This is a genomic window from Sphingobium sp. (assembly GCF_041987595.1).
Taxonomy (GTDB): domain Bacteria; phylum Pseudomonadota; class Alphaproteobacteria; order Sphingomonadales; family Sphingomonadaceae; genus Sphingobium.
Genome location: NZ_JBHIWJ010000011.1, coordinates 1 through 55,782 on the forward strand (window position 1 = coordinate 1; position 55,782 = coordinate 55,782).

A 55,782-nucleotide genomic window follows, 5' to 3' on the forward strand; every position below is an offset into this window, starting at 1 on the left:
TCGCGCAAAGGCGAAAGCAAAATTCGGCGAACAAGTCTCGACGTTCCTCGACTTCTATCCGGCATCGAATGACGAGCAGGCGCGGGCTCAGGCGCGAGCGGCAGATCGTGACGGGACCATAGCGGTCGGGATGGACAGCTGGGCGCGTGAACAGGCGGCGCATGGGCGTTCCAGGATTTTCAGCTATGAGTTTTCCCGCACGCACAGTTTTGCGCCGGGGGTCGTGCTGAGCGATCTCGATCCCGCGACGGCAGGGGCCTATCATACGTCCGAAGTGCCGTTCTGGCTCGGCACGTTGGACAGTTTCAACCAGTTCCGGCCGACGCGCGCCTGGACGAGCGCAGATCGCGCATTCAGCCGAGCCATGACGCGTTCGCTTGTGGCGTTCGCGCGTACTGGCGACCCCAACGGCGTCGATTTGCACTGGCCGTCCTATGACCCTGCCAACCCGACGTTGCTGGAACTGGGTCAGGTCGCTGGTCCCGGCAGGTGGCCCGATGCCCGCAAACTGGATTTCTTTCGGGCCGTCACGGCGCACGCCGTGACGGGGGGCGCCGTGCGCGATTAAATTATTGGATTTACGCGATTTCCGACATGCTCCAATGCAGCGTGGTCATACCATTTTATAAATTTGCCCTGTTCAGGAGAGAACCTTGATCCCCCATCGCTTATGCGTGCCGTTGGCGGCGTTGGTCTGCTCGGTCGTGACGCCAGGTGCCGCCCTTGCGCAACCCGTGGCCGGCTCGTCCGAGCAGCAGGTCCGACAGAGTGTGACCCTGACGTCCGGGTGGAGCTTTCAACTGGGGGATGCGGCCACGCCGCCCGGCAGCGATACGACGTGGCAGTCGGTGGCGGTGCCCCATAGCTGGAATCGCATCGGCTCCTACCTGCCGGGCAGCCCGGCGGCCGCGACGCTCGACCGGCCGATCAACCAGACCCAGGGCGTCGGCTGGTACAGACTGACATTGCCGGGCGCGCACCTGTCTGGGTCGCAGCGGCTGTGGCTGGAGTTCGAAGCGGCGAGCCGGACCGCGGAAGTCTGGCTGAACGGGCAAAGGCTGGGCGGCCATGCGGGCGGCTTTTCCGCCTTCCGCTTCGACGCGACATCGGCCTACCGACAGGGCGGTGACAACATCCTGCTGGTGAAGATCGATAACCGCGCGCCTGACACGGCGGGCGTGCAGCCGACATTGCCGCTGGCGGGCGACTTCTTCGTTCATGGCGGTCTCTATCGTCCGGTGAAGATGATCGTGACGCAGGCGGCGCATTTCGCGATGCTCGATCATGGCGGCAGCGGCGTCTATGCGCAGACGCGTAGCGTTGACAATGGCAAGGCGACGATCTCCATCCTGTCGCGCGTTCGCAACGACGCCAGCCGCAGCTTGCGCGGTCAAATAGTCGTGCGTTTCGTGGATCCGGACGGCAGGGAGGTTGCCCGACAGGCCAGCCCCTTGCAGATGGGTGCGCGAGCGGACGGCGAAGCCCGCATCGACCTGACCATCGAACAGGCGCGCCTGTGGCAGGGCACGGCCGATCCCTATCTCTATACGATGATCGCGGAGTTTCGCGACGCCAGGGGCGCGTTGCTCGACAGCGTCAGCCAGCCCTTCGGCATTCGCACCATAGCGCTCGACGCCGACCGTGGCTTCGTGCTGAACGGCAAGGTCGTGGCATTGCATGGCGTCGGCCTGCATCAGGATAGCGGCAAGGACGGCTGGGCGCTCAGCGAAAGCGACATCGAAAAAATGGTGTCCACCATCCGCGAGATGGGCGCTAACACGATCCGCCTGACCCATTATCAGCATGGGCCAGTCGTTCATGCTTTGGCGGACAGACTGGGCCTGATCTTGTGGGACGAGATTCCGCTGGTGACAGCCTGGACATTGTCGCCGGACGAAACCGAAGCACCCAAGGCGGTGGCCGATAACGCCCGCCAGCAACTGGTCGAACTGATCCGGCAGAATTACAATCATCCGTCCGTGGCGGTGTGGGGAATTGCCAACGAAGTGGATTTCGGCCCGAACCGGCCGGACTTCATCGGCAAGGCGGTGAACGAGGTGCCCGATCCGCGCGGCTTGCTGACCGATCTCAATGCGCTGGCCAAGGCCGAAGACCCGATCCGCCCGACCGTCCTCGCGAATTGTTGCGAGAATAACGGGATGCCGGGCGTACCAGACGTGTCGGGCATCACCGACGGGTTGGGCGTCAACCGCTATATGGGCTGGTATTATGGCAAGGCAGATGATTTTTCGTCCGTGCTGGACGGCCTGCACAAGAAACATGCCGGACAGCCGTTGGCGCTGACCGAATATGGTGCGGGCGGCGCGACGTCGCAACATAGCGACAATCCAGAAGGCGGCCCGATCAATCCGTCGGGCCGTGAACAGCCCGAGGAATATCAGGCCTGGCTGCATGAACGCGTCTGGCCGCAGGTGAAGGCGAAACCCTATTTGTGGGGCAGTTGGCTGTGGAACAGCTTCGACTTTGCGACCAAGGTGCGCAAGGAAGGCGATTCCATCGACATCAATACCAAGGGGCTGGTCACCTATGACGGCGCGATCCGGAAGGACGCCTGGTGGTATTATCGCGTCAACTGGTCGGACGATCCGGCGGTGCAGATTGCGGGTAAACGTTATGTCGACCGCGCCTATGGTGTGACCGACATCAAGGTTTACAGCAATGCGCCCGAGACCGAATTGCTGGTCGACGGGAAGTCCCTCGGCAAGATGCGCACCTGCGCTTTCGCCACCTGCGTCTGGCCCGGCGTGCGATTGATCGAGGGGCAGAACCGGATCGAAGCGCGCGCGCGGTTCGCCAACGCCGTGCAGACCGACAATGTTGAGTGGACGGTAGCCCTCGACGCTGCCGCCGCGTTCCGCATCGACAGCGGCGCGATTTTGGCGGCCGCCGACCCGGCGCGTCGCTTCGGTTCCGATGCCTTCTTCGAGGGCGGCGCGCCTGGCACGGCTGATACCCGCAAGAACCGCTATGCCCCGATCCAGGCGGCCGCGATCAGTGGTGCGTCCAATCGGGATCGGGCTGCAACCTACCGCTCCGGCGACTTCACCTATCGTATCCCGGCCAGGCCCGGCCGTTATACCGTGATCCTCCACTTCGTCGAACCATCGGCGGAGCGTGGCAAGCGCGTCTTCGACGTGGCGATCAACGGCAAGGTCGCGATACCCGGCTTTGATGTGGCGGCTGCGGCAGGCGGCACGCTCAAGGCCATCACGCGCAGCCTGCCTGCGACGGCAGGCAAGGACGGCCTCATTATCGCCTTCAAGCCCAAGGTCGGCGAGGCGATCGTCTCCGCGCTGGAAGTCGTGCCGGTCGGTGCCGCCCGTCCATGATATCGCCCGGCAAGAAACCGATCCGGCATCTGCGCTGGTGGATCATCAGTCTGGTGACGATCGGGACGATTCTCAACTATCTCGCCCGCTCGACCCTGTCGGTCGCCGCCCCCACGCTCAAGCAGGAGATGGGAATGACGACCGAAAGCTACAGCTATGTCGTCCTCTCCTTCCAGTTCGCCTACACGATCATGCAGACCGTCGCGGGCACGGTGCTTGATCTACTCGGCACGCGGCTCGGTTTCTTCCTGTTCGCGGTCGGCTGGGCGCTCGCCAATATGGCGCACGGCTTCGCCACCAGCTGGCAGGGTCTCGCCATTTTCCGAGGCTTGCTCGGCGCGACCGAAGCGGCGGCGATTCCTGCTGGCGCCAAATCGGTTTCGGAATGGTTCCCCGCGCGCGAACGTCCGGTGGCGACCAGCGCCTTTCAGATGGGCACTAGCGTCGGCGCCATCGCGGCTCCGCCGATCGTCGTCTTCTGCATCCTGACCTGGGGCTGGGAATCCGCCTTCATCGTCACCGGCGCGCTCAGTCTGGTCTGGGCCGTGCTATGGTGGATCGGCTATGAAACGCCTGATCGCCATCGCCGCTTGAGCAAGGAAGAACGCGCGCTGATCGAGACCGGGCGGGGCTACACAAGCGATGCGGACCGTCCATCCACCCGATCGGAAATATTCCTGTCGCGCAGCTTCTGGGCCATCGCGATCCCCCGTTTCTTCGCCGAACCGGCGTGGCAGACCTTCAATTTCTTCATCCCGCTCTATCTGGTGGCGGTCTGGAATCTGGATCTCAAAAGCATCGCGCTTTGGGCATGGATGCCGTTCGTAGCGGCGGACCTGGGATCGCTGGCGGCCGGCTTGCTGCCGCCCTTGCTCATGCGACGGGGGGCAAGCGTCCTTGGGTCGCGCAAGATCACGATGTCGATCGGGGCGGTCTGCATGATCGGCCCGGCCTGCATTGGCCTGGCCGGTTCGCCGGGGCTGGCGATTGCGCTCTTCTGCGTGGGCGGTTTCGCGCATCAGATGCTGAATGGCGCGCTCATTACCCTGTGCTCTGATGTGTTCGATAGCCGCATGGTCGGCACGGCCAGCGGCATGGCGGGCACGATCGCATGGATCGGTGGCATGCTCTTCACCCTGCTGATCGGGCAGAGCGCCGACATATTCGGCTATTCGCCCCTGTTCATAATGCTGGGCGCGCTCGACATCGTCGGTATGGGCATGCTCTGGATCTTGCTGCGCAATCGCCCGAAGCCCGTTGCAGCCTGACCGCAACGGTTATTCTGCAAGCGCCTCGACCAAAGCGCGCATGGTGTCGTCGTTCGCTGTCCAGCTGGCGGCGAACAGCCCGCCATCGCCGAACAACGCCCTGGCGAAGTTGGCGGCATCCGACTTCGCCAACGGCACCAGTTGCTCCCGCATCGGATCCTCGACAGCGCCCCACACTGCCGCGTTGTCCCCGCGCAGATGACGACGCCAGGCGGCCAGCGCCCGTAGGATCGCAGGGCAGGCCTTGCCGTCCCGTTGGTTGTCGGACAGGGTTTCCAGCCAACGCTGGGGGATTTTCTGACTGCCGTCCATGGCGATCTGGATCAGGCGGTGGTTTAGTGCCGGGTTGGCGAAACGGTCGAGCAGCGCGCTCGCATAGGCGTCCAGATTCTGGTTCGGCGCGGCGGCGATGGTGGGCGCCGCTTCCCGTCGCATCAGCGCGTCGACCAGCGGCCGGATCGCTGGATCATCGACCGCCTCATGAACGAAGCCATGACCGTTTTGCAGACCCAGATAAGCGAGCGTCGAATGCGCGCCGTTCAGCATGCGCAGCTTGGCCTTTTCATAGGGGCCGACGTCGGCAACCAGTTCTGCGCCGACAGCGTCCCAGCGGGGACGGCGACCGGCAAAACGATCCTCAATCACCCACTGGCTGAACGGTTCGGTGACGATCGCGCCCTGATCCTTTAGCCCGATCGCCGTTTTCACGGCATCGCGATCCGCATCGGTAGTGGCCGGGACGATACGGTCGACCATCGTACAAGGGAAGCGACATTCGCGCTCGATCCAGGCGGTCAGCGCCGGATTGCGCGCGGCCACATAGGCGCGCACCAGCCGCTCCAGCTGGCGGCCGTTATGGGCCAGATTGTCGCAGGACAGCAGGGTGAGGCCGGGCAGGCCCCGCTCGGCGCGCAGTTGCAACCCGCGTTCGATAAAAGAATAGATGCTGCCGTGATCGGCGAGCGGGAGATCGAGCGATCCGTCCGCCGCACGGCAATAACCCTTTTCGGTGACAGTGAAGGTGACGATATGCGTCTGTGATGCGGCGAGTGCGGCGATCACCGCGTCCGGATCGTCGCTGGCGACCAGTATCCGGCGCACGGAACGTACCAGCTGCGTTGCCCGGCCATCCGCGCTGCAACTGGTGAGAGTGTAGAGACCGTCCTGGGGATTAAGCTGTAGCGCGACGGCTGGCGAGCGGAGCGACACGCCGACGATGCCCCAGTCCCTGTCGCCCTGCGCCATCGCGCGATCAGTATACCAGGCCTGATGCGCGCGGTGAAACGCGCCGATGCCGAAGTGCACGATCCCGCAGCCTTGCGCATCCCGATCATAATCGGCCTGCGCCAGCGCGGCGGGCAGGCGGTCCAGCATCCGGTTGGAGAGAAGCGGGCTGTCGCTCACAGTTTATACGCCTTTTTCACCAGATTATAGGTCAGGTCCTGCGCCAGTTCGGCCGCTTCCCACTCCGCGATGCGATGTTCGACCACCAGTTGCGCAAGGAAGCCGCAATCGATCCGCCGGGCAACGTCGTGGCGCGCCGGGATGGACAGCAGCGCGCGGGTATCGTCGTTGAATCCGACCGTGTTGTAGAAGCCTGCCGTTTCGGTCGTCATATGGCGAAACCGGCGCATCCCTTCCGGGCTGTCGTGGAACCACCAGGCCGGTCCCAATTTCAGGCAGGGATAATGGCCCGCCAGCGGCGCAAGTTCGCGGGCATAGGCGCTCTCGTCCAGTGTGAAGAGGATGATGGATAGCGCCCGGTCGTTCCCGAACCGATCGAGCAGGGGCTTTAAATTGGAGACGAACTCGGTCCGCATCGGAATGTCGGCCCCCTTGTCGCGGCCGAAGCCTTCGAACAGACGGGCATTATGGTTGCGGAACGATCCGGGATGGATCTGCATGACCAGCCCGTCGTCCACGCTCATGGCCGCCATTTCCGTCAGCATCTGCGCGCGGAACAGTTCCGCCTCCTGTGCCGAGAAGCGACCGGAACAGATCGTTTCGAACAGCGCCCGCGCTTCCGTTTCGCTCAGGTCCGCCGTGCGCGGCGTGGGATGGCCATGGTCGGTGGATGTCGCGCCCATGTCCGCGAAGAAGGCGCGCCGCTGCCGATGGGCGGCCCGATAGCCTGACCAGCTGAAACAATCCTCGCCCGTCAGATCGGACAACAGGCCCAGATTGGTGGCGAACCCCTCAAACTCAGGGTCGATCACCGGGTCGGGGCGATAGGCGGTGATGACGCGCCCCTGCCAGCCGCCCTCTCGCGCATTTTCGGCGCTGATCGCGGCGTGATGCTCCAGCGAATCGAGCGGGCTTTCGGTCGTCGCGATCAGTTCGATGCCATGGCGGTCGAACAGCGACCGGGGCCGCAACGCGTCGGTCGCCAGCATTCCGGTTATCGTATCGTAATAAAGGTCGCTCGTACCCTGATTCAGAACGACCCCCATGCCGAACACCTTAGCAAATACCCAGTCGAGCCACATGCGCGACGGCGTGCCCCGAAACAGATGATAATGCCGGGCCAGGAGCCGCCATGCCTCACGCGGGTCGGCTTGCGGATTGCGCACGCCCAGTGCGTCGAGCGGCACGCCCTGCGAATAGAGCATCCGGAAGAGATAATGGTCGGGCGTCAACAGCAGGTCGCTGGCATTGGCGAACGCCGCGTTGCCCGCGAACCAGGAAGGATCGGTATGACCATGGGGACTGACGATCGGCAGGCCCTTGACGCTTTCATACAGCGTTCTGGCGATGCCCCGCGTCGTTGGCTCGGCAGGCAGCAACCGGTCGGGGTGCAATTCCAGAACATGCTTGGTCATATGAGGTGTCCAGATCTCAGGAGGAGACGTCACGCCCTCATACGCGATTGATACAAAGCTTCAAGTTATCTGATCTATTGTCAACATGAGGTAAGTCCAATATGAGGAGCGATAAGGGCGCCGCGCCCGCATCCATCAGGGAGATCGCTAGTGAAGATCATAGGGGCCAAGGTTATCGTCACCTGTCCGGGGCGTAATTTCGTCACGCTCAAGATCATGACCGACCAGGGCGTCTATGGCATTGGCGACGCGACCATGAACGGGCGCGAAAAAGCCGTGGTCGCCTATCTTGAGGATCATGTCGTCCCTTGCCTGATCGGCATGGATCCGCGCCGGATCGAGGATATCTGGCAATATCTCTATCGCGGCGCCTACTGGCGTCGTGGCCCGGTAACGATGCGCGCGATCGCCGCCGTCGATGTGGCGCTGTGGGACATCAAGGCGAAGATGGCCAATATGCCGCTCTACCAGCTGCTGGGTGGCCGCAGCCGCGACGGCATCATGGTCTATGGTCATGCCAATGGCAGCGATATCGCCGAAACCGTGGACGCCGTGGGGCACTATATTGACCTTGGCTACAAGGCCATTCGGGCGCAGACCGGCGTGCCGGGCATCAAGGACGCCTATGGCGTGGGCCGGGGCAAGCTGTTCTACGAGCCGGCCGACGCGGCGCTCCCCTCGGTGACCGGCTGGGATACGCGCAAGGCCCTGAACTATGTGCCCAAGCTGTTCGAAACGTTGCGCGACACCTATGGCTTTGGCCCACACCTGCTGCATGACGGCCATCACCGCTACACCCCGCAAGAGGCCGCCAATCTGGCCAAGATGCTGGAACCCTATCAGCTGTTCTGGCTGGAAGACGCGACCCCGGCGGAAAATCAGGAAGCCTTCAGGCTGGTTCGCCAGCACAGCGTCACGCCGCTGGCGGTGGGCGAGATCTTCAACACGATCTGGGACGCGAAGGACCTGATCCAGAACCAGCTGATCGACTATATCCGCTGCACCATCGTCAGCGCGGGCGGGGTCACGCATCTGCGCCGCATCGCCGACCTGGCGGCTCTCTATCAGGTTCGCACCGGCAGCCATGGCGCGACCGACCTGTCGCCCGTCACCATGGGCACCGCGCTGCATTTCGACACTTGGGTCCCCAATTTCGGCATACAGGAATATATGCGCCACACGGAAGAAACCGACGCAGTCTTCCCGCATGACTATCATTTCGACAAGGGCGAACTTTTCTGCGGCGAAGCGGCGGGTCATGGTGTCGACATCGACGAGGATATGGCCGCCAAATATCCATACAAACCCGCCTGTCTGCCCGTCGCGCGTCTGGAAGACGGTACGATGTGGAACTGGTGACGGGTTGGCGTGTATGATTGGTAAGATGACTTGTGAAAATAAATGCCTTGTGACATGCCACCAGCATGACAGAACGTTTGAAACTGTATCAGCGCGTCGCGCTTGAAATCGAGCGCGACATCCGGGAGGGCGTGCATCAGCCGGGCACCCGGCTGCCCCCCGAACGCGATCTGGCTGAACAATTCAGCGTCAGCCGCCCGACAATCCGGGAAGCGATCATCGCGCTCGAAATCCGCCAGCTGGTCGAGGTGCGCCACGGCTCAGGTGTCTATGTCGTCGTCTCGCCCCCCAATGTCCGTGCAGCCGCGGAACTGAACGTCGGCGCCTTCGAGTTGATCGAAGCGCGCCTGATGTTCGAAGGCGAAGCGGCAGCCTTGGCGGCGGCGGTTATGACGGACGAGGAGTTGGCTGAGCTCAAGGCCATATTGACCCGCATGGATGCGGCAGACCCGGCATCGGAGATCGAACTGGCGTTGGATCGAAACTTCCACTTGACGATCGCGCAGGGAACGAAGAACAGCCTGATCGAGCAGGCCATCGAGCATCTTTGGGATCTGCGGGAATCATCTCCTCTTTGCCGCCATATGTTCGAGCAGGCCCGGCAAGGCGGCATCAATCCCCGGCCCGATGAGCATCGACGCATTTACGACGCACTATTGGCTCGTGACAGCGATTCCGCGCGATCGGCGATGCGGGACCATTTGACGCGCGTGTCGGAAGATCTGTTGGCTGTCACCGAGCTGGAGATGATCGAGAACGCCAGAAAGGAAATTGGCAGCAAAAGGCAGCGGCTAGCTAACGGCAGACTGGGTCGATGAGATGGTAGTACGGCTCCTCACCGCCTTCTTCGGGTCTGCGACACGGTGGATCGAAGTCGATTGCCTGAGGAAATCTACCTGATGGGTCTCGGCGACATAGCCATGTTCAATGGAGCAAACGCCGATAACTCAAGTTTCTAGGCGAACAATCGTCATTGCATATAATCCGGATTTGTTGCGGCTCCGACGTCTGCGCGAGTTGGCGCGGACAACTGCGCGCCAGTGCGCGTGTAATTGCTGAAAATGTCGGCGCGCCCCTTTTTCCGAGGATAGCGGCAACGCAACATGCTATTTGCGGTCTATGACCGAGCGCACGATATCGATGGGCTGTTCTTCCAAGCCCCAATGACCTGCGCCGTCGATTATGACATCCCTTCCCCGGCGATCATTGCCTTCGCACAGGAAGTGCCGGGCAAGGTCGGCATGATCGCAGGCCTGTTCTGCGGCTTGGGGGGCTAAGCGCCTCGGTGCTACGCCGGCTCGCCGACCGGGCCGGCGTAGCGGTGGCGTACCAGATCTGCGCCTTTCTGTCCGCAATCGGCATGGTGACGGCGTTCCCGCCGAATATCGAGAATATGGATGAGCAGGCGGGTCGCCGCTGACAGTCAGCGCCGACCCTCTAGATAATCGTTCAGCACCTCGTGGAAATAGCGCACCCGGGTTTCCTGCCCGGTCAGATAGGCGTCGCCATATCCGCGGGAGTGCATGCCGCGTTGCATTCCTTCAGCCAGCATCATGTCCTGATAGACGATCTGCCCTTCTATCTCCGGCACGCCGCGCCCATTGTCAAAGTCGCGCCATTCCATCTCCGCCTCCCGCATCGGTTGCGGCCCGGCCATGACGGACTCGACCACATCCTGCCCCTCGACCGGGAAAGCCATGCACCAGAGGTCGAATGTGCATTTGTTCGGATCGTCGGCATGTGGTTCGGTGCGGAAGAAGATGAGATTGTCCGGCAGGAACGAGATGGTGACATTGGGAAAGATCACCGTATGCGGACTGTCGGTAATCTCCTCTTCGGTCATATGTTCATAATGAACATAGCCCCGCTCCCGCCAAAGCCGCCTCTTCGCCGCCTTGAGGTCCAGCCAGCCCTGCATCGCCTTTGTCTCATAATCGGGATAGGCGTCGGGATCGATGTCCCATTGCCGCAGGATATGATCGAAGGGATGCGGCACTCCCTCCGGCAGCCGGTCTGACAGGGACGGCCGCATGGGCTGGACCGTGCGGCCATGACCGTTGGGATACATTTCATGCCGCGCGGTGTCGACATCCTGATCGATCCAAGGCGGCACCTGCGGATGCGCGGTGCGGGTATGATAGCTTTCGGAAAAATTGTCGGTCGCGAATTTCCAATTGGTGTTGAGGTTGATCTTCATCCAGAAGACGCGGACTGCCGTATCCATCGGATAGTTTTTGTAGATTTCAGGCATGGGCGCCAGATAGTCGAGCAGTTCCGGCGCCTTGTCATCCATCGTATACCAGACGAAGCCGCCCCATGTGGCGCAACGCAGTTCCTTCAGCTTCAGCTTGCCGCAGGGATTGCCCTGCGGAAAATCATGCGCGTCCTGGGCATATTGCAGAACGCCATCCAGTCCCCAGCGCCAGCCATGATAGGGGCAGGTGAAGGCGTTGCTGCTGGAGCTGGCGTCGGTCAAACGCATGCCGCGATGGCCGCAGCTATTGTAGAAGGCCTTGATCGATCCATCGTCCTGCCGGATGCAGATCACGCTTTCATGGCGAAAGTCATGGACCAGATAATCGCCCGGCTCCTCCAGTTCGGCGGTCCGGCCCGCGACGTGCCAGATGCGGGTCCAGAGATGATCCCATTCCTTCTGCATGAACTGAGGCGATGTGTATCGATCGCCGGTGATCGGGTCGCCACGCAGTACGGCAGGATCGCGCCCGTCGATCGTCTGTGGATGAATATCAGCCTGCACCACTATCCTCTCCTCTGCGAAATCCGGCGCGCGAGGGCATCAAACGCCGGTCATGCCGGCGGTGGTGGCGCCATCGATGGCATATTCGGCGCCATTGACGAACGCGGCCTCGTCGGATGCAAGCCAGGACACCAGCGCTGCAACCTCCTCCACCCGGCCCATGCGGCCCATCGGTGACATGCCCTCGTAGGCGGCGCGGGCCGCGGCGGCGTCCGGCCAACCGGCGATGATGTTGGTGATCAGCTCGGTCTCAACCACGCCGGGCAGAACGGCATTGCAGCGGATATTGAGCCGTTGCAGTCCGCAATGGATGGCGACAGACTTTACCAGCGCCACCACTGCCGCCTTGGTGACGCTATAGGTCACATAATTGCTGAGCGCGCGATTGGCGTTCATGGAGCTGTTGACGATGATCGATCCGCCCGGCCCGGCGGGATTCTCCTTCATCAGGGCAATGGCCGATTTGATCGTCAGCATGACGCCGGTCTGGTTTATGGCCAGAATATCGTTCCATGCCGCTAGCGAAACCGCCTCGATATCCGCATCACCCTTTTCAGTTCCGGCATTGGCGAAGGCAATGTCGAGACGGCCGAAATCGCGCCGGATGCACTGCTCGACCGTGACCCAGTCGCCTGGGTCCTGCACCGCGGCCCTGATGAAGCTGGCGCCCGTTTCTTGCACCAGACTTGCAGCCTTTTCGGCGTTGGAGCCGGTGAAGACGACCTTGGCCCCGTCGGCCGCCAAACGCTTGACCGCCCCCCGCCCGATGCCGGCCGTCCCGCCCGTGACCAGCGCAACCTTGCCGCTCAGATTTGCCATGCCTTCTCTCCCTTCAGGCGGGCAGCAGCCCCGTGGCCCGTGCAATCGAGGCCGTATCGAAATAATAAGGCGTAATGCCGCTGAATTGATCACCCCGGACATGGAAAACTTCGGCGAGCGGCATTTCCAGCCGCTCGCCGCTGTGGCGGGATGTCGCCGTGACCTTTACCAGCACGATCGCATGATCTTCTCCGACGCAGATGTCCCCCGTTTCCAGCGATGGATCTTCCCAATAGGCAAAGACCTTCGTGTAGAGTTCCTGTAACGCGCCCTTGCCGCTATAGGTGCCTGCATAGGGCAGGCTGTCGGCTTCCCGGATCGCGAAATCATCGGTCAACATCGCGGCAACCGCGTCCCACTGGCCGGTGCCGGTCAGCTGGTAGAGGCGCTCCACCATAGCCCTGATTCCGGCATAACGCTCCATGTTCATGGCAGGCTGCTCCTCTCTCTTGTCAGGCTCGATCCATGCCGCCTTCGTCCCCCGCCGTCACCCTGCCAAAAAGAGCAGGTGCTTGCGCACGCCCGCGCGAGGAAAGAGGATAGGGAGAATATGCGAGAGGATGAAATATGGCAGGCAGGCTGGAAGGCAGGATCGCGCTGGTCAGCGGAGGGCTGCGCGGCATTGGCCGGGCGATCTGCGAATGTCTGAGCGCAGATGGCGCGATCGTCTATGTGACTGATCTCGACTCGCCGGACTCGCCCGATGCAAAAGCCGTAGCGCAGCAAATGCCCGGCGCCCGCTATCTGCACCTCGACGCCACCAGCGAAGCGGGATGGCTGGAAGCGCGGGCGCAGGTGGACCGGGATTTCGGCCGTCTCGACATATTGGTGAACAACGTCGGCGCGGACCTGACCGGCAAGGTTCAGGATCTGAAACTGGAGGACTGGCGGCGGCTGATCACGCTTAACCTGGACACCGTGTTTTTAGGCACCAAGACATTCCAGCCGCTGCTGGCGAAGGGCGGCGCATCGACCCCCTATGGCTCCAGCATCGTCAATATCAGCTCGATCATGGGTCTGGTCGGCATGGGCGAGGTGGCGGCCTATAATGCGTCGAAGGGCGGGGTTCGCCTATTCTCCAAATCGAACGCGCTGGAATTTGCCGATGCGGGCATCCCGATCCGCGTCAACAGCGTCCATCCCGGCTTTGTCGAGACGCCGTTGCTGCGCAAGGGCTTCGAGCGCTGGGCAGAGCGGGACGGCACCGTCACCGCCGACGAGCTGATAGCGCAAATGGCGGAAACGACGCCGGTGAAGAGGCTGGCCCAACCGGTGGAGATAGGAAAGGTTGTCGCTTTCCTGGCCAGCGACGATGCCAGCTACATGACCGGCAGCGAAGTGGTGGTCGATGGCGGCTGGACCGCGCGCTGAAGCAGGAGAAGGATGATGACAGGCAAGACGGACCTCAACGGCGCGGTCGCTCTGGTGACCGGCGCGACCGGCGGCATCGGCCGCGCCACTGTCGTTGCGCTGGCGGAAGCAGGCGCAAAGGTGATCGCCACCGATGTAGCGGCTGGGGCCGATGTGCCGGGCGCAGCGCTCTATGCGCCGCTCGATGTGACGGACGAAGCGGCATGGGCCGGCATCATAGAATGGATCGACGCGGATTTCGGCCGGCTCGACATACTGGTCAACAATGCCGGCATTTCCGTTACCAACAGCATCGCCGCGACCACTCTCGCCGAGTTCCGCAAATGCATGGCCATCAATGTCGAAGGTGTGTTCCTTGGCACCCGCGCTTCTCAGGCGATCCTCGCCCGCAGCGGCGCCGATCGGGCGGGTGGTTCCTCCATCATCAACCTGTCCTCGGTAGGCGGTCTGCGTGGTGCGGCGTGGATGGGAACCTACTGCGCGAGCAAGGGCGCTGTGAAGCTGTTCTCCAAATCCGCCGCCATGGAGTTCGCACTGCTCAAGCAGCCGATCCGCGTCAACAGCGTCCATCCCGGCGGCATCGATACGGGCATGATGGATACCATCTATGCCCGCTATGTGGCGGAGGGCGTGTTTCCCGATGAGGAAACCGCGCGTGCGACGGTGTCGGCGGGCCATGCGATGGGCCGCATGGGCCAACCGGATGAAATCGCCTCGGGCATAGCCTATCTCGCCAGCCCCGCCGCCAGCTTCATGACGGGGTCCGAACTGGTGATCGATGGCGGCATGACCGCGCATTGACAGGGAGGCATGCTGCTGTCGACAGAAACATCCCGTTCGTCCGGCATGCGGCATCCGGCGGCCAGAGCCACGGAAGTCAGGGCATCGCCTGACAGACGCGCCCTCGCCGCATCAACGGCTGATTTTGCGCGCTCGAATCCGGCGCCGATACGGGTGGGTCAGGCTGGTGGAATATGGCCGGACGCCGTCAGGCCACGGCCCGCCCGGCTTCCTGATAATCGTCCGGCGCGCAGAAATGTACCTGCGCCTTTCCTCTCACCTTTGATCGATAAAGGGCAGCATCCGCGCAGGCGATCAGCCGTTCCAGATCCGTGCCATAGTCCGGCGCCATCGCGATCCCGATGCTGACGGTCACGCGCATGTCGACGCCATCGATCACATAAGGTTCGCTGAGCTGCCGGATCACCCTGCGCGCCAGCATTTCCGCCTGATCGGAATGCTGGATGCGGGACTGAACGAGAAGAAATTCATCGCCGCCCAGACGGGCCGCCACATCCTGCGCACGCACCATTGATGTCAGCCGCTGCGCAGCTTCTAGCAGCAGCCTGTCCCCCGCGGGATGGCCATGGCAGTCATTGACGGCCTTGAAACCGTCCAGATCGAGATAATGGATCGCCAATTTATCGCTGCCCTGAAGCGACTCCCCCAGCCTTGCCTGAAAGGCTTCGCGAAGCAAAAGGCGATTGGGCAGGCCCGTGAGCGGATCATAGCGAGCCAGCTTGGCAAGATCATGCTTGGCAGTCAGATGTTCGACCGACGACGCATGGAGATGCCTGACCGACCCCAGGCTCATGACCGTGACGGCCAGAATCAAGACAGCCTCCAGCACGAAAAATTCGGCATGCAGCGATTCAGCCGATTCGGTGGTGGCGTGAATCAACATCGCCATGACGGTTGGCCCCACCGCCAGCATCAGGCTGATTACGCAGAGTCTCGGCCGCCCGGCATTTCTTGAAACGATCCCGGCCCCGAAAGTGAAAATCAGGCTGATCGTGCCGATGTGCATGAGCGGCTGATGCACCATCAGGACGCGGACATTGAGAGCGGCGAGGAGCAGGGCAAAGACGTAGGTTAGTGCCGCATAGCGCCGCTCCCACGCCTGCAGCGCGGGAAGATCCTGCATCGCGCCGCCAGCCTTGTGATGGGCCTTGATGAGCAACACGCGCGCAACGGTGACCATGATGGCACCCAGGATCAGCGCGCCAACGATACCATCCGGCCATCTGAGATAGATGAGGACGCCGACAAGGACATAGAGCAAGCCGAAGCCGATGATGGGCACTGTCATGGTGAAAAGGGTCGACACCAGATCGCGATAGACCGCGTCGGGCAAGGGAGCGGCTTTGCTCCGACCCGGCATCGTCGGCTTGGACGGCCGTCCTCCCGGTCTTCTTCTCTCCATGGCTCTGCTGTCCGGCAAGAAGGTTAAGGCCATCCTACCGCAAGGATGAACCGAGCCAGATTGCAGAGCAGTTGACGCCTGACAATGCGTAGTGGCCGGCAGAATCTTCGAATTGAAGGATTTTTCCGGCGGATATCGTCGTGCGCGCGCCCGTCGCGGGATGATTCGGTGACGGAAGGAAGGAACCGCCACCCCCGAAACGCTGATCTGGCTCGCTTCCCGGTTCAAGGAGCGGACAACGCTAACGGTCGTTACGCAAGGCCCACCACATGATGGCCTTGGTCCACGACCAGGATTCGCAACTGAAACGATGGCGCAGACCGCAGGCATGTGCCTTGCCCCTGTCCTCCGCTGCCGGTTTCGCCTGAAGAGGCACCGACAGGCGCCTCGGAAACAGGAGGCGCCGCCTAAGCAACATGCAGGTCCCTGCTTCCGATTTGCCGATAGGCATGGAAAAGCTGCCTGAAATGATCGTCCATGGTCATGGTGGACGCCGCGAGCGTTGTTGCGCGTTGCCGTTGCATCGCAGGATCACTTTCCAGAAAATCAGTGATCGCCGCCGCCAGACTGTCCGTCTGCGCGGCCCTGTAGCGGAAGCCGACGCCTTGCGACGCCTGGTCGGAGGCACCGCCTTCATCCGGTACAATGATCGGTATCCCGCTCGCCCGCGCTTCGGCGGCGACCATGCAGAAGGTTTCGGCTTCGCAGCCATGGACCAGAACGTCGGCACTCGCCAGCATCTCGCCCAATCTGTTGCGATCATGGATCGGCGCCAGCAACTGAATGTGCGGATTGTTCGCCGCTGCCCGCCGCACGCGAGCGCGTTCGCGGCCGTCGCCCACCAGCACCAGCCCCACCGGATTGCGATAGCCCGCCGACGTCACCGCCTCGATAACTTGTGGCCAGCGCTTTTCGGGCGCATGACGCCCCACCCCCAGCATCAGCGTCGCCTCGACAGGCAGGCCGCAGCGCTTCAGCAGCCGCGCGCGCAGCGCTTCATTGCGCTTCATCGGCGTGAACCAGCCCGGCTCAACCCCCATGGGCAAGGTCGCCACCCGCTGGAGGCCGCCGTTCGCAAGACGCTTTGAAAGGCTTTCGCTGGCGCTGACTACCAGATCGAAACTCTGATCGAGCCGCCGCAAATGCCGCCAGAACCAGTCGAAGCCCCGATCAATCCTCTCGCGGCTGAGAACTGGTCCAAACCAACGATAGGCATAGGCGGACAGGGGATCGGCATGCATGATCAGCGCGCGGGGGGCGCAACCCTGCCAACGGGCGACCATGGCGGCGCTGGCCCAGGGCGACGATGCTTCGACCAGATCGGGTTGCAACCTGTCCAGCATGGCGTGCAGCGACCGCTCGTCGTCAAAATAGGAATAGCGCCGGTCCAACGGGAAGCGGCGCGCAGGCAGCATCACGATGCGGCCGCCGCCCTGCCTTTCCACCACCCGGTCATCGTCCGACGGGGCGAGGATGATGATTTCATGCCCGGCCTCCGCACCCGCCTGAAGCTTGCGCTCGACATAGGTTTTTACGCCTCCGCCCCGCGGCGCGTAAAAGGCGCAGACATCCACAATCCGCATCGCGTCATTTCTCCGCGGGGCCGAAGGAAAACAGCCCCCGGCGATAGTTCATTCTGATGATGATCCGGGCCGGTCCCGATCCGACTGCCGCAGCCGCGGCAGCGGCGCGGGGCTTCGACCAGCCGAGCTTCGGATTGCCCGCAAAACCGATGCCGTCGACCGACAGCGAAAAACGGCGATTGGCATCGCGGTCATGCATCAGACTGAGCGCATAGCTGCCCGGCCCCGGCGCGCGGATACAAAGCTGCACCGGGCCAGATGCCGGCACGGGCTCTTCGACCCGCCGGAACGTCTTGCCCGCCCCGACCAATATATTATCGTCCGCCAGGAAGTCCGCGTCATTGGCGGGGTAGAGTTCCAGCTTCAATCGTCCCTTGCGATCCTTGAGCCCGGTCGCCTCGACCAGAAAGGCGGGGCCATTTTCATTGGGTCGGCACTGGCCTTCCGCTTTGCCCAGATCGGGGGTGGAGGGGATGACCGCCCCCGCAAGAAGTGCAATTGCGATCATGATGCCCGGCTTTCGCGCAACAGTTCGGTCGCGCCAACCACAATGCCGACCAGCAGATGGGCCGCAAGGATGAGCGACGCCATCAGCGCCATGGCCGAAACGATCTCATTGTCCCGGCCGATCAGAAAGGCTGCCATCCCCGCGAACACCACATCCTTGTTCGGCAGGAAGGGCAGACGGGACACAAGTTGCCGTAGCGTGCCGAGCAATATCCACCAGCTCAACGCGATGCCCGGCAGCAGCAGGTGCCACATCGTCGCCGCGAGCACCGTCGTCCCGACAATTCGGAGCAGATGGATGGCCGCGACGATCCACAGTTCCCTGCGCGGCAGGGTAAACAGCCTGCGGCGCAGAAGCATGGCCACCAGAGATGAGGCCAGCATGAACAGGATCGATCCGCCGACCTCCCAATGAGTGGCTCCGGCATCGACAGCGCCCATCAGAGGCAGGGCAAATACGACCATCAGCAAGGTCACGCCATTGCCGACCAGCGCCGACAATATCGTCACATCCTTGATCGCGCCAAAGGGCGCCGTGGTAATATGCGCGGTCCGCCGTGCCCAGGCATAGAAATAGACCTCGCCCAGATAGCCGAGCAGGATCTCGTTGCTCACCAGCTTGCGCAGCAGCGCAACGAAGCCCTCGGCCGGGATAGCCCATAGCCGCCGGAAAATGATCCATTCAGAGATCGGACCCGCAAGATAATAGAGAGCAAAGGCGGCCCAGAAGCCGACGGAGACGGGCATCAGCGCCAGCAGTCTCCTCGGGTTCAGTCCCTGAAACTGGTGAAGCGCCACAACGAGGATCAGCACCGAGACGAGCGGGCCTGCCCAGCGCGTCCAGTTGCGGCCGGTCTGGATCAGCGGCTTGGGATCAAGTGCCACGCCCTCCAGGGCGACTACGGATGGGGGAAGAACGCCGGTAGAAGGATCGCCGGTCATATCAGGCTCGTCTTGATGGATCGGAGGAAGTGACGATGCGACGGATCAGCCGCCACAGTTGCGACGGGCGGATTTTTTCACTTGCACGGTCCCTTTGCGCGACCATCGCAAAAGTCGCGAGATAGGTGGGGGCCGCCTCCTCCAGGGTGAAGCGGCGCGCTTGCGAGAGGCTGGCGGCGGCGTCCTGCGCCAGATCACGGGCTTCGGCTAACGCTCCGGCGAAAGCCTGCAGATCGCCGCAGGGCACCAATCGGCCCAGCATGCCATGGCCCAGCAGTCCATCCATGGCTGCACTGCATCGGGTGGCAATGATCGGAACGCCGACCGCCAACGCTTCCAGCACAACCGCAGGAACGCCCTCGTAACTGGAGGAAAGCAGAAAGATATCACCCGGCCTGATATGGCTTGCCGGGTCGGGAACATGCCCCTCGAAAATGACGCGACCACTCAGGCCAAGACGACCCGCCAGCTTTAGCAGGGAGTCCCGTTCCGGCCCGTCACCATAAAATATAAGGCGATCAGACGGTTGCGCCCCTTTTGCGAACGCTCCAAGCATCAGGGCGAAATTCTTCTGTCGTGCCAATCGGCCGATGGCGACGAAACGGTGCGCTGCGGGCGCTTCCCCTTGAGACGCAGCGCGAAGTCGATCGATCTGCGGCAGAGAGAGAGCCGGATCGGGGATAATGCTGACGGCGGATCGACGGGGGCGGATCAATTGAGCGATTTCTGCTTCCAGCCCCGCAGCCATGGCAATGAAATGATCGATGAAGTGCCCCTGTATCCTTAGCCAGAGGCGGTAAAGCATCCGGACCGGCCATGGCATGTCGCGTCGCTCCAGATCGTTGCTGATCTTGGCGATGATGGGCGGGCAATGACGGCCGAGCAGCAGCTTCATTGCCACTGCGATGACGGCATAGCTGTTCCCGGCGCAGAATAGCAGGTCGGGCCGAATGCGCCGGATCGCCGACGGCAGCGTCGCGATCATCCACAGCGTCTCGCACCGCGCGATCGAAAAGCGTGGGCAGGAAGGGCCATGGCAGTCCAGTCCCTCCCCCAGCTCCCGCCGCATGGCGCCGTCTGTACGCCCGATGAACAGGGGCGCGTCGGCGCCCCCCGCCCGCCAATGATGCACCAGCCGCAGCGCGACGCGCTCGACCCCGCCCGGCTCGAAACTGTGAACAAAGGTGAGGATGCGCATGGATCGATCAGATCGCCAGCAGATCGCCATAAGGCGCGGGCGCATGGCTGCGCTTCAGGCGGCGCAACACATGATCGATGCTCTCCAGCAGGCGCGGCACATGGGCATCGCCCGGATGCACCGCTACCCGCGCAACCGGCATGTGGCGCAACAAGAGCGGCAGCAGTCGGGCAACAAGCAGGGAGGAGGCGATCCGCGTCGGACTGCGGCTCGCCCATGTGATCACCGGCCCGCGCGCCAGCACCTGACCCGTGGCCGGATGCCAGACCTTCATATGATCCTCTGCCAAAGCGAAGCCGGAAGCCGACAGCGCAGCCAGCGCCGGGCGCCCATAAAGCCAGGCGGGGGCGACGAACCCCGCAACCGGCCGGCCGATGATGGCCTCGACCCGTTTGCGCGCAGCGGCCATGCGTTGCGCAGCGATGTTTCTGTCCAACCCCAGAAACTCCGCCTCGCCAGCCGTCAGGTGACGGGCCTTGAAGCGTGCGGCGGCACCCGGATGAGTAGCCATGTCCTTGTGAAACCAGCCGTGAGCGAACATGCTGACGCCCGCGTCCGACCAGCCCCGCAAGCGTGCCGCGAAAGCGCTGCCTGGCAGCAGGGGATGGGAGCCCCAATGGTCGGGCACGACCAGCATGGCAAGGTTGCGCGCGTCGACATGCCGGGCGAGCTTGTCCAGCAGCAGGTCGACCTCCGCTTCGAAGCGCGGACCAACATCATGGATCGAAACAAGAAGTTTCTTCACGACCGCCCCCCGCAGACCGAAACTCTTTGGCTTACGGGCGCCCATATGATTGTTGCCGGTGACTTGACTGTGACAAATCCGGCCAGCCGCACTTTTTCGTCCATGAAAATCATGACGGCGCCGCGCGCGACAACCGCAGCCGGGGCCAAAGCCGGAACAACTTTTCAGTGGGAAGCAAGGCAAAAAAGAGCGCCCTCCGATTCTGCTGAATCGGAAGGCGCTCTTGCAATCCCGGTGAATGCCGCCGCTCCTGTCAGCGCGGCGGCATTCCGATCATTCGGTCAGGCGGCCGCCGCATAAACTCCGCCGCGCGGCGCTTCCGCCGGATATTCCGCCGGACCGCCATAATCATAGGCGTCATTGAGCGCCTTGATGAACAGCGGATCGCGCAACGGATCGGTCGGCGTCTCGATCTCGATACCGCGCGAGCGGACGTCCTTGATCAGCGTCTCGAAAACCCGGTCATAGGTAAGGTTGTCCGAACCATCCATATTCTTCTTGAGTTCGGCATAGTCCTCGAACACTTCGGCCGACCAGTGAACCAGGAAACGCAGTTCATCGGTGTGATAGCGTTCGATCACCTGGTCGCCGGTCTTGACCAGCCATCCGTCAGGATCGCCGGCTTCGCCGGTGAAGAGACTGTCAAAGCCCAATCCCGCAGGCCGCTGACGCTCGATCGCGCCATTGGCTTCGCCGCGATGGACCATCATCTCGTTCTGAACCAGAACACCGCGATTATAGACCGGCGAGGCAAGGCGTTCCGGCTTGTTCAGCGGCCCCTTGGGCCAATAGGTGAAGCCGCTCGCCGGGTCATGGCTGAACCAGGTGATGACCTGCGCCATCTTGATGAGATAATCCTGGAAGAGGCCCGAACGGCCCATGATCGAGCAAAGCCAGGTCGGCGAATTTTCGTAGCGGATGCCCCGGAAGCTGGGCGAATCGAGGTGGCCCGGATCGTTATTTCCGCAAGGGCCGTTGATGTTGAACAACATCATCTGCGGCTTGGCATATTCAGCGTTCCAATAGGATTTGGCGTGATCCAGGAACGTCTCATTATAGAAGACGTCGTGCAGTTCCGGATACAGGACCGTCGAATAATTGGCATAAAAGCCGCGGAATGTCGGCGTCAGGAACATGTCCAGCGTGGGTTCGAAACCTTCGGGAAATCCACCGGCAAAGGTCGCGATCAGTTCCTCGGCATTGGCGAAGTGCTGTGCGATGATGAGTTTCCATTCACCGCCATGCACCACATCCAGCATTCGGCGACGCTGATCGTCGGTGAAGATATTGTCCAACTGCCGCGGCGGCGAGACGGGCTGAAGAATGTCGGACAGTTGCCGCCGTTGCGACTCGCTGAGCATGAAAACCTCTCCTGATACGAATAGGAAACCAGGTGGGGATATAGTTCATTACACGATTGCGTTCAATTAAAACCTGCCGGGCGCGTAGCATTTTGTGCGGCAGATTGCGGCAATGACCGAATGGCCCGCTCGCCAGCCTGCCATCGCGCACCGCTTGCTTGGCAGCAGGCAGGACGCGGTATATGCTTGCCCCAAAATCTCGATGCCTCGCAAGCAGGTCAGGGGAGAGCGATGGACGAGTCGTTCGTGCAGAACGTCGTAGAGGCGATCACCCTCTTTGGGTTCGGCGGCGGCATATTGCTGCTGTTCTGCATCATCGCGGAATCATTCCTGCGATGGCGCGAAGGGCGAAGACCCTTCAGCCGGGAAATGGGGCATAATTATCTCTTTTTTCCCCTGGGGCCGTTGATGGAAGGAGTTGTCGCCAATGCGCTGCTGATCGCCGCGCTGACGGCTGCATCCCAACTGACCCCGCTCCATATCCCGGTGAACTGGTGGACCCTGCCGCTTTATTTCCTCACAGGCGAGTTCGCCTTCTACATCTTTCACCGCGCAGGCCACGAACTGAGGATCTTCTGGGCCGATCACTCCATCCATCATTCGGCGGAAACCTATGATTTCACCGTGAATCTCCGCCACACGCCTTTCTCGACCCTATATCGGCTGCTGACATGGACGCCGCTCGCCCTGCTGGGATTTCACCCGCTCATCCTCGTCCTGATGGCGATCAACATTCCCGCGTTTCAGACATTCTGCCACACGCAACGGATCGGCCGACTGGCTCCATGGTTCGAATGGCTGTTCGTGACGCCCAGCAACCATGCCGTGCATCATGCCTGCAATCCGCTTTATCTCGACAAAAATTATGGCGGGTTGCTGATGATCTGGGACCATGTTTTCGGCACCTATCAGCGGCTCGAAGAGAGCGAGCCTCCCGTATTCGGCATCACCCGGCAACCGCGCTCGACCAATCCGCTGGTCATACTCACGCATGAATTTCGCTATCTGGCGCGCGATGTCCGCGCTGCCCCAGGGTTTCTTGCGAAGCTCAAGGTCTTGCTGGGCAAACCCGGCAAGACCTTTCAGGCCACCCATGTCCCAGATCCGCTCGTGATTGACCGCAGCGCGGCCAAGGCGGCCGGTCAATGAACGCCCTGATGACGGCCGGTCCGGCTGCCCTGCTGCCGCTGCTCATGCTCTTCCCGCTGGCAGCGACGATCCGTCAGACATGGCCGGGATCGGAACGCTGCAAGGGCGTCGTCAGCAGTGCCGTGAGCGGCGCAAGCTGGCTCGTGCCGCTGATCTTCATCGTGCCCATGTGCGTGGGACTCATGATCGTGGGGCAGTTGTCTCCCCTGCCCCAACGCGCCTTCGCCAGCGCCGCCGCGTCGCATGGCCCGGCCATCGGCCTTGCCGTCGCGATCGCCGTCGTCATCGCGGAATTATGGCTGATCCTCACCCCCGCGATGGTCATCATGCGTTTCAGCAACCCCGCCCAGCGAGCGGCGATGCGGGCGCTTATCCCGCTCAACCTGTTGCTGGGCGGCGGCTTTCTGGCGATTATCCTGGCCGTATGGCCCTAAGTCGGTCAGGCGATCTTCGCTGTTACCAGGAAGGGCCGCAGGTAGGCCTCCATTCCTTCGATGCCGCCTTCCGACCCCATACCGCTGTCGCCCACGCCGCCAAAGGGGGTTTCGGGCATCGCCATGGCAAAATGATTGAGGCCAAGCATGCCTGCTTCGATCCCCGCAACGATCTTGCGCTCAGTGCTCAGATTGTTGGTAAAAGCATAGGAAGCAAGCCCATAGGGCAGACGATTGGCCTCCGCCAGCGCGGCGTCGACATTCTCCACCGGCATCACCAGCATCAGCGGCCCGAACGGTTCCTCATTCATCGCGAGCATATCGGGGGTCATGCCCGACAGAACGGTGGGCTCGAAGAAATAGCCGCTATTGCCGATCCGCGAGCCCCCAGTTTCCAGCTTTGCGCCGTGCTGCACCGCGTCGGCGCTGAGCGCCTCGATCTTGGAAAGCTGCCCTGCGGTGGTCAGCGGTCCCATCTGCGTATCGGCTTCCATGCCGTTGCCGACGCGCAGCTTCTTTGCGGCTTCGGTCACACCCGCCACGAAATCGGCATAGAGCGGCCGTTCGACAAGGAAGCGCGTGGGAGAGACGCAAACCTGTCCGGCGTTGCGGAACTTGAACTCCGTCGCCAGCGGGATGACCGTGTCGAGATCCGCATCGCTTGCAACGATCACGGGATTATGCCCGCCCAATTCCATCGTCACCTTTTTGAGATGCTGCCCTGCAACGCTCGCCAGCAGACGCCCGACGCGAGTGGAACCCGTGAGCGTCACCTTGTGAATTTCCGGCGCGGCGCAGAGCGCGGCCGAAATGGCGGGCGCATCGCCCCATAGAACCGTCAGCGCCTTGGGCGGCAGACCTGCAGCAAGCAATGCCCTGGCGATGCGCCAGCCGGTGCTGGGCGTTTCTTCGGCCGGTTTGAGAACGATGGAGCAACCCGCCGCCAGCGCCGGAGCCACTTTCTGCATCGGCGTCCAGGCCGGAAAATTCCACGGCGTGAATGCGGCGACCGGGCCGACCGGACGGCGATGCACCGCCCAGCGCATGTCGGGGGCGCGGGTCGGGATCAGGCGGCCATAAGCGCGGCGTCCTTCCTCCGCATACCAGTCGAGCAGGTCGGCGGAACCCAGCCATTCACCCCGCGCCTGCGCCAGCGGCTTGCCCTGCTCGCGCGTCATTTCGGCGGCGGCTTCATCCGCTTCCGCCCGCATCAGATCGGCGGCGCGGCGCATGATCTTCGATCGATCGAAGGGAGACATCGCGGACCATGTCTCAAAGCCCTCCACCGACAGGCGAGCAGCTTCCAGCGCCTCAGCCTCGCCACATTTTGGGATCACCGCCACCACTTCTCCGGTGGCGGGGTTGACGACCTCCATCGTGCCAAGCGAGCCTTCCGTCCGCTCCTGACCATCGAATATCGGGCGTGGCGTCGACATGCTGTTCCTCTCGTCTTTCAGTAATGCGAGCTCGCAGGTTCATGCAGTTAATGCAGCGCGCCCGGCGCCGCAACCGGTTCCCGTTCAGGCAGCACGGATGAAGTCGGCGGTAGGCAGGGCCGCGACGGCTGCGCGCAACTCGCCCAGAACCCCCGCCCAATAGCCTTCCGATCCGTCCGCCAGACGCCATCCGTGCAAGCGGCGGGTCAGCAATTGCAGGTCATATTCCTCGCTGATGCCGATGGCGCCGTGGACGGCGTGCGCGATGGCAGCCACCTGCCCGGCCGCAAGGCTGGCGCCATGCTTGGCAACCGCCGCATCAGCCAGCCGGGGCGAGAGGCCCGACCGGGCACCGATCGCGGCTGCGATTCGCGCGGCGACCGCCTGTTCCGCCAGAACGGAAAGCTGCTGCTGCACGGCCTGTTGCTTGCCAATGGGCTTGCCGAACTGGTTGCGCTCATTCGCATAGGCTACCGTCATATCCATGACCCGTCCGGCAGCGCCGGAGATCAGCAAAGCGCGGAGCACTGCGGCAACCGGGCGCAATGCCTTGCCGTCAACGGCAGGCACATAGGCGTCCGTATCATGATGAACGCCCGTCGGTTCCGTCCGCGCGCCAGTAACTACCAGCGCACCGGATGATCCGGAAAGGATATGCGCGGCAACGCCGCCAAAGGACACCGCTCCGCTGCCGGTTGCTATCGCGATGGGTCCGTCGGGCAGTTCCGCTCCTGCAGCGGCCAGCAAAGCGCGGGCGACCATCGTATCGCCCACCGGCAGCGGCACCGCATGATGCCCGAGCAACGCGATCAGCGGCGCGGCATCGGCCAGCGACAGCCCCGCGCCACCGGCATCCTCCGGCACCAGCGCATCAAGAAAGCCGGAATCGGCAAAGGCCTGCCACATGGGGGCGCTGTCTCCGCCCGCCTCTACCGCGCGAATGGCGGCCGGCGTGCAGATATCCTCGATGAGGCGGGCGAAGGGATCGATCAGTTCTTGCATGTCCATGATGGTCTTCCTTCCCGCTCAGCGAAGGCCAAGCCCACGGGCGATGATGCCGCGCAGGATTTCACGCGTGCCGCCACGCAGCGAGAAGCTGGGCGCGATATGGGTGACATAAAGCAGGGTGCGGTAAAGTTCGGCGTCCACCGCCTCGTCCGGATGGGAGGCGAGATCATCGCCGATCAGTTGCGGCACGGCCTGTTCGAAGCCGGTCCCGAGATCCTTCATCAAGGAAGCCTCGACCACCGGGCTTTCGCCCGCGACCAGCCGGGCCGTGACGGCCAGCGACATTTCCCGCAACACGGCGAGCTGGGCCGTCAGCGAACCGACAAGTCGCAGGGTTGCGCTATCCTTGCGGCCGACCGCGTCCAGATGGCGCACCCAGGCGTCGATCAGCACGACGGAGGAATAGATGCGTTCCGGCCCGCTCCGTTCGAAGGCGAGTTCGGCGGTGACCTGTTTCCAGCCCTGCCCTTCCTCGCCGATAAGCGCGTCAGGAGCGAGGCGGACATTATCGAAGAACACTTCCGCGAAATGGGCGTCGCCGGTCAGGTCGACGATCGGACGGATGGTGATGCCGGGCAGTTTCAGGTCGACGATCAGCTGCGAGAGGCCCGATTGACGGTCGCCGCTGGTCCCCGAGGTACGGACCAGAGCGATCATGTAATCGCTATGCATCGCGTTGGTGGTCCAGATCTTCTGCCCGTTGAGCAGCCAGCCGCCATCCTCCTGCCGATCGGCGCGGCTGCGCACGCTGGCGAGGTCAGAGCCGGAGCCAGGTTCGCTCATGCCGATGCAGAACAGAGCCTCGCCCTTCGAAATGCGGGGAAGGTAGAATTGACGCTGCTCCTCTGTGCCGTAGTGGCGGATCAGCGGGCCGCTCTGACGGTCAGCGATCCAGTGCCCGGCAACCGGAGCACCGGCGGAGAGCAGTTCTTCCACCACCACGAAGCGGGTGAAGGGACCACGGCCAACGCCGCCATATTCCTTGGGCAACGACAGACCCAGATAACCTGCCTGGCCGAGTTTGCGGCTGAAGCTTGCGTCGAAGCCCTGCCAGGATCGGGCGCGGCGGTCAGTGGGGAGTTCAGCGATTGCTTCCGCGATCAGGGCGCGCAGGGCTGGGCGCAGCGCCTCATCTTCCGGGGGCAATGCGGAGAGGGTCAGTGTCTCGAACAAGCCGGGCCTCTTGAAACCATTAGAGAGTCGGGAAATTGAAATGTGCGGCGCCGGCGCTTTAGTCCAATATCGTATTTTCCTATTTTGATAGTTGATCGCTATCAATGGCGATCGCGGCGAAATTGGAAGCGAGCGGACTGGCCCTTCCCCGCGGCAGGGCGACGCCGGTTTCGATCCGCACCTGCCGCGTGAGGCGCACCAGCCGCACCCCCTGCGGCACCGAGGACGCAGCGCGGGAGGGCACCAGCGCCACGCCCAGACCGCTGCGCACCAGCGCCAGCACGGCGCTGAGCTGCGCGGCCTCCTGCGCCACGCGGGGGATGAAACCGGCCTCGTGACAGGCGGTGAGAGTGGTGGAGTGCAGCACGCTGATCCGGCTTTGCAGGATGAAGGGTTCCTCCGCCAGCGCCTCCAGCGGCACCGCCACCGCTTGAGCGAACTGGCTGTTGTCGGGCAGCGCCGCATACATTTCGTCCCGGTCGACCGGCTGGACGTCGACCGCCGCCACCTCCATCAGCGGCAGGCGGACAAGGCCCACGTCCAGCTCCCCCGCCGTCAGCCTGCGGGCGATTTCCACGCTGGCCGCCTCCTCCAGCACCAGTTCCACCAGCGGGTAGAGATGGCGATATTCGGGAATGATGCGCGGCAGCAGCTCAAAGGTCGCCGAGCCGACGAAACCGACGCGCAGCCGTCCCCTTTCGCCCATCGCGCCTTCGCGCACCGCTTCGCGAAAGCGGTCGGCCTGCGCCAGCGTGGCGCGGGCGATATCGAGCGAGGCGCGGCCCGCCGCGGTCAACGCGACGCCGCGCGATCCCCGTTCGAACAGGGCCGTGCCCAATTCCTCCTCCAGTTTGCGGATCGCGACCGTCAGCGGAGGTTGCGACATGTTCAGCCGTTCGGCGGCGCGGTGGAAATTGCGCGTGTCGGCCAGGGTCACGAAATAGCGCAGCTGACGCAGATCCACCGATACCTCCGATATATCGAAAAAACGAAAATCAATATTAGCTTGGTGGATTTCGAACGCCTAGCATTTTGATACGAATGCGACCGATTGCCGGAGAGAATTGCCATGTCCCCCTTCCTTCTTGTCGAGCGCGAGGGCGCCGTCGTCACGGCGACCTTCAACCGCCCCGACGAACGCAACGCCATTTCCGAGGTCGAACATAGCGAGGCGATCGTCGATTTCTGCCGCCAGATGACGCGGGACACGTCGGTTCGGGCCATCGTGCTGACAGGCGCGGGCAAGGCCTTCTGCGCGGGCGGCAATGTGAAGAACATGGCCGACCGGGCGGGCATGTTCGGCGGCACCCCCTATGAGATCCGCAACAGCTATCGCACCAGCGTCCAGATGATCGGCCCGGCCATCAGCGAACTGGAAGTGCCGATCGTCGCGGCGATCAACGGTCCCGCGATCGGCCTTGGCCTGGACATCGCGTGCATGTGCGACATCCGCATCATGGCCGACAGCGCGGTGGTCGCGGAAAGCTATGTGAAGCTGGGCATCATTCCGGGCGGCGGCGGCGGCTGGCTGCTCCCGCGCCTCATCGGGCCGCAGCGCGCCAATCTGATGACGCTGACCGGCGACGCCATCGATGCGAAGACCGCCCTGGAATATGGACTGGTTGCCGAGGTGGTGCCGGGCGACGCGCTGCTGGCGCGGGCGCAGGCGCTGGCCGCAAAGATCGCTGCCAATCCCGGCCATGCCACCCGCATGGCCAAGCGGCTGATGCGCGAAGGCGCGCATATGAAGCTGCCCACGCTGCTGGAACTGGCGGCAGGCTATCAGGCGCTCGCCCATTATAGCGAGGACCATCACGAAGCGATTGCCGCATTCCTGGGCAAGCGCGCACCGGAGTTCAAGGACAAGTGAGCGACAGCATCGACGCAAAGCCCAGCGGCCCGCTGGCCGGCATCAAGGTGCTGGACCTTTCCCGCGTGCTGGCGGGTCCTTGGTGCACGCAGATATTGGGCGATCTGGGCGCGGAGGTCATCAAGATCGAGCAGCCGGGTCAGGGCGACGACACCCGCCGCTGGGGGCCGCCCTTTCTGGAGGACGGGTCGAAGGATGCGGCCTATTATCTCTGCGCCAACCGCAACAAGAAATCGGTGGCGATCAATCTGGCCGATCCCCGCGGGGCGGAACTGATCCGGCGGATCGCGGCCGACGCCGATATCGTGGTGGAGAATTTCCGCGTCGGCGGCCTCGTCAAATATGGTCTCGACTATGCCTCGCTTTCGGCGATCAACCCGAAGCTCATCTATTGTTCGATCACCGGCTTCGGGCAGGACGGTCCCTATAAGGACCGGGGCGGATATGATTTTCTGATCCAGGGCATGAGCGGCCTCATGTCGATTACCGGCCGCCCCGACGACGAGGCTGGCGGCGGGCCGATGAAGGTCGGCATTCCGATCAGCGATCTGGTGACGGGCCTCTATTCGGCGATCTCCATCCTTGCCGCGCTGGCGCATCGCGACCGCACCGGCGAGGGGCAGCAGATCGACATGGCGCTGCTCGACACGCAGGTATCGCTGCTCGCCAATCAGGCCAGCAATTATCTCAATGGCGGCATGCTGCCCCGGCGGCTGGGCAATGAGCATCCCAATACCGTGCCCTATCAGGATTTCGCCTGTTCCGACGGCGACATATTGGTCGCTTTGGGCAATGACCGGCAGTTCCGCAGCTTCTGCGAGCTGATCGGGCGGCCCGACCTGCCGGACGATCCGCGCTTCAGGGACAATGGCGGGCGCTCGCCCAATCGCCATGCCCTGCAGGACGAGATGCGGCCCGCCATCGCCAAATGGAAGTCGGACGATCTGATCGCCGCCATGGAAGCGGCCAAGCTGCCCGGCGGGCGGGTGAACGACATTCCCCACATATTGGCCGACCCGCAAATTGCGGCGCGAGGCGTCATCCATGATATGGTCCGGTCCGACGGCACGCAGGTCAAGGTGCTGGGCTATCCCGGCAAATTGTCGAAGACGCCCGTCGACTATCGCCGCGCCCCGCCCCGTTCGGGCGAGGATACGCGGGACGTTCTGGCGGACATGCTGGGCGTCGACGAAACCGCGCTTGCGGCGCTGATCGAAGCCGGAGTCGTCGCGGAACGGCTGCACTGAATTTTACGATTTGAGAGAGGACGCATCATGACCACCAAGATCGGCTTTATCGGACTGGGCGCGATGGGCCTGCCCATGTCGTCCAACCTGCAGCGCAAGGGCTTTGCCGTCACCGTTTTCGACCTTGACCAGTCGAAGATGGACGAGGTCGCGGCGCTGGGCGCGAAGAAGGCCGCCAGCGTGGCCGAGGCGAGCAAGGGACAGGATATCGTCATCACCGTGCTGCCCGCCACGCCCCATGTGGAGGCCGTGGTACTGGGCGAGGATGGCGTGCTGGCGAATATCGACGACGGCGCGCTGCTGATGGACCTGTCCACCATCGACGCCAAGGGGACGGACCGCGTCGCGGCGGCCTGCGCGGCCAAGGGCATCGGCTTTGTCGACGCGCCGATCGGGCGGCTGGCGCTGCATGCCCAGCGCGGGGAATCGCTGTTCATGGTGGGCGCGAGCGACGAGGATTTCGCGCGCGTCGAACCGGCGCTGAACGCCATGGGCACCGACATTTTCCGCTGCGGCGCACCGGGCATGGGCAGCCGAATGAAGCTGATCAACAATTTCATGCTGCTGTCGACCGCGCAGATCGTGGCGGAATCGATCGCGCTGGGCACGAAGCTGGGCCTCGACATCCAGACCATGCATGACGTGACCGGCGGCACCACCGCGCGCAACGGCCAGTTCCATGTGCTGATGGTGAACAAGGCGCTGAAGGGCGATATCGAGCCGGGCTTCACCATCGACCTCGCCTTCAAGGACCTGACGCTGGCAATGAACGCGGCGGCGGAAAACCGGGTCGGTCTGCCCATGGGCGCGGCCGCGCATGCGGTATTCGGAGGTGCGCGGGCAAAAGACTATGCATCGAAGGATTATTCCGCGCTTCTCAACTATGCATGCGAGAATGCCGGCGTTAAGACGCCACGCATGGATTGAACGAGAGGGACGCCATGCCTCCCCGTCTGAACGGCGAGCGCATCGTTATCGGGTAGGCGACATCGTTTGCCCTGCTACGGCATGTCGAAGGGCGGACTGGAAGCGCTGATGCGGCATGTCGCGTCGCGTTGGCGCCGGGAGGGATCACGGCCAATGTGATCGCGCCCGGCTTCGCCACGGCCGGGGAAATGCAGGCGGCGATCGATCATTTCCCGACCACCGGGCGCAGCGCCCGCCGGGGCCAGCCGGGAGGTCGGGCGACCGTCGCGGTCATGCCGCTGTCCGAGGATGCGCGCTGGATCAACGGGCAGGTGATCCACGTCAATGGCGGATCCTTCTTCTTCTGGCGCGGAGAAACAGATGGACCGGAAGAAAGCGGAGTTGATCGCCACATGCTGGACGACGGCGGGCGACGTCCGTCCCGATCATGCCGACAATCTCAGCCGATGGCGGCTGGAGGAGCGGATCGAGGCGGCGGCGCGAGCGGGCTATCACGGCTTCGGCTTCTGGCTGGGCGATCTGGTCGCATGGCGCGAAGGCGGCGGAGACTATGGCGCGCTCAGGCGCCGTCTGATCGACGCCGGGTTGAACATCGTCGAGCTGGAATATCTGTCGGACTGGTTTGCGAAAGGGGAGCGACGCGAGCGGTCGGATGCGGCGCGGGCGGAGCTGTTCCGCGCAGCCGATGCGCTGGGCGCCCGCCATGCGAAGGTGATGCCGCCTTTCGGGGGGCAGGACCTGCCAATGGAGCTGCTGGCCGGTCACTTTACCGCACTTTGCGATGAAGCGGCGCGGCATGATCTGCTGATCGCGATGGAAATGATCCCCTTTTCGGATCTTCCCGATCTTTCCTCCGCGCTGGAGCTGGTGCGGCGGGCAGACGCGGCCAATGGCGGGCTGTTGATCGATGTCTGGCATGTCGTGCGTTCCGGGGGCGCCGTTGCGGATGTCGCGGAGGTCCCGGGACGCTTCATCAAGGCGGTTGAGCTTTGCGACGCCGATCTGGCGATGCGGGGGACGATCGCCGAGGACACGATGCGCCACCGCCGCCTGTGCGGCGAGGGGCAATTCGACCTGCAGGGCTTCGTCGGGGCGCTGGGACGGGCGGGATATGACGGGCCTTATGGCGTGGAGATATTGTCCGACGCTTTCCGCGCCCTGCCGCTCGATGAAGCGGCGCGGCGCAGCTTTGACGCCGCCGCGCCGTTTTGCGCCATTGCCGCAGGGACGGCGGGACAGTAACGCGCCATCAGCTTTTCTTTGTCGGGGCACCTTCTTCCATGGCGATGATCATATTGGGCGCGCTGGTGCCGGTGTTCGGCCTGATCCTGCTCGGCTATTTCTGCGGGCGGACCCATTTACTGGGCGACCGGGCGTTTGAGGTACTCAATCGCTTCGTCATTGCCGTGACGCTGCCCGTTCTGACCTTCCGCTCGATCGCCCATATGGACCCGGCCGATCTGGCGCAGTTCTGGATGATGAGCGCGGTGGTCGGCGGCGCGCTCACCACCTATGCGATCGGCTTCGGCATCGAAAAAGCGCTGGGCCGCAGCGGGAGCGAAGCCAATATCGCGGGTCTTTGCGCCAGTTTCAGCAATACCGGCTTTATCGGACTGCCGATCGCGCTGCTGACGTTCGGCAAGGCGACCACGGCGCCTGTGGCGGTAACGATGCTGCTTTATTCCGCAGTCATCTTCACCATCGGCGTGGTGATGAGCGAGATGACGGCGCATCATGGCCATGGCGCAGGTGCGGGGCTGAGGCTGGCGGGGCGCTCGGTGATGCGCAATCCGCTGATCCTGCTGTCAACGCTGGGCGTCCTCTGGTGCCTGTTGCGGCTACCGCTCAGCGGACCGTTCGACGTGCTGCTGTCCACGCTGGCGCAGGCGACCGCGCCCTGCGCGCTGACCGCGATCGGCATCTTCATCGCCCTGCCGCGTGAAAAGGCGGCGCCTGCGCCGATCGGCCGGGTGCTCCTGTTGAAGCTGGCGGTTCACCCGCTTATCACTGCGGGCTTCGTGCTGCTTTTGCCGCCGATGCCGCCGCTATGGGCCAAGATGGCGATCCTGATGGCTGCCATGCCAGGTGGGGCGTCCAGCTTCGTGTTGGCAGGCAAGGCCGGGCAATGGGCGATGGAACTGAGCGCCTGGGCGATCACGCTGACGACGACTTTGGCCGCGCTGTCGCTGATCGGGGTGCTCTGGTGGCTGGGCGCTTGAGCGATCAACACCATTGCTTCGCCAGCGCGCATCAGCCAGAGGTCGGCCTATGACCAAAAGCGCCGCAAAATCCGCCTACACCCCCCGCCGGGGACGCCCTGACGCCCAGCAGACGGCCGCGATCGACCGCGCCATCCTGTCGGCGGCGCGGCGCCTGTTCCTTGAGGACGGCTATGATGCGACGGCAATGGAAACCATTGCGGGCGCTGCGGGCGTGTCCAAGGCGACACTCTATGCGCGCCACCCCACCAAGGGCGACCTGTTCCGGGCGGTCGTACAGGAACGCGTGGAACAATGGGCGCTGATGGCCGACCAGCATGAACTGGCCGCGGGGCGGACGCTGCGCGAACGGCTGATGCACCATGGGATGCTGATCGCGCGCACCCTGCCCAATCCTGAAGTCCATGCCTTTCAGCGGCTGCTGATTTCGACGCGAGAGCGGTTCCCCGAACTTTCGCTCGCCATGTATGAAGCCGGGTCGCGTCCCGTGAGCGACCGGATCGCCCAGGACATTGCGGAGGCGACGGCGCTGGAAGGGCAGCCGGCCCGCGATCCCGACATGATCGCCCGGCTTTTCCTTTCGGCCATGACCGGCTGGCACCTTCAGGAAGGCGCGGCGCGCACCATGACCGACAGCGAACTGGAAGAGGTTGCGCGGCGGATCGTCGACCTGCTGCTGCTGGCGCGAGCGGGCTGGTAAAACGAAAACCGGCCGATCAGTCTTCCTGCTCGGCCTCGACCAGCTGTGTGATCTTCGCGACGCCCGGCTCATATTTGAGATTATGCACCGAGATCGCGGTCTGCACCTTCTGCACGCCGGGCAGGCTGCGGATCTGTTCGGTCACCAGTTCATTGAGCTGCTCGATGTTTGTGAACAGACCCATGGCGAGCAGGTTGAAGCGGCCCAGCATCAGGATCACGCAGCTCAGTTCCGGCATCTGCCGAAGCCGTTCGGCCAGTTCGGCAACGCGGGAGGGATCGGCATCGATCCCCAGCATGCAGAGGTTGGGCGATCCCGCCATGCGGAAGTCGGTGACCACGGTGAACTGGATCAGCCCTTCATTCTGCAACCGCTTGATGCGGGTGCGGATCGTGCCTTCCGTCACGCCCAGTTCGGCCGCGATCGCGCGGTTGGAGATGCGTGCATCCCGCGCCAGTTTGTCGACGATCTTGTGATCCAGCGCGTCGAGCCGTTCCCAATTGCTGTCGGTCATAGCGGCGCCACGTTGAATTCATATTTCACGATGTCGACGGCAATGCCGGAATCGATCTGCGCCACCCCGGCTATGCCGGCAATATGATCGTAGAGAAATTCCTGCACTTCCGAAAATCCATGGAGCGCGACCATCAGTTCCAGATCATGGCCGCCATTCATGATGTTGACGCTCAGCACCTCAGGAAATTTGGCGAGGTCGCGGCCCACATCCTGGATGCTGCGGCCATGCACCTTCACGCCGACGGCGATGATGACGTTATAGCCGCGGGCGGCGAAATCCGTCACCGCCACCACGCGCATCGCGCGAGCGTCCTCCATCTTCTGCAACCGTGCTGAAACCGTCGCCGCCGTGACCGACAATTGTTTGGCGATGTCCTGATTGGTCGCCCGGCCATTGGTCCGGAGAATGTCGATGATGCTGTTATCAAGAGCATCCAATGAGGGCGTTGTCGTCGTTCGCCCACCTCTTATCTGCATTCCGGCCCGCCTCCAATTCTTGCGCGGACCATAGCGTCAGGAAATGGAGAGCGCCAGATGGCATGGCGCAAAAGCGTGACGCAATAATGACCTCCGGACAAATAAGCCATTGGCGTAGCAAATGACGCAGGATTTGCGGAAATTACTACATTCCTCTTCCCTTTCACTGCGGCAATGCGTAACGGATTGGACTGATCGCGATGTGCGGCGGAACTGTTGCAGTCGGCGCGGCTTGCGCCCGCCTTCAGATCCGCCCCATGTCCCGCGACATGATTTGGCCGAAAAGGCCGACATATCCGCCAGGAGAACGCCATGCTTTCGAAAGTGACGCTCAACCATACCGACCTCTCGGTCAGCCGCCTCTGCTACGGCACCAACATGCTGGGCTGGCAGATCGATCAGGACCATTCCAACGCCATCCTCGACAAGTTCGCCGAACTGGGCGGCAATTTCATTGACACCGCGCGTTCCTATGGCGACTGGATGCCCGACGCGCCCAAGGGCGCCAGCGAGCGGGCCATCGGCGCATGGCTGAAGAACCAGAAGCGCGATGATTTCGTGATCGCCACCAAGGGCGGCCATTTCGACATGCGCGCCGGCGACTATCGCAACCGGGTCAATGTCAAGGATATCGCCAGCGATCTGAATGAAAGCCTCGATCATCTGGGCGTCGATACGATCGACCTTTACTGGCTGCACATGGACAATCCGGAAACGCCGGTCAGCGAGCTCATCGATTTCCTGAACGAAGCCAGGGCTGCGGGCAAGATCCGCTGGTTCGGCGCGTCCAACTGGACCGACGCGCGCGTGCTGGAGGCCAATGATTATGCCAAGGCCAACGGCAAGACCGGCTTCGTTGCGGTCGAACCTTTCTGGGGCCTCGCCAAGCCGCATGAAATGAATGCGATCCAGCAGGGCTACCAGCTTTATTTCGAGGATCATGGCGGCGCGCTGAAGGATGCCGGGCTTGCCGTCATCCCCTATTGCGCGCAGAGCCGCGGCTATTTCGGCATGCTGGAAAAGGGCGAGGATTCGGTGCCCGACGCGCTCAAGGCCTTCTACGACAATCCGGTCAACAAGGGCCGCTTCGCCGCCGCCAAGGCCGTGGCCGAGCGCCATGGCGCGACGGTTTCGGAAATCGCGCTGGCCTATCTGCTGAACCAGCCGCAGCAGGTGGTCCCGATCTTCGGCGCATCCACCCCGGCGCGGATCGAGGAAAGCGTGAAGGCTGCCGCCATCACCCTGACCCCGGCCGAACTGGCCGAACTGCGCGCCGAATAAAATTAGGAGGGCGGGGCAGCCGCAAAGGCCGCCCCGCCTTCATTCATGCCGTAAGGGCGCTGCGCAGGGCGGCGGTTGCGTCCTGCTTCATGCGGACGGACGCCGGTGCGTCCGGCAACACGTCAAATCCGTGATAGGCGCCCGGATAGACATGCAGTTCCGTGGCGACGCCCGCTTCGATCAGGCGGCGGGCATAGTCCATATCCTCCACCAGAAACAGATCGAGGGCACCGACCGCGATGAAGCTGGGCGGCAGGCCGGACAGATCGTTTGCGCGGGCGGGCGCGGCATAGGGCGACACGTCGGCGGCGCCGGGATTTTGACCCAGCAGCGATCGCCAACCAAAGGCGTTGGCCTGCGGCGTCCACACGAAAGCGCCCAGATGATCCGGCTGGCGCGTAATGCAGGTGCGATCGTCCAGCATGGGGTAGATGAGGTTCTGGTGGGCGATGGCCGGGCCGCCCCGGTCACGGGCCAGCAGGCAGAGCGCGGCGGCAAGGCCCCCGCCCGCGCTTTCGCCGCGCACGGCGATGCGGGCCGGATCGACGGCCAGCGCGCCCGCCTGCTCATGCAGCCAGCAAAGCGCGGCGTAGCAGTCCTCCACCGAGCCGGGTGCCGGGGTTTCCGGCGCGAGGCGATAATCGACCGAGACGACCACTGCGCCCACATCGGCCGCCAGCAGCATATTGGACGCATGGTTGGTGGCCACCGATCCCATCACATAGCCGCCGCCATGAATATGGAGGATGGCAGGGCGCGCCTCCGTTCCGCCAGCGGGCGTGTAGATGCGCACCGGCACCTGTCGCCCGTCCGTCGCGGCGACGCTGTCAGCCCGCCAGCTGACGCCGGTGCCCTCCGGTTCGGGCGCCATGGCGGTCATCTGCTCCATGCCTTCCCGGATGGCGGGCAGACTCTGGTCGTTGAGGTCCAGTGCAGGCATGACGTCCAGCCCCGGCAGCAGGGCCGGATCGACGAGATGGCGCATATTTTCTCTCCTGCTTTTCTTGTTCGATGATGGGGGTCAGTAACGCTGGCCGATGGCGCCATCATGATAGATGGACGCGCCGGTAACAAAGCGCGCCTCTTCCGACGCCAGATAGACGAAGGCATGGGCGGTGTCTTCCGGCTGGCTGCTGATGCCCAGCGGTCCCATGCCCGCTATGCTGGCCTCGGCCGCCTCGACGCTTTCATAGGCGCCCAGCTTCACATAATCGGCCAGGCCCTCTCGGATCAGGGGGGTCATGGTGAGGCCGGGATGCACGGAATTGACGCGGATCTTCATCGGCCCGAATTCGATCGCGGCGCAGAGCGTCAGCATCCGCCCGGCCGCCTTGGAGCTGTGATAGCCGATATTGAGAGCGCTGGGCATATAGGATGCCATCGACAGATTGTTGATGATCGCGCCGCCGCCGGGGAAGCGATCGACGCTCTGTTTCAGCGCGGGCAGGCAGGCCTTCATGCCGATGAACAGCGCGTCATGATTGACCGCCATCACCCTGCGCAGATCGTCGAGCGAGCAATGTTCGATGCCCGCGTGAATGGCGATCCCGGCATTGTTGACCAATATGTCGATGCCGCCAAAGGCCGCGATGGCCCCTTCCGCGACGCGCGCCCAGTCGGCTTCGCTGGTGACGTCATGGGGGAGGAAGCGGAAGTTTGCGGCAGGACCGGCGCCACCCATGCGGGCGATGATCGCCTCCCGCTCGTCATCGCGAAAATCGGTGCCGACGACGCGCGCCCCTTCGCGCAGATAGGCCTCGCAGATCGCGACGCCGATATTGCCGTCGCGTCCTGCGCCCGTGACGATCGCAACCTTGCCTTCCAGTCTTCCTGCCATCGACATTCTCTCCTCTATCTTTACGGCATGTAAAGGCGCGTCGCCTCCACGGCTGCTTTTGCCCGTTCCAGCACCGGCATGCCCGCATCGAGCAAGGCCTGTTGCGGCACCTCGACACTGAGGGGGAGCCGGGGATCGAGCGCCGCGATGAAGGCGCGGATGTCGAACACCCCCTCTCCCGGCAGCAGGCGCTGGATGCCCGCTTCCCATTCGATCCTGTCAGCCGCCATCTCTGCCGGTCCATCGGCAACCTGCGCGATCCGGATATGCGGATCGGACAGGGCCGCCATGCTCGCCTGCACGTCGCCGCCGCGCATGATGTGGAGAAGATCGGCCGTGACGCCGACATCCGGGCGGCCGAGCCGCCTTATTTCGTCCAGCGCTGCGGCGAGCGTGCCGACCTGAGAAGGCGGATAGAATTCGATGGCAAGGCCGATGCCGTAGCCCGCGGCCAATTCCGCCAGCTCCGCCAGATTTTCGGTCCGCCGTACCGGATCGCGGTCATAGCAGAGGATATTGGCGAGCGGCGCGCCCAGCTCCGCGCCTGTCTCCAGCGCGGGCGCGAAATCGGCGACGACGGTGCGGCCTGCCATGGTGAAGGGGTAGATGAGATCGACGGTGATGCCGTTTGCCGTCAGCGCATCGCGGGTGGCGCGGCGCGCGGCGGGATCGGCGATGAGGTTGTAGTGCGGCATGGCAGGCAGCACTTCCATCGAATGAAGGAAGGGGCAGATGCCGGTGCAGCCGGTTGCGGCGGCTATTTCAGCCAGTTGCCACGGGGTCGTGTCGGTTACGGTAATATGGTCGAGCGACAGGCTGCGATTGGCCCCCACACTCCTCTCCTCATCCTGTCCTTATGTCGTCGCGGTCATGCGACCGGGCGCGGCGAAATCTACCGCGCCCGGTCATGCATCATGCTGCCGCTTCGCGCTCCTTGAGCATGTCGAGCGCGACGTCGACGATCATGTCCTCCTGACCGCCCACCATCTTGCGACGGCCTAGTTCGACCAGAATGGTGCGGGTGTCCAGACCGTAGGTTTCGGCGGCCTTTTCCGCGTGGCGCAGGAAGCTGGAATAGACGCCCGCATAGCCCAGAGCGAGGGTTTCGCGGTCGACGCGGACGGGACGGTCCTGCAACGGACGGACGAGGTCTTCAGCGGCGTCCATCAGCATCATGACGTCGCAGCCATGGTTCCAGCCCTTGCGGTCGGCAGCGGCGATGAAGACTTCGAGCGGGGCGTTGCCCGCGCCCGCGCCCATGCCCGCGAGGCTGGCGTCGATACGCACGGCCCCTTCCTGCGCGGCGACGATCGAGTTGGCGACGCCCAGCGAGAGATTGTGGTGGGCGTGGATGCCGCGCTGCGTTTCGGGCTTGAGGACCCGGTCATAGGCTTCGAGCCGGGCCTTGACCCCGTCCATGTCGAGCGCGCCGCCGCTGTCGGTCACATAGACGCACTGCGCGCCATAGCTTTCCATCAGCAGAGCCTGGCTCGCCAGCTTTTCGGCGTCGATCATGTGGCTCATCATCAGGAAGCCGGAGACGTCCATGCCAAGGTCGCGGGCGATGCCGATATGCTGCTTCGAGACGTCCGCCTCGGTGCAGTGGGTCGCGACGCGGACCGAGCGCACACCGATGTCATAGGCGCGCTTCAATTCCTCGACCGTGCCGACGCCGGGCAGGATCAGCGTGGTGAGGACCGACCGGGTGAGGACGCTGGCAACGGCTTCGAGCCATTCCCAGTCGGTGTGGGCGCCGAATCCATAGTTGAAGCTGGCGCCGTTGAGGCCGTCGCCATGGGCGACCTCGATCGCGTCGACCCCCGCTTCGTCCAGCGCCTTGGCAATCGCCTTCACATGGTCGATGCCGTACATGTGGCGGATGGCGTGCATGCCGTCGCGCAGGGTGACGTCCTGGATGTAGAGCTTGTCGCCCGCCTCGACGTTGAATTTCGCGGTCATGCGGCCACCTTCTTTCCTTCTGCAATGCGCTGCGCCAGCAGCTCGCCGGTCGCCTTCGCAGCGGCGGTCATGATGTCGAGATTGCCCGAATAGCTGGGGAGGTAATCGCCCGCCCCTTCGACTTCGAGCAGGATCATCGTCTTGATGCCGGTGAACTCGCCACGGCCGGGGATCTTCAGCTTGTTATTGTCGCCGAAGCGTTCGAACTGCACCTGCTGCTTCAGGCGATAGCCGGGGACATAGGCCTGCACCTTCTTGACCATCGCCTCGACCGAGGCGCGGATGGTTTCCTCGTCCGCGCCTTCGGACAGGGTGAAGACCGTGTCGCGCATGATCATCGGCGGTTCGGCGGGGTTCAGAATGATGATCGCCTTGCCCTGCGCGGCGCCGCCGACCTTCTCGATGGCGCCCGCGGTGGTGCGGGTGAACTCGTCGATGTTCGCGCGGGTGCCCGGCCCTGCCGAACGCGAGGAGACGGATGCAACGATCTCGGCATAGTGGACGGTCGCGACCTGGCTGACGGCGGCGACCATCGGGATCGTCGCCTGACCGCCGCAGGTCACCATGTTGACGTTTCCGGCGTCGAGATTGGCTTCGCCGTTGACGGTCGGGATGGTGTAGGGACCGATGGCGGCGGGGGTCAGGTCAACCACCTGCTTGCCGTCGGCGCGCAGAGCCGCGTCATGGACCTTGTGGGCGTAAGCGGACGTCGCGTCGAAGACGATGCCGATCTCGGGATAGACGTCCATCTTCTTGAGGCCGTCAATGCCTTCATGGGTGGTCGCGACGCCGCGCTCGCGCGCCATGGCGAGGCCTTCGGAGGCTTCGTCGATGCCGACGACGGCCACCAGTTCCATATTCTGCGGATATTTGATCATCTTGATCATCAGGTCGGTGCCGATATTGCCCGAGCCGATGATCGCTGCCTTGACCTTGCCAGTCATCAATAACTCCTCAAACGAAACGTGCGGTGCATGTCCCCACGCCATGCAGCTGCATTTCAAACACATCGCCCGCCTTGGCAGGCTCCAGCGGCACAAGACTGCCCGACAATATCACATCGCCCGCCTCCAGCGTCACGCCATAGGCGCCCAGCGTGTTGGCGAGCCATGCGACGGCCTCCGCCGGGGAACCCTGAACGGCGTGACCATAGCCTTCCGAAAGCGGCTGGCCGTTCTTGGTCACGGTGACGTGCAGGTTCGGCAGGTCATGCGCACGCGGGTCGGCGCGGGCATCGCCCAGCACATAAACGCCGCAGCTGGCATTGTCCGCGACCGTGTCGACGATGCCGATCTTCCAGTCCTGGATACGGCTGTCGACAATCTCGAAACAGGGGACGATGGCTTGGGTGGCGGCGATCACCTGTTCCGCGGTCACGCCCGGTCCCTTCAGGCTGTCCTTCAGGATGAAGCCGATCTCGGCCTCCGCGCGGGGCTGGATCAGGCCGTTCGCCTTGACGTCAATATCGCCTTCCACGAACATCCGGTCGGTCAGGAAGCCGAAATCGGGCTGATGCACGCCCAGCATGTCCTGCACCGCCTTGGAAGTGACGCCGATCTTCTTGCCGACGACGCGCTCGCCATCGGCCTTGCGCCGTTCCAGCGCGCCCAGCGAAATCGCATAGGCGTCGTCGATGGTGAGGTCGGGATGGCGCGCCATCAGCGGCGGGACGGTACGCTCGTCGCGCAGGGCGCGATAGAGTTCCTCCGCAAGACTGTCGTTCAGGCTCTGCGCAACGGTGTCGCTCACAAATAGGCTCCGTCCTGATAGATAAGGGGTTCGACGCTGTCGCTGAGACGCACGGTCTCGACACGGGCGACAACGATGCTGTGCGTGCCGAAGGGAGTCATGCTGTCGATGGTGCAGGCAAGGTTCGCCTGTGCATCGTCAAGCGCCGGCAGGTCATGGACGTCGCTCGCCCATTGCCCCACCTCGAACCGCCTGTCCCGCGGCACCGCGCCGCCGAAGGCGGCCGACACGTCGCGCTGGTGGCGCGAGAGGATGTTGACGCTGATCGGGCAGCCCGGCGACAGGCAGGGATGGATGCCCGCCGACTGGTTGATGCAGAGCAGCACGGCCGGCGGGTCCATGGTCAGCGAGGTGATCGAGGTCGCCGCCATGCCGACCGGCAAATCGTCGCCGCGCGCGACGACGATCGCCACACCCGACGCCAGACGCCGCATCGCGCCGCGGAAGCCCGCGGTCACATCCGCCGGATCGGCGGCCAGTGGAGGACTGCTAGCCATTCAGGAACTCAAGCGAATAGCGGTTGAATTCGTCCGTACGCTCGACCTGAACCCAGTGACCGACCTTGTTGAAGGTCACGCAGCGGACATCTTCGCACGCTTCGAAGAAAAGCTGGATACCCTCCAGAGGCATAAAACGTTCATTATAGCCCCAGAAGAGCAGGATCGGCATCTTCAGTTCACCAAGGCGCGGCGCCAGATTGGGCGTGCGCATCCGGACGATCACATCCTTGGGCTGGGTGCGCGCGACAGCAAAACGCTCCTTAACCAATTCGTCAGTGACATGAACCGGATCATAAACCAGATTGGTTATCAGGCGGCGCTGTTCATCCTCGTTGAAATCAGGGCCGCCGAACGAGCTGACCATGCTGGCGATACCGGGCATCTTGAAATATTCTTCCCGCTCATGGATGCAGCCGGGGGCCATCAGGATCAGCCGCTCGGCAAATCCGGGATGGTCCATCGCCATCTGGAGCGCGATGCCCCCGCCCAGCGAATTGCCCACGAGGATCGCCTTTTCGACGCCATGGGCCTGAAGCGCTTCGAAGAGCGTGTTGGTGAAGAGATCGAGCGTATAGTCCAGCCCCTCCGGCTTGGAGGAGGCGCCGTAGCCGATCAGGTCGGGCAGGATCACCCGATAACCGGCTTCGGCGAAGGCGCCCGCATTCTGCCGGAAGTTGGAGGCGCCCGACGCGCCCGGCCCGCTGCCGTGAATGAACACGACGGCCGGGCCGGAACCCATTTCCGCCACCGAAATATCATATCCGCCCGTGACGTTATACGTCTTGCGGGTCAATTCGTTCGCCATGAAGGATCCTCTCAGATGAACGTGAAGGCTGGCGGTTCGCCCTGCATCGTGCCGATGACGTCGCTGGTCCGGTTGGCCGGATCGTTGGCGACGTGCGCCCGCGCGGCGTGCAGGTCGAGCCAGGGCTGCAAAATGGGGCTGGACATGTAGATGGCCCGGCCGCCCAGCAGCTTCACCATGTCGTCCGCCAGATCCGCCATGCGGCGCACCACGCTGGCCGACTGATAGGCGAAGAGGCCGCGCCGTTCCATCGGCACCGGTTCCCCGCGCTCGGCATAGCCCATCATCTCGTCGAAGGCGGCGCGATGGGTCAACTCCATTTCGTTCACTTCCGCGATCGACCGGGCGATAGCTGCATGGAGATTGGGGTCCGCCTTCGAGGCCTTGCCCGTATTGGTCGACACGCGGCTGTTCATGATCTCGATCGCAGCCGAGGTCGCGGCCCGGACGCCGCCGAAAGCCGCCGTCGAGACAGACCGCATGAACACTTGCGCCCAGGGCAGGCGATAGAGCGGCGCGTCATTTTCCTTCTGGCCCGGATTGGCGCAGGCAAAACCGTCAGATGCCCGATGCGTGCGATATTCGGGAACGAAGACCCGCTCCACCACGATATCGAAACTGCCGGTGCCCTGCAGGCCGAACGTGTCCCAGGTGCCCTCGATCACCTTATAGTCGGAACGCGGCAGCAGGAAGGTGCGCATGTCGGGCGGACCGCCGTCGGTATCGAAATTGATGGCGCCCAGCAGCACCCAGCCGCAATGGCTGGAGCCGGAGGAAAAGCCCCAGCGACCCGACAGATAGAAGCCGCCCTCGGCCTTTTCCACCTTGCCCACCGGCTGATAGGTGGAGGAGACGAGCATATCGGCATCGTCGGCCCAGACGTCGCGCTGCGCCTGATCGTGGAACAACGCCAGTTCATAGGGGTGGCAGCCCAGTACGCCATAGATCCAGCCGGTCGACATGCAGCCTTCGGCCAGCGCCTTCTGAATGTCGAAAAAGACGTTGGGATGCATTTCATAGCCGCCCCAGCGCTTGGGCTGGAGGACGCGGAAAAAGCCCGCCGCCTTCATTTCGGCCACCGTTTCCACGGACACGTCGCCAGCCTTGGTGCAGGCGCGGGCACGTTCGCGCAGGACCGGGATCATGGCACGCGCACGCTCGACCAGACTTTCCGCAGACGGCACCACCGCCTCCGCAATCCCCGTCAATTGACTCGCCCTAGCTCCCGTCATCATCGTCTCCATAGTAGCCTCGCCGCCGTCACTGGCCAGATGCGTAGCATATATAAATCTTCATTACGCAAAACGTCAAGACAAAGAGGGCTTGCACATTCTGCGCGATGCTTATAGGCGATTCATGAACGAATTGCCATTGTCTCGTTACGCAGCAACCGTCCGCTCGCGGGATTCGCAGGCGGAATGCCCGTTTTAAGGGAAGGTTTGCGTAGCGAAATTGACATTTTACCGTCGCCATAGACAATGGCTTTGCGAATGGGAAACGAGAAACGGGGCGAGGCAGCACTGATGGCAGTAAAATCGCTTGGCTATGTGATCATCGAGGCGCGCGACCTGTCGGCGTGGCGGGATTTCGCCTGCAATATCGCAGGCTTGATGGCTGCGCAGTCCGATAATGACGACGTGGCGCTGTTCCGCATGGACGACCGCCCCTTCCGCCTGTGGGTGCAGAAGGGCGAACGCGACGGTTTCGTGGCGCCCGGCTGGGAATTTGCGAATCGCGAGGAGTTCGAGTCGGCGCTGGCCCGGCTGGAGGCCGCCGGCCGCCCGGTGGAGCGCGCCGAGGTCATGGAAGCGCGCGCGCGCAAGGTTTATGAACTGGCCCGCTCGTCCGATCCGGCGGGCAACGCGATGGAGCTGTTCTACGGCCGCTTCGTCGACTATGCACCCTTCGTGTCCCCCGCTGCCGTCAGTCGCTTCGTCACGGGCGACAATGGCGACATGGGCATGGGGCATATCGTCCTGACCGCGCCGAATTTCGACGAAACCCACGCCTTCTACAAGGATGTGCTGGGCTTTGGAGACACGGACCTTGGCCGCTTCTACCTGATGGGCGGCGGAGCGGACGATCCGGGCGTGGGCTTTGCCTTCCTGCACTGCAACCGGCGACACCATAGTCTGGCGCTGGGCCAGTTGCCCGAAAGCCCCAATGGCGCGGTGCACATGATGCTGGAAGTGGGCGCGCTGGAGGATGTCGGCCGCGCCTATGACCGTGTGCTCAAGAGCAAGGGAAAAGTTCCCCTCTCGGCGACGCTGGGGCGTCATGTCAATGACAAGATGACCTCTTTCTATATGCAGACGCCGGGTGGATTCGACATCGAATATGGCTGGAACGGTCTGGTAATCGACCCCGCGACATGGGTGCCGACCACCAGCTTGGCAGTAAGCGATTGGGGGCACAAATGGGCCCACGAACAGGACTGACGCAAAGGATGACTGACATTATGCTCGACAAGCGCATGACGGTTGACGACATCGTCGACCAACTTTCCGACGGGATGACGATCGGCTTCGGCGGCTGGGCTACCCGGCGCAAGCCGATGGCGCTCGTCCGCGCGATTGCGCGGTCGAACCTGAAGGACCTGACCGTCATGGCGGGCTATGGCGGTATGGACATTGGCCTGCTGGCCGCCACCGGCAAGATCCGCAAGCTGGTCTTCGCCTTTGCCAGCCTCGATCATTTCCCGCTGGAACCGCATTTCCGCAATGCGCGTCAGGCCGGGGCCTTCGAGGTGCTGGAGCTGGATGAGGGCATGTATCACTGGGGCCTGCGCGCCGGTGCGATGAAGCTGCCCTTCCTGCCCACCCGCGTCGGCATCGGCACCGACATCATCAACCAGTCGGGCTTCGACTTCAAATTCGTGAAGAGCCCCTATGAGGATGGCGAAGAACTGGTCGCCATGCCTGCGCTGGTGCCCGACGTTGCGCTGATCCATGCGCATCGTTCGGACGAAAAGGGCAATCTGCTGACGCTGAGCAAGGATTCGCTGTTCGACGAACTGCTGGTGCGCGCCGCGAAAAGGAGCTTCGCCACGGTCGAGAAGATCGTGCCGACGGCCGAGCTGAACATGAAGGCGAACAGCCGCTACAATCTGGTCGAGCGCGCCATGATCGACGGCGTGGCGCAAGCGCCGCTGGGCGCGCATCCCAGCAGCGCCGATCCGGACTATCAGCTCGATCTGAAGCACATCAAAACCTATGTCGAGAGCGCTGCCTCGCCCGAAGCATGGGCTGAGTACAAGGCGAAGTTCGTCGACGTGTCCGAGGCCGACTATCAGGCTGCGGTCGGCGGCGCCGAAGCCGTCATGCAGCTTCCTGTCCCCATTTACTGAGCGAGATCGAAATGACCCAGAACTCCTATTCGCTCGCCGAACTCGTCATCGTTGCCTGCGCCGAGGTATGGCGCGAGAACGGCGAGGTGATGGCAACCGGCATTGGTCCCCTGCCCCGCATCGGCGCTGGTCTGGCCAAGCTGAGCTTTGCGCCCGCGATCCAGACGACGGACGGCGAATGCTGGTATACCAGCGAGCCTGTCGGCCCAGGCAAGCGCGCCGCCGAACCGGAATTTGAAGGCATCGCCAATTATGATCGCGTCTTTTCCGCCCTGTGGAGCGGCCGCCGTCACGCGCTGGTCGGCCCGGTGCAGATCGACCGCTACGGTCAGGCGAACATTTCCGTCATCGGCGATCACAAGAAGCCCAAGGCGGCGATGCTGGGCGCCCGCGGCTTTCCGGGCAACTCGATCAGCCATCCCAACAGCTTCTTCTTCCCGAACCACAACAAGCGCGCGTTCGTGGAAGGCGAGGTCGATTTCGTCTGCATGGCGGGCTACAACCCGGCGCGCTATCGCAATGGCCAGCCGCCCAAGGGTCTGGATCTGCGCCGCATCATCACCAATTTGTGCGTGATGGACTTTGGCGGTCCGGACCATCAGATCCGCGTGATTTCGCTGCATCCGGGCGTCACTTTCGAGGAAGTGCAGGACAATACGGGCTTCCCGCTGGCGAAGATCGCCGACGAGATCCCGACCACGCCCGCGCCGACGGCAGAACAGCTGGCGATCATTGCGAAGGTCGATCCCAACAATGTCCGCGCCAGCGTGTTCAAGGACAATCCGGCCGGAGACAGGAAGGCAGCCTGAGATGAACGAAGCCGATCGTCTGGTCGAACCGCAAAAGGTCGACATCGTCTACGAGACCGAAGAGCCGGTCACCTATGAGGTGATCGACAATGTCGCATGGATCATGCTGAACCGTCCGGGCTTCAACAATGCCCAGAACGGCCAGATGACCTATGCGCTCGACGACGCCTTCATCAGGGCCTCGAACGACGATGACGTCCGCTGCATCGTGCTGGGCGGCAACGGCAAGCATTTTTCCGCCGGCCATGACATCGGCACGCCGGGTCGCGATGTACACAGGCATTTCGACAACCGGCTGCTGGTGCCGGGCCATGTCAACAAGCCGGCGGCGGAACTGCTCTATACCCGCGAGAAGGAGCAATATGTCGGCATGTGCCGCCGTTGGCGCGACGTGGCCAAGCCGACCATCGCCATGGTGCAGGGCGCCTGCGTCGCGGGCGGGCTGATGCTGGCATGGGTCTGCGATCTGATCGTCGCTTCGGACGATGCCTTCTTCCAGGACCCGGTCAATCGCATGGGCATTCCGGGCGTCGAATATTTCGCCCATGCCTATGAGCTGCCGCCGCGCGTCGCCAAGGAATTCCTGCTGCTGGGCGAGCGCATGACCGCGCAGCGCGCCGAACAGTTCGGCATGGTGAACAAGGTCGTGTCCCGTGAAGCGCTGCGCGAGACGGTGGCGGCGATGGCGGCCAAGCTGGTGGCGCAGCCGCGCCTTGGCAACTGGCTGACCAAGCAGGCGATCAACCATGTCGAGGAGCTGATGGGCAAACGCAACGCGATGGAGGCGCAATATCATATGCACCACTTCGCCCATGCCCAGAATGATCTGACGCAGGGCAGTTCCATCGCGGGTCTCGACGCCAAGAAGATGGCCGAGGCGAACAAGAAGCAGGCGAGCGAATAATGGGCGAACCGCTGCACACCATCATGACCGAGCGGCTGGGCTGCCGCTGGCCGATCATCCAGACCGCCATGGGCTGGGTCGCCGAACCCTCGCTCGTCATCGGTTCCAGCAATGCCGGGGCCTTCGGCTTTCTGGGCGCGGCGGTGATGACGCCGGAAGAGGCTCGGGAGAAGATCCTGACGGTGCGGCGGGGAACGGACAGGCCGTTCGGCGTCAATTTCCACAGCTTCCAGCCCGGCGCCGACCAGATCGTCAAACTGATCCTGGCCAACAAGGATCAGGTGCGCGCCGTCAGCTTCGGACGCGGACCGAACGCCAAGATGATCGGGCGCTTCAAGGATGCGGGCATCCTCTGCGTGCCCACCGTGGGAGCGGTCAAGCATGCGCAGAAGATGGTCGAGCTGGGCGTCGACATGGTCAATGTGCAGGGCGGCGAAGGCGGCGGGCATACCGGCTCCGTACCGACCACGGTGCTGCTGCCGCAGGTGCTGGATGCGGTGAACGTGCCGGTGATCGCCAGCGGCGGCTTTGCCGACGGGCGGGGGCTGGCGGCGGCGCTGGCCTATGGCGCGGTGGGGATCGCCATGGGCACGCGCTTCCTGCTGACGAAGGAAAGCCCGGTGCCCGACAGCGCAAAGGCGGAATATCTGAAGGCTTCGACCGACCGCATCGTCGTCACCACCAAGCTGGACGGCATTCCGCAGCGGATGGTGCGCACCAGACTGATGGACAGGATCGAAAAGTCGGGGAAACTCGGCATGTGGCTGCGCGCCCTTGAGGCGAGCGCCGCGATGAAGAAGCTGAGCGGGGCGAGCTGGCTGGACATGATCAAGTCGGCCAAGGGCATGACCGGCCATGGTCAGGTGCCGCTGAAGCAGGCCATGATGGCCGCGACCATGCCGATGCTGATCCAGAAGGCGGTGGTCGACGGCGATATCGAACATGGCGTGATGGCGACCGGCGTGGTCGGCGGTCGCATCGTTGAAATACCAAGCTGCCAGGAACTGGTCGATCGCATCGTCAGCGAGGCGCACGACCGGCTGAACGCGCTCGCCGCCATGGGCCGCGAAGCCGTTCCGGCGGCCTAAGGGGAGGAAGATCAATGCCGATTACGCTCACCATCAAGGACCGGATCGCCGAAATCCTGTTCGACCATCCTCCGGTCAACGCCTTCGACACCAAGGGCTGGGAATCGATCCCCGCGCTGGTTTACGAGGCGGCGGCCAATGAGGATGTGCGCTGCATCCTGATCCGCGCCGAGGGGCGCGGCTTTTGCGGCGGCGTCGACATCAAGGAGATGCAGGCCCACCCCGAACGCATCGCCAAGCTGAACAAGGACAATTACCTGACCTTCAAGGCGATCCGCGAATGCGCGATCCCGGTCGTGGGCGCGCTGCACGGCTTCGTCATCGGCGGCGGCGTCAACATTGCCGGCGCGTGCGACGCGCTGATCGCGGCGGAGGGCGCCTATTTCTCGCTGCCCGAAATCGATCGCGGCGCGATGGGCGGCGCGGCCTTCATGAGCCGCATGCTGCCGGTCCAGATGGTGCGCGCCAATTTCTTCACTGGCGGAAGAATCCCGGTCGAGGATGCCCATCGCCACGGATCGATCCACAAGGTGGTGCCGCTGGCGCAGCTGAAGGACGAGGCCTATGCCTTCTGCGAGGTCATCGCGTCCAAGAGCCGCGCCGCGCTGGTCATCGCCAAGCAGGCGCTGAACCTGATCGAGCCGACCGATCCGTCGGCCCATTATCGCATCGAGCAGGGCTTCACGCTCGAAATGTACATGCATGAGGACAGCCAGAAGGCGCGCGACGCCTTCGTGGACGGCAAGGGCGCGGCGAAATTCTGATGGACCTGACTTATACCCCCGAACAACTGGCATTCCGCGCCGAAGTGCGGGCATGGCTGGAAGCGCATGTGCCAAAGGCCCCGCTGGAGCATTTCGATGCGACCCGCGAGGGATTCGAGGCGCATCGGGAATGGGAAAAGACGCTGAAGTCGGGCGACTGGGGCATGGTGACATGGCCGGTCGAATATGGCGGCCGGGGGCTGGACCTGATCCAGTGGCTGATCTTCGAGGAAGAATATTATCGTTCGGGCGCGCCGGGGCGGGTCAACCAGAACGGCATCTTCCTGCTGGGTCCCACGCTGATCGAATTCGGCACGCATGAACAGAAGCAGCGCTTCCTGCCCAAAATGGCGTCGGGCGAGGAAATCTGGGCGCAGGCCTGGTCGGAACCGCAGGCAGGATCGGACCTTGCCGGGGTGCGCGCCACCGCCGTCCGCGAAGGTGACGACTATATCCTCAACGGCCACAAGATCTGGTCGAGCCGCGCCGTGTTCGCCGACTGGGCCTTTGGCCTGTTCCGCGAACCGGGCAGCGAGCGCCACAAGGGGATGAGCCTCATCTTCTTCCCGCTCGACGCGCCGGGCGTGACGGTCAATGCGATCAAGAAGATCAACGGCCATGTCGGCTTCGCCGAAATCTTCCTGGAGAATGTCCGCGTCCCCGCCTTCAACCGGCTGGGCGACGAGGGACAGGGCTGGCACATCTGCATGGCGACCGCCGGTTTCGAGCGCGGCCTGATGCTGCGCTCCCCTGCCCGCTATCAGGTCGCGGCGGCGAAGTTGGCGAAGCTGTGGCAGACCAACAAGGAAACGGCCGATCCCGCGCTGGAAGCCGATGTGGTGCGCGCACACATGAATGCGGACGCCTATGCGCTCAACATCTACCAGACGGCCTCCCGCCTGATGGCCGGGGCGAAGATCGGGCCGGAAGCATCCACCAACAAGATCTTCTGGTCGGAGCTGGACATTCACCTGACCCAGACCGCGCTCGCCATCCTCGGCCCCGCCGCCGAGCTGACGCATGAGGCGCCGGACGCGAACCCCGTCGACTGGATCGACGATTATATCTTCGCGCTCGCCGGACCCATCTATGCCGGATCGAACGAGATCCAGCGCAACATCATCGCCGAGCGCATGCTCGGCCTCCCGCGCTAAGGAGGGCGGACATGGACTTCACCCTCAGCGACGAACAGCAGATGTTCGCGGAAACGGCACGGACGCTCTTTGCCGACAGTTGCACGCCCGATCACTGGCGCAAGATGATGGAAACGGGCGTGGCGCGGGACGACGCCCGTTGGGCCTCGATCGTCGAAACCGGCCTGACGCTGGTGCTGCTGCCCGAAAGCGCGGGCGGCATCGGCCTTGCAGAAACCGACTTCGCCCTGATCGCGCAGGAAGCGGGCTATGTCGCCCTGCCCGAACCGCTGGTGGAAAGCGCGGGCGTCGCGGCGCCCATGCTCGCCGCGCTGGCGCCGGAGCATGAGCTGCTGGCCGATCCCGCGGCGACCATTGCGATTGCGCACCCCGCCAACCCCTATGTCGCCCATGCCGACAGCGCGGCAGCGATCCTGCTGGAAAAGGACGGCGAGGCTTATCTCGCGACGCCCGATCAGGTGACGCTGGTGGCGCAGCCCAGCATCGATCCCTTCCGCCGCCTGTTCAAGGTGGAGTGGAACCCGGAGAACGCCACAGCGCTGGGCAAGGCCGACTGGGATCTGGCGCTGGACCGCGCGGCGCTGTTCAATGCCGCCATGGGCCTTGGCCTCGCCCAGCGTGCGGTCGATCTCGCCGTGGACTATGCCAAGGAACGGCAGCAGTTCGGCAAGCCCATCGGCAGCTATCAGGCGGTCAAGCATCATCTTGCCTCCGCGCAGGTCGCGATCGAATTCGCCAAGCCCGTCGTCGCGGCGGCTGCGGCCGAGATCGGCGCCCGCGACGTTCAGGCCCGCGCCCGAGTCAGCCACGCCAAGCTGGTCGCGCTGGAAGCCGCCGACAAGGCGGCCCGCGCCTCCATCCAGGTGCATGGCGCCATGGGTTACAGCTGGGAAGTCGATGTCCACCTGTTCCTGAAGCGCGCCCTTGCGCTGACGCAGACATGGGGCACCCCCGCTTTCCACCGCGCGCGGATCGCGGCGCGCATCTTCGCCCAGCCCATGGGGCCGGACCAGACCTTCGCACGAGAGATCAAACATGCCTGAAGCCTATATCGTCGACGCCGTCCGCAGCCCCGTGGGCCGCAAAAAGGGCAGTCTGGCCCATGTCCACCCGGCGGATCTGGGCGCGCACCCGATCCGTGAACTGGTGAAGCGCACGGGTATCGACCCGGCGATGGTCGAGGATGTGGTCTGGGGCTGCACCGAAACCATCGGCGGTCAGGCAGGCGACATCGGCCGCACCGCGTGGCTGGTCGCAGGCCTGCCCGAGGAAGTGCCCGGCGTCACCGTGGACCGCCAGTGCGGATCGTCGCAGCAGGCCGTCCACTTCGCCGCGCAGGGCGTGATGAGCGGCACGCAGGATCTGGTGGTCGCGGGCGGCAGCCAGGCGATGAACCAGATTCCGATCATGGCGGCCATGATCGCGGGCGCCCAATATGGCTTCGACAGCCCCTTCCATGGTTCGAAGGGCTGGGTCGAGCGCTATGGCATGGAAGAGGTCAACCAGATCAAATCCGCGGAGATGATCGCCGAAAAATGGCAGATCAGCCGCGCGGAGATGGAAAAATTCGCCCTCGCCAGCCACCAGCGCGCACAGGCCGCATGGGACAATGGCTGGTTCGACAAGGAAGTCGTGGCCCTTGAAGGGCTGGCGAAAGATGAGACCATCCGCCCGACGACGACACTGGAGGGGCTCTCCACATTGAAGCCCGTCAATGAGGGCGGCATCATCACCGCGGGTATCGCCAGCCAGAATTGCGACGCGGCCGCCGCGCTCCTCATCGCCAGTGAAAAGGCGGTGAAGGCATATGGCCTCACGCCCCGCGCCCGCATTCATCACCTGTCGGTGCGCGCGGCCAACCCGGTGTGGATGCTGACCGGCCCGATCCCGGCAACGCAATATGCGCTGAAGAAGGCGGGCATGTCGATCAGCGACATCGACCTGTTCGAATGCAACGAAGCCTTTGCCAGCGTCACCATGGCGTGGATGAAGGAACTCGACATTCCGCATGAGAAGGTCAATGTGCAGGGCGGCGCGATCGCGCTGGGTCATCCGATCGGCGCCACCGGCGCCCGGCTGATGACCACGCTGCTGGGCGCGCTGGAGCGCACGGGCGGCCGCTATGGGCTCCAGACCATGTGCGAAGGCGGCGGTCAGGCGAACGTCACCATCATAGAGCGGCTGTAAGGGCATGCCCTGCTACGCCTATCAGGGGATCGTTCCCGTCGTCGATCCGACCAGCTACGTCCATCCGCTGGCGTCGCTGATCGGCGACGTGATCGTCGGGCCGGGCTGCTTCATCGCGCCCGGTGCATCCCTGCGCGGCGATTTCGGGCGGATCATCGTGGAGGGCGACAGCTCGATCCAGGACAGCGTGACGGTGCATGCCAACCAGCTGCGCGACACGATCATCCGGCGCGGCGCGACCATTGCGCACGGGTCTATCATCCATGGCTGCGAAATCGGCGAGAACGCGCTGATCGGCATGAATGCGGTGATTTTGGACAATGCGGTGATCGGGCCGGAAAATCTGGTGGCGGCGCTCGCGCTGGTGAAGTCCGACATGGAGACCCCGCCGCGCAGCCTGGTGGCGGGCAATCCGGCGAAGGTCGTCAAGAGCTTCGAACCGCATCAGGTGACATGGCGCAACGATGGCGAGGGCGAATATCAGAAGCTGACGCGGGAGGCTCTGACCGGGCTGGTCGAGGCGGAGCCGCTCCATGAGGCGGATGCGGACCGGCAGGCCCGGCGCATCGCGTCCGACGCCATCGCCGTGCGCCTGACGGGCAAGACCGCCGCGGAACGCGAACGCCGGGTAGCCGGCGCGGAGGACAAGGCATGAGCAGCGCGACGCAGATCACCAACCTCCTCTACCGCTATGCCGAACTGATGGACGCGGGCGATCTGGAAAATGTCGCGGCCCTGTTCACCCGCGCCCGGATCAGGACCGGCGGCGGCGAAGTTGTGGAAGGGTCGGCGCCCATGCTGGCGCTCTGGCGCGCCCATGTCCGCCTCTATCCCTGCGGCACGCCGCGCACCAGGCATGTCGTCACCAATCCCATCGTCGAAGTGGACGAGCAAGCGGGGACGGCGACCTGCCGGTCCTATTACACGGTTTTTCAGGCCACGCCGGAGCTGCCTTTGCAGGCGATCTGCGCAGGCCGCTACCATGACGCCTTCGTCCGGGTGGACGGGCAATGGCATTTTTCCGAGCGCGATTATTCGCTGCTCGATCTGGTGGGGGACCTCAGCCAGCATCTGCTGATCCCTGTCCCGGCGCAATGAAGGAGTGACTGAAGTGGGTATTTGCGAAGGACGTGTTGCGATCGTGACCGGGGCGGGCAATGGCCTCGGCAAGGCCTATGCGCTGGGTCTGGCGGCGGAAGGCTGCAAGGTCGTGGTCAATGATCTGGGCGTCGGCACCCATGGCGAGGCGGGCGCGACCAAGGGCGCTGCCGAAATGGTGGTCGACGAGATCCGCGCCATGGGCGGCGAGGCGGTGGCCAACACCGACGACGTCGCCGACTGGGATGCGGGCAAGCGCATGGTGGAACAGGCGCTCGACAGCTTCGGCGCGCTGCATGCCGTGGTCAACAATGCGGGCTTCGTGCGCGACCGCATGTTCTTCACCTGCTCGCCCGAGGAATGGGATGCGGTTATCCGCGTCCACCTGCGCGGCCATTTCTGCACCAGCCGTCACGCCGCCGAATATTGGCGCGCTCAAGCCAAGGCGGGCAATCCGGTCGATGCGCGGATCATCAATACCACGTCTGGCGCGGGCCTTCAGGGTTCTGTCGGCCAGTCGGCCTATTCGACCGCCAAGGCGGGCATCGCCGGGCTGACGCTGGTGCAGGCGGCGGAGCTGGGCCGTCTGGGCATCACCGCCAATGCGCTGGCCCCCAACGCCCGCACCCGCATGACCGATACCGGCGCGTTCGACATGGACGCGAAGGCCGGCGAGTTCGACGTCTTCGCGCCTGAAAATATGGCGCCGCTGGTCGCCTATCTGGTGTCGGCGCAGTCGAAGGGCGTGACCGGGCAGGTGTTTGAACTCAAGGGCGGCACCATCTTCCTTTCGCAGGGCTGGACCGACAGCCCGGCTTACGAAAAGGGCGCGCGTTTCGAGGCGAGCGAGCTGGACCCGATC

58 protein-coding genes (1 of these 58 only partly in view) are annotated in these 55,782 nt (G+C 63.6%); 30 read left to right on the forward strand and 28 right to left on the reverse strand.

Annotated elements, in window-relative coordinates; translation table 11 throughout:
• The 3 genes from ACFC3J_RS04725 to ACFC3J_RS04735 form a co-directional block, all read left to right on the forward strand.
• Positions 1 to 568, forward strand: a 568-nt coding sequence (locus ACFC3J_RS04725) for a carboxylesterase family protein (protein ID WP_375195055.1), incomplete at its 5' end; no start/stop codon positions are given.
• 85 nt (positions 569 to 653) lie between these two features.
• Entirely contained in the window at positions 654 to 3,350 is a 2,697-nt protein-coding gene (locus tag ACFC3J_RS04730) for a glycoside hydrolase family 2 TIM barrel-domain containing protein (RefSeq protein WP_375195056.1), read from the forward strand.
• On the forward strand, positions 3,347 to 4,618 hold the full coding sequence (locus ACFC3J_RS04735) for an MFS transporter (protein WP_375195057.1): 1,272 nt from the start codon (positions 3,347 to 3,349) through the stop codon (positions 4,616 to 4,618). The genes ACFC3J_RS04730 and ACFC3J_RS04735 overlap by 4 nt, the downstream gene beginning before the upstream one ends.
• A gap of 9 nt (positions 4,619 to 4,627) precedes the next feature.
• Here the strand turns inward: ACFC3J_RS04735 and ACFC3J_RS04740 are convergent, their stop codons facing one another.
• Both ACFC3J_RS04740 and uxaC read right to left on the reverse strand, forming a co-directional pair.
• Positions 4,628 to 6,022, reverse strand: coding sequence for a mannitol dehydrogenase family protein (locus tag ACFC3J_RS04740; protein ID WP_375195058.1), 1,395 nt, complete (start codon positions 6,020 to 6,022; stop codon positions 4,628 to 4,630).
• On the reverse strand, positions 6,019 to 7,437 hold the full coding sequence (gene uxaC, locus ACFC3J_RS04745; protein ID WP_375195059.1) for a glucuronate isomerase: 1,419 nt from the start codon (positions 7,435 to 7,437) through the stop codon (positions 6,019 to 6,021). Before uxaC ends, ACFC3J_RS04740 begins: the two co-directional genes overlap by 4 nt.
• Before the next feature lie 150 nt (positions 7,438 to 7,587).
• Here uxaC and manD point away from each other — a divergent pair, with 150 nt between their 5' ends.
• From manD to ACFC3J_RS04760, 3 genes are all read left to right on the forward strand, one after another.
• Positions 7,588 to 8,796: a D-mannonate dehydratase ManD gene (gene manD, locus ACFC3J_RS04750; RefSeq protein ID WP_375195060.1), complete on the forward strand. Its 1,209-nt coding sequence runs from the start codon at positions 7,588 to 7,590 to the stop codon at positions 8,794 to 8,796.
• A 65-nt stretch (positions 8,797 to 8,861) separates the two neighbouring features.
• Complete coding sequence (locus tag ACFC3J_RS04755; protein WP_375195061.1) at positions 8,862 to 9,614, forward strand: FadR/GntR family transcriptional regulator; 753 nt, start codon at positions 8,862 to 8,864, stop codon at positions 9,612 to 9,614.
• A gap of 467 nt (positions 9,615 to 10,081) precedes the next feature.
• A complete protein-coding gene (locus ACFC3J_RS04760) occupies positions 10,082 to 10,216 on the forward strand; it encodes a hypothetical protein (protein WP_375195062.1) in 135 nt (44 codons plus the stop codon).
• A 3-nt stretch (positions 10,217 to 10,219) separates the two neighbouring features.
• Here ACFC3J_RS04760 and ACFC3J_RS04765 read toward each other — a convergent pair whose 3' ends face one another.
• Genes ACFC3J_RS04765 through ACFC3J_RS04775 form a run of 3 tightly spaced genes read right to left on the reverse strand, consistent with a single transcriptional unit; the run spans position 10,220 to position 12,803 of the window.
• Positions 10,220 to 11,554, reverse strand: a complete 1,335-nt coding sequence (locus ACFC3J_RS04765) for an SRPBCC family protein (RefSeq protein ID WP_375195063.1) — start codon at positions 11,552 to 11,554, stop codon at positions 10,220 to 10,222.
• 39 nt (positions 11,555 to 11,593) lie between these two features.
• On the reverse strand, positions 11,594 to 12,373 hold the full coding sequence (locus ACFC3J_RS04770) for an SDR family NAD(P)-dependent oxidoreductase (protein WP_375195064.1): 780 nt from the start codon (positions 12,371 to 12,373) through the stop codon (positions 11,594 to 11,596).
• A 13-nt stretch (positions 12,374 to 12,386) separates the two neighbouring features.
• Entirely contained in the window at positions 12,387 to 12,803 is a 417-nt protein-coding gene (locus tag ACFC3J_RS04775; protein ID WP_375195065.1) for a nuclear transport factor 2 family protein, read from the reverse strand.
• Positions 12,804 to 12,940: 137 nt separating this feature from the next.
• Here ACFC3J_RS04775 and ACFC3J_RS04780 point away from each other — a divergent pair, with 137 nt between their 5' ends.
• Both ACFC3J_RS04780 and ACFC3J_RS04785 read left to right on the forward strand, forming a co-directional pair.
• Positions 12,941 to 13,744 carry an SDR family NAD(P)-dependent oxidoreductase gene (locus ACFC3J_RS04780; protein ID WP_375195066.1) on the forward strand — a complete coding sequence of 268 codons (804 nt, stop codon included), beginning with the start codon at positions 12,941 to 12,943 and terminating at the stop codon, positions 13,742 to 13,744.
• Between the two features lie 12 nt (positions 13,745 to 13,756).
• Entirely contained in the window at positions 13,757 to 14,545 is a 789-nt protein-coding gene (locus ACFC3J_RS04785) for an SDR family NAD(P)-dependent oxidoreductase (RefSeq protein WP_375195067.1), read from the forward strand.
• Between the two features lie 187 nt (positions 14,546 to 14,732).
• On the opposite strand, the gene ACFC3J_RS04790 is transcribed toward ACFC3J_RS04785, so the two are convergent.
• From ACFC3J_RS04790 to ACFC3J_RS04815, 6 genes are all read right to left on the reverse strand, one after another.
• Entirely contained in the window at positions 14,733 to 15,878 is a 1,146-nt protein-coding gene (locus ACFC3J_RS04790; protein ID WP_375195068.1) for a diguanylate cyclase domain-containing protein, read from the reverse strand.
• Between the two features lie 476 nt (positions 15,879 to 16,354).
• Entirely contained in the window at positions 16,355 to 17,530 is a 1,176-nt protein-coding gene (locus ACFC3J_RS04795) for a glycosyltransferase (RefSeq protein ID WP_375195069.1), read from the reverse strand.
• Between the two features lie 4 nt (positions 17,531 to 17,534).
• On the reverse strand, positions 17,535 to 18,038 hold the full coding sequence (locus ACFC3J_RS04800; protein ID WP_375195070.1) for a DUF2141 domain-containing protein: 504 nt from the start codon (positions 18,036 to 18,038) through the stop codon (positions 17,535 to 17,537).
• Positions 18,035 to 18,979, reverse strand: a complete 945-nt coding sequence (locus ACFC3J_RS04805; RefSeq protein ID WP_375195071.1) for a hypothetical protein — start codon at positions 18,977 to 18,979, stop codon at positions 18,035 to 18,037. Before ACFC3J_RS04805 ends, ACFC3J_RS04800 begins: the two co-directional genes overlap by 4 nt.
• A gap of 1 nt (position 18,980) precedes the next feature.
• Positions 18,981 to 20,177, reverse strand: coding sequence for a glycosyltransferase (locus ACFC3J_RS04810; RefSeq protein WP_375195072.1), 1,197 nt, complete (start codon positions 20,175 to 20,177; stop codon positions 18,981 to 18,983).
• A 7-nt stretch (positions 20,178 to 20,184) separates the two neighbouring features.
• Complete coding sequence (locus tag ACFC3J_RS04815) at positions 20,185 to 20,922, reverse strand: DUF2334 domain-containing protein (RefSeq protein WP_375195073.1); 738 nt, start codon at positions 20,920 to 20,922, stop codon at positions 20,185 to 20,187.
• 45 nt (positions 20,923 to 20,967) lie between these two features.
• On the opposite strand from ACFC3J_RS04815, the gene ACFC3J_RS04820 reads away from it, so the two are divergent.
• Positions 20,968 to 21,222 carry a hypothetical protein gene (locus ACFC3J_RS04820; RefSeq protein ID WP_375195074.1) on the forward strand — a complete coding sequence of 85 codons (255 nt, stop codon included), beginning with the start codon at positions 20,968 to 20,970 and terminating at the stop codon, positions 21,220 to 21,222.
• Here ACFC3J_RS04820 and ACFC3J_RS04825 read toward each other — a convergent pair.
• A complete protein-coding gene (locus ACFC3J_RS04825; RefSeq protein ID WP_375195075.1) occupies positions 21,204 to 22,283 on the reverse strand; it encodes a hypothetical protein in 1,080 nt (359 codons plus the stop codon). The genes ACFC3J_RS04820 and ACFC3J_RS04825 overlap by 19 nt on opposite strands.
• Positions 22,284 to 22,514: 231 nt before the next feature.
• Between ACFC3J_RS04825 and ACFC3J_RS04830 the strand changes: the two genes are divergently transcribed.
• Positions 22,515 to 23,432, forward strand: coding sequence for a sterol desaturase family protein (locus tag ACFC3J_RS04830; protein ID WP_375195076.1), 918 nt, complete (start codon positions 22,515 to 22,517; stop codon positions 23,430 to 23,432).
• A complete protein-coding gene (locus ACFC3J_RS04835; protein WP_375195077.1) occupies positions 23,429 to 23,866 on the forward strand; it encodes a hypothetical protein in 438 nt (145 codons plus the stop codon). Before ACFC3J_RS04830 ends, ACFC3J_RS04835 begins: the two co-directional genes overlap by 4 nt.
• Before the next feature lie 5 nt (positions 23,867 to 23,871).
• Here the strand turns inward: ACFC3J_RS04835 and ACFC3J_RS04840 are convergent, their stop codons facing one another.
• The 4 genes from ACFC3J_RS04840 to ACFC3J_RS04855 all read right to left on the reverse strand — a co-directional run bounded on the left by ACFC3J_RS04840 (position 23,872) and on the right by ACFC3J_RS04855 (position 28,447).
• Positions 23,872 to 25,302, reverse strand: a complete 1,431-nt coding sequence (locus ACFC3J_RS04840) for an NAD-dependent succinate-semialdehyde dehydrogenase (RefSeq protein ID WP_375195078.1) — start codon at positions 25,300 to 25,302, stop codon at positions 23,872 to 23,874.
• Positions 25,303 to 25,386: 84 nt separating this feature from the next.
• Positions 25,387 to 26,310, reverse strand: coding sequence for an acyl-CoA dehydrogenase family protein (locus ACFC3J_RS04845; RefSeq protein WP_375195079.1), 924 nt, complete (start codon positions 26,308 to 26,310; stop codon positions 25,387 to 25,389).
• An 18-nt stretch (positions 26,311 to 26,328) separates the two neighbouring features.
• On the reverse strand, positions 26,329 to 27,483 hold the full coding sequence (locus ACFC3J_RS04850; RefSeq protein ID WP_375195080.1) for an acyl-CoA dehydrogenase family protein: 1,155 nt from the start codon (positions 27,481 to 27,483) through the stop codon (positions 26,329 to 26,331).
• A gap of 79 nt (positions 27,484 to 27,562) precedes the next feature.
• On the reverse strand, positions 27,563 to 28,447 hold the full coding sequence (locus tag ACFC3J_RS04855) for a LysR family transcriptional regulator (RefSeq protein ID WP_375195081.1): 885 nt from the start codon (positions 28,445 to 28,447) through the stop codon (positions 27,563 to 27,565).
• A 105-nt stretch (positions 28,448 to 28,552) separates the two neighbouring features.
• Here ACFC3J_RS04855 and ACFC3J_RS04860 point away from each other — a divergent pair, with 105 nt between their 5' ends.
• Genes ACFC3J_RS04860 through ACFC3J_RS04870 form a run of 3 tightly spaced genes read left to right on the forward strand, consistent with a single transcriptional unit; the run spans position 28,553 to position 31,527 of the window.
• Positions 28,553 to 29,353, forward strand: coding sequence for a crotonase/enoyl-CoA hydratase family protein (locus tag ACFC3J_RS04860; RefSeq protein WP_375195082.1), 801 nt, complete (start codon positions 28,553 to 28,555; stop codon positions 29,351 to 29,353).
• The gene (locus ACFC3J_RS04865; RefSeq protein WP_375195083.1) at positions 29,350 to 30,600 is read left to right on the forward strand and encodes a CaiB/BaiF CoA transferase family protein; all 1,251 of its coding nucleotides are present in this window, start codon (positions 29,350 to 29,352) and stop codon (positions 30,598 to 30,600) included. The genes ACFC3J_RS04860 and ACFC3J_RS04865 overlap by 4 nt, the downstream gene beginning before the upstream one ends.
• Positions 30,601 to 30,627: 27 nt before the next feature.
• Positions 30,628 to 31,527, forward strand: a complete 900-nt coding sequence (locus ACFC3J_RS04870) for an NAD(P)-dependent oxidoreductase (RefSeq protein WP_375195084.1) — start codon at positions 30,628 to 30,630, stop codon at positions 31,525 to 31,527.
• A gap of 74 nt (positions 31,528 to 31,601) precedes the next feature.
• Here the strand turns inward: ACFC3J_RS04870 and ACFC3J_RS04875 are convergent, their stop codons facing one another.
• Positions 31,602 to 31,847, reverse strand: a complete 246-nt coding sequence (locus tag ACFC3J_RS04875; RefSeq protein ID WP_375195085.1) for a hypothetical protein — start codon at positions 31,845 to 31,847, stop codon at positions 31,602 to 31,604.
• Between the two features lie 40 nt (positions 31,848 to 31,887).
• On the opposite strand from ACFC3J_RS04875, the gene ACFC3J_RS04880 reads away from it, so the two are divergent.
• Genes ACFC3J_RS04880 through ACFC3J_RS04890 form a run of 3 tightly spaced genes read left to right on the forward strand, consistent with a single transcriptional unit; the run spans position 31,888 to position 34,446 of the window.
• Positions 31,888 to 32,769 (forward strand): sugar phosphate isomerase/epimerase family protein, encoded by an 882-nt coding sequence (locus tag ACFC3J_RS04880; RefSeq protein ID WP_375195086.1) that lies wholly within the window; start codon positions 31,888 to 31,890, stop codon positions 32,767 to 32,769.
• Positions 32,770 to 32,807: 38 nt separating this feature from the next.
• A complete protein-coding gene (locus ACFC3J_RS04885) occupies positions 32,808 to 33,746 on the forward strand; it encodes an AEC family transporter (RefSeq protein WP_375195087.1) in 939 nt (312 codons plus the stop codon).
• Positions 33,747 to 33,795: 49 nt separating this feature from the next.
• Entirely contained in the window at positions 33,796 to 34,446 is a 651-nt protein-coding gene (locus ACFC3J_RS04890) for a TetR/AcrR family transcriptional regulator (protein WP_375195088.1), read from the forward strand.
• 16 nt (positions 34,447 to 34,462) lie between these two features.
• Here ACFC3J_RS04890 and ACFC3J_RS04895 read toward each other — a convergent pair whose 3' ends face one another.
• The gene (locus ACFC3J_RS04895) at positions 34,463 to 34,960 is read right to left on the reverse strand and encodes an Lrp/AsnC family transcriptional regulator (protein WP_375195089.1); all 498 of its coding nucleotides are present in this window, start codon (positions 34,958 to 34,960) and stop codon (positions 34,463 to 34,465) included.
• Positions 34,957 to 35,400: an Lrp/AsnC family transcriptional regulator gene (locus ACFC3J_RS04900; protein ID WP_375195090.1), complete on the reverse strand. Its 444-nt coding sequence runs from the start codon at positions 35,398 to 35,400 to the stop codon at positions 34,957 to 34,959. Before ACFC3J_RS04900 ends, ACFC3J_RS04895 begins: the two co-directional genes overlap by 4 nt.
• A gap of 351 nt (positions 35,401 to 35,751) precedes the next feature.
• Between ACFC3J_RS04900 and ACFC3J_RS04905 the strand changes: the two genes are divergently transcribed.
• Entirely contained in the window at positions 35,752 to 36,720 is a 969-nt protein-coding gene (locus ACFC3J_RS04905; protein ID WP_375195091.1) for an aldo/keto reductase, read from the forward strand.
• A 43-nt stretch (positions 36,721 to 36,763) separates the two neighbouring features.
• Here ACFC3J_RS04905 and ACFC3J_RS04910 read toward each other — a convergent pair whose 3' ends face one another.
• The 9 genes from ACFC3J_RS04910 to ACFC3J_RS04950 all read right to left on the reverse strand — a co-directional run bounded on the left by ACFC3J_RS04910 (position 36,764) and on the right by ACFC3J_RS04950 (position 44,715).
• Positions 36,764 to 37,705, reverse strand: coding sequence for an alpha/beta hydrolase (locus tag ACFC3J_RS04910; protein WP_375195092.1), 942 nt, complete (start codon positions 37,703 to 37,705; stop codon positions 36,764 to 36,766).
• A gap of 36 nt (positions 37,706 to 37,741) precedes the next feature.
• Positions 37,742 to 38,557, reverse strand: a complete 816-nt coding sequence (locus ACFC3J_RS04915; protein ID WP_375195093.1) for an SDR family NAD(P)-dependent oxidoreductase — start codon at positions 38,555 to 38,557, stop codon at positions 37,742 to 37,744.
• Positions 38,558 to 38,577: 20 nt separating this feature from the next.
• Positions 38,578 to 39,390 carry a sugar phosphate isomerase/epimerase family protein gene (locus ACFC3J_RS04920; protein ID WP_375195094.1) on the reverse strand — a complete coding sequence of 271 codons (813 nt, stop codon included), beginning with the start codon at positions 39,388 to 39,390 and terminating at the stop codon, positions 38,578 to 38,580.
• Positions 39,391 to 39,469: 79 nt separating this feature from the next.
• A complete protein-coding gene (dmpG, locus tag ACFC3J_RS04925; RefSeq protein WP_375195095.1) occupies positions 39,470 to 40,516 on the reverse strand; it encodes a 4-hydroxy-2-oxovalerate aldolase in 1,047 nt (348 codons plus the stop codon).
• Complete coding sequence (locus tag ACFC3J_RS04930; protein WP_375195096.1) at positions 40,513 to 41,460, reverse strand: acetaldehyde dehydrogenase (acetylating); 948 nt, start codon at positions 41,458 to 41,460, stop codon at positions 40,513 to 40,515. Before ACFC3J_RS04930 ends, dmpG begins: the two co-directional genes overlap by 4 nt.
• Before the next feature lie 10 nt (positions 41,461 to 41,470).
• Positions 41,471 to 42,175 (reverse strand): fumarylacetoacetate hydrolase family protein, encoded by a 705-nt coding sequence (locus ACFC3J_RS04935; protein ID WP_375195123.1) that lies wholly within the window; start codon positions 42,173 to 42,175, stop codon positions 41,471 to 41,473.
• 86 nt (positions 42,176 to 42,261) lie between these two features.
• Positions 42,262 to 42,762: a flavin reductase family protein gene (locus ACFC3J_RS04940; RefSeq protein WP_375195097.1), complete on the reverse strand. Its 501-nt coding sequence runs from the start codon at positions 42,760 to 42,762 to the stop codon at positions 42,262 to 42,264.
• Complete coding sequence (locus ACFC3J_RS04945) at positions 42,755 to 43,570, reverse strand: alpha/beta fold hydrolase (protein ID WP_375195098.1); 816 nt, start codon at positions 43,568 to 43,570, stop codon at positions 42,755 to 42,757. The genes ACFC3J_RS04940 and ACFC3J_RS04945 overlap by 8 nt, the downstream gene beginning before the upstream one ends.
• 11 nt (positions 43,571 to 43,581) lie before the next feature.
• Positions 43,582 to 44,715: a flavin-dependent monooxygenase gene (locus tag ACFC3J_RS04950; RefSeq protein ID WP_375195124.1), complete on the reverse strand. Its 1,134-nt coding sequence runs from the start codon at positions 44,713 to 44,715 to the stop codon at positions 43,582 to 43,584.
• A 345-nt stretch (positions 44,716 to 45,060) separates the two neighbouring features.
• On the opposite strand from ACFC3J_RS04950, the gene ACFC3J_RS04955 reads away from it, so the two are divergent.
• The 12 genes in view from ACFC3J_RS04955 to ACFC3J_RS05010 are tightly spaced (at most 14 nt apart) and all read left to right on the forward strand, a layout consistent with a single transcriptional unit that may run on beyond the window.
• Positions 45,061 to 46,008, forward strand: coding sequence for a VOC family protein (locus ACFC3J_RS04955; protein ID WP_375195099.1), 948 nt, complete (start codon positions 45,061 to 45,063; stop codon positions 46,006 to 46,008).
• An 8-nt stretch (positions 46,009 to 46,016) separates the two neighbouring features.
• Positions 46,017 to 46,916: a CoA transferase subunit A gene (locus ACFC3J_RS04960; RefSeq protein ID WP_375195100.1), complete on the forward strand. Its 900-nt coding sequence runs from the start codon at positions 46,017 to 46,019 to the stop codon at positions 46,914 to 46,916.
• A gap of 11 nt (positions 46,917 to 46,927) precedes the next feature.
• Positions 46,928 to 47,725 (forward strand): ketoacid CoA transferase, encoded by a 798-nt coding sequence (locus tag ACFC3J_RS04965; protein WP_192665983.1) that lies wholly within the window; start codon positions 46,928 to 46,930, stop codon positions 47,723 to 47,725.
• A 1-nt stretch (position 47,726) separates the two neighbouring features.
• Positions 47,727 to 48,629, forward strand: a complete 903-nt coding sequence (locus tag ACFC3J_RS04970) for an enoyl-CoA hydratase (protein ID WP_375195101.1) — start codon at positions 47,727 to 47,729, stop codon at positions 48,627 to 48,629.
• Entirely contained in the window at positions 48,629 to 49,717 is a 1,089-nt protein-coding gene (locus ACFC3J_RS04975) for an NAD(P)H-dependent flavin oxidoreductase (protein WP_375195102.1), read from the forward strand. The genes ACFC3J_RS04970 and ACFC3J_RS04975 overlap by 1 nt, the downstream gene beginning before the upstream one ends.
• 14 nt (positions 49,718 to 49,731) lie before the next feature.
• The gene (locus tag ACFC3J_RS04980) at positions 49,732 to 50,481 is read left to right on the forward strand and encodes an enoyl-CoA hydratase family protein (protein ID WP_375195103.1); all 750 of its coding nucleotides are present in this window, start codon (positions 49,732 to 49,734) and stop codon (positions 50,479 to 50,481) included.
• Positions 50,481 to 51,635 carry an acyl-CoA dehydrogenase gene (locus ACFC3J_RS04985; RefSeq protein ID WP_375195104.1) on the forward strand — a complete coding sequence of 385 codons (1,155 nt, stop codon included), beginning with the start codon at positions 50,481 to 50,483 and terminating at the stop codon, positions 51,633 to 51,635. The genes ACFC3J_RS04980 and ACFC3J_RS04985 overlap by 1 nt, the downstream gene beginning before the upstream one ends.
• Before the next feature lie 11 nt (positions 51,636 to 51,646).
• Complete coding sequence (locus tag ACFC3J_RS04990; RefSeq protein WP_375195105.1) at positions 51,647 to 52,678, forward strand: acyl-CoA dehydrogenase family protein; 1,032 nt, start codon at positions 51,647 to 51,649, stop codon at positions 52,676 to 52,678.
• Positions 52,671 to 53,822, forward strand: a complete 1,152-nt coding sequence (locus tag ACFC3J_RS04995) for an acetyl-CoA C-acetyltransferase (protein ID WP_375195106.1) — start codon at positions 52,671 to 52,673, stop codon at positions 53,820 to 53,822. Before ACFC3J_RS04990 ends, ACFC3J_RS04995 begins: the two co-directional genes overlap by 8 nt.
• A gap of 4 nt (positions 53,823 to 53,826) precedes the next feature.
• Positions 53,827 to 54,477 (forward strand): phenylacetic acid degradation protein PaaY, encoded by a 651-nt coding sequence (locus tag ACFC3J_RS05000; RefSeq protein ID WP_375195107.1) that lies wholly within the window; start codon positions 53,827 to 53,829, stop codon positions 54,475 to 54,477.
• A complete protein-coding gene (locus tag ACFC3J_RS05005) occupies positions 54,474 to 54,920 on the forward strand; it encodes a nuclear transport factor 2 family protein (RefSeq protein ID WP_375195108.1) in 447 nt (148 codons plus the stop codon). Before ACFC3J_RS05000 ends, ACFC3J_RS05005 begins: the two co-directional genes overlap by 4 nt.
• Before the next feature lie 13 nt (positions 54,921 to 54,933).
• Positions 54,934 to 55,782, forward strand: partial view of an SDR family oxidoreductase gene (locus tag ACFC3J_RS05010; protein WP_375195109.1) — the 5' portion only. The gene runs 57 nt beyond the window's last position; only the first 849 of its 906 coding nucleotides appear in the window; the start codon lies at positions 54,934 to 54,936; the stop codon falls past the right edge of the window.

Coding starts and splice junctions, on each gene's coding strand:
- ACFC3J_RS04735 (WP_375195057.1), top strand. CDS start 3,347: ATGATATCGCCCGGCAAGAAACCGATCCGGCATCTGCGCTGGTGGATC.
- uxaC (WP_375195059.1), bottom strand. CDS start 7,437: ATGACCAAGCATGTTCTGGAATTGCACCCCGACCGGTTGCTGCCTGCC.
- ACFC3J_RS04755 (WP_375195061.1), top strand. CDS start 8,862: ATGACAGAACGTTTGAAACTGTATCAGCGCGTCGCGCTTGAAATCGAG.
- ACFC3J_RS04770 (WP_375195064.1), bottom strand. CDS start 12,373: ATGGCAAATCTGAGCGGCAAGGTTGCGCTGGTCACGGGCGGGACGGCC.
- ACFC3J_RS04775 (WP_375195065.1), bottom strand. CDS start 12,803: ATGAACATGGAGCGTTATGCCGGAATCAGGGCTATGGTGGAGCGCCTC.
- ACFC3J_RS04780 (WP_375195066.1), top strand. CDS start 12,941: ATGGCAGGCAGGCTGGAAGGCAGGATCGCGCTGGTCAGCGGAGGGCTG.
- ACFC3J_RS04785 (WP_375195067.1), top strand. CDS start 13,757: ATGATGACAGGCAAGACGGACCTCAACGGCGCGGTCGCTCTGGTGACC.
- ACFC3J_RS04795 (WP_375195069.1), bottom strand. CDS start 17,530: ATGCGGATTGTGGATGTCTGCGCCTTTTACGCGCCGCGGGGCGGAGGC.
- ACFC3J_RS04800 (WP_375195070.1), bottom strand. CDS start 18,038: ATGATCGCAATTGCACTTCTTGCGGGGGCGGTCATCCCCTCCACCCCC.
- ACFC3J_RS04805 (WP_375195071.1), bottom strand. CDS start 18,979: ATGACCGGCGATCCTTCTACCGGCGTTCTTCCCCCATCCGTAGTCGCC.
- ACFC3J_RS04810 (WP_375195072.1), bottom strand. CDS start 20,177: ATGCGCATCCTCACCTTTGTTCACAGTTTCGAGCCGGGCGGGGTCGAG.
- ACFC3J_RS04820 (WP_375195074.1), top strand. CDS start 20,968: ATGATTGTTGCCGGTGACTTGACTGTGACAAATCCGGCCAGCCGCACT.
- ACFC3J_RS04825 (WP_375195075.1), bottom strand. CDS start 22,283: ATGCTCAGCGAGTCGCAACGGCGGCAACTGTCCGACATTCTTCAGCCC.
- ACFC3J_RS04830 (WP_375195076.1), top strand. CDS start 22,515: ATGGACGAGTCGTTCGTGCAGAACGTCGTAGAGGCGATCACCCTCTTT.
- ACFC3J_RS04835 (WP_375195077.1), top strand. CDS start 23,429: ATGAACGCCCTGATGACGGCCGGTCCGGCTGCCCTGCTGCCGCTGCTC.
- ACFC3J_RS04840 (WP_375195078.1), bottom strand. CDS start 25,302: ATGTCGACGCCACGCCCGATATTCGATGGTCAGGAGCGGACGGAAGGC.
- ACFC3J_RS04845 (WP_375195079.1), bottom strand. CDS start 26,310: ATGGACATGCAAGAACTGATCGATCCCTTCGCCCGCCTCATCGAGGAT.
- ACFC3J_RS04860 (WP_375195082.1), top strand. CDS start 28,553: ATGTCCCCCTTCCTTCTTGTCGAGCGCGAGGGCGCCGTCGTCACGGCG.
- ACFC3J_RS04870 (WP_375195084.1), top strand. CDS start 30,628: ATGACCACCAAGATCGGCTTTATCGGACTGGGCGCGATGGGCCTGCCC.
- ACFC3J_RS04880 (WP_375195086.1), top strand. CDS start 31,888: ATGGACCGGAAGAAAGCGGAGTTGATCGCCACATGCTGGACGACGGCG.
- ACFC3J_RS04885 (WP_375195087.1), top strand. CDS start 32,808: ATGGCGATGATCATATTGGGCGCGCTGGTGCCGGTGTTCGGCCTGATC.
- ACFC3J_RS04890 (WP_375195088.1), top strand. CDS start 33,796: ATGACCAAAAGCGCCGCAAAATCCGCCTACACCCCCCGCCGGGGACGC.
- ACFC3J_RS04895 (WP_375195089.1), bottom strand. CDS start 34,960: ATGACCGACAGCAATTGGGAACGGCTCGACGCGCTGGATCACAAGATC.
- ACFC3J_RS04905 (WP_375195091.1), top strand. CDS start 35,752: ATGCTTTCGAAAGTGACGCTCAACCATACCGACCTCTCGGTCAGCCGC.
- ACFC3J_RS04910 (WP_375195092.1), bottom strand. CDS start 37,705: ATGCGCCATCTCGTCGATCCGGCCCTGCTGCCGGGGCTGGACGTCATG.
- ACFC3J_RS04915 (WP_375195093.1), bottom strand. CDS start 38,557: ATGGCAGGAAGACTGGAAGGCAAGGTTGCGATCGTCACGGGCGCAGGA.
- dmpG (WP_375195095.1), bottom strand. CDS start 40,516: ATGACCGCGAAATTCAACGTCGAGGCGGGCGACAAGCTCTACATCCAG.
- ACFC3J_RS04930 (WP_375195096.1), bottom strand. CDS start 41,460: ATGACTGGCAAGGTCAAGGCAGCGATCATCGGCTCGGGCAATATCGGC.
- ACFC3J_RS04935 (WP_375195123.1), bottom strand. CDS start 42,175: ATGGCGCGCCATCCCGACCTCACCATCGACGACGCCTATGCGATTTCG.
- ACFC3J_RS04940 (WP_375195097.1), bottom strand. CDS start 42,762: ATGGCTAGCAGTCCTCCACTGGCCGCCGATCCGGCGGATGTGACCGCG.
- ACFC3J_RS04945 (WP_375195098.1), bottom strand. CDS start 43,570: ATGGCGAACGAATTGACCCGCAAGACGTATAACGTCACGGGCGGATAT.
- ACFC3J_RS04950 (WP_375195124.1), bottom strand. CDS start 44,715: ATGATCCCGGTCCTGCGCGAACGTGCCCGCGCCTGCACCAAGGCTGGC.
- ACFC3J_RS04955 (WP_375195099.1), top strand. CDS start 45,061: ATGGGAAACGAGAAACGGGGCGAGGCAGCACTGATGGCAGTAAAATCG.
- ACFC3J_RS04960 (WP_375195100.1), top strand. CDS start 46,017: ATGACTGACATTATGCTCGACAAGCGCATGACGGTTGACGACATCGTC.
- ACFC3J_RS04965 (WP_192665983.1), top strand. CDS start 46,928: ATGACCCAGAACTCCTATTCGCTCGCCGAACTCGTCATCGTTGCCTGC.
- ACFC3J_RS04970 (WP_375195101.1), top strand. CDS start 47,727: ATGAACGAAGCCGATCGTCTGGTCGAACCGCAAAAGGTCGACATCGTC.
- ACFC3J_RS04975 (WP_375195102.1), top strand. CDS start 48,629: ATGGGCGAACCGCTGCACACCATCATGACCGAGCGGCTGGGCTGCCGC.
- ACFC3J_RS04980 (WP_375195103.1), top strand. CDS start 49,732: ATGCCGATTACGCTCACCATCAAGGACCGGATCGCCGAAATCCTGTTC.
- ACFC3J_RS04985 (WP_375195104.1), top strand. CDS start 50,481: ATGGACCTGACTTATACCCCCGAACAACTGGCATTCCGCGCCGAAGTG.
- ACFC3J_RS04990 (WP_375195105.1), top strand. CDS start 51,647: ATGGACTTCACCCTCAGCGACGAACAGCAGATGTTCGCGGAAACGGCA.
- ACFC3J_RS04995 (WP_375195106.1), top strand. CDS start 52,671: ATGCCTGAAGCCTATATCGTCGACGCCGTCCGCAGCCCCGTGGGCCGC.
- ACFC3J_RS05000 (WP_375195107.1), top strand. CDS start 53,827: ATGCCCTGCTACGCCTATCAGGGGATCGTTCCCGTCGTCGATCCGACC.
- ACFC3J_RS05005 (WP_375195108.1), top strand. CDS start 54,474: ATGAGCAGCGCGACGCAGATCACCAACCTCCTCTACCGCTATGCCGAA.